54 protein-coding genes and 1 tRNA gene (2 of these 55 only partly in view) are annotated in these 56,155 nt (G+C 62.3%); 28 read left to right on the top strand and 27 right to left on the bottom strand.

All coding sequences use genetic code 11. The features are described 5' to 3' along the window. The 3 genes from thiP to GVK95_RS17960 all read left to right on the top strand — a co-directional run. A protein-coding gene (thiP, locus tag GVK95_RS17970) for a thiamine/thiamine pyrophosphate ABC transporter permease (protein ID WP_159952076.1) crosses the window boundary here: on the top strand, window positions 1–1,479 show its 3' portion. 156 nt of this gene lie to the left of the window's left edge; 1,479 of the gene's 1,635 nt are visible here — the last part of the coding sequence; its start codon lies off the left edge, out of view; its stop codon occupies window positions 1,477–1,479. Further along, complete coding sequence (locus GVK95_RS17965; RefSeq protein ID WP_159952119.1) at window positions 1,479–2,279, top strand: ATP-binding cassette domain-containing protein; 801 nt, start codon at window positions 1,479–1,481, stop codon at window positions 2,277–2,279. Before thiP ends, GVK95_RS17965 begins: the two co-directional genes overlap by 1 nt. Window positions 2,280–2,597: 318 nt before the next feature. Beyond that, on the top strand, window positions 2,598–4,046 hold the full coding sequence (locus tag GVK95_RS17960; protein ID WP_244618805.1) for a M48 family metalloprotease: 1,449 nt from the start codon (window positions 2,598–2,600) through the stop codon (window positions 4,044–4,046). An 88-nt stretch (window positions 4,047–4,134) separates the two neighbouring features. Here the strand turns inward: GVK95_RS17960 and GVK95_RS17955 are convergent, their stop codons facing one another. Further along, window positions 4,135–5,136: an NADP-dependent oxidoreductase gene (locus tag GVK95_RS17955; RefSeq protein ID WP_159952074.1), complete on the bottom strand. Its 1,002-nt coding sequence runs from the start codon at window positions 5,134–5,136 to the stop codon at window positions 4,135–4,137. Window positions 5,137–5,178: 42 nt separating this feature from the next. After that, entirely contained in the window at window positions 5,179–5,994 is an 816-nt protein-coding gene (locus tag GVK95_RS17950; RefSeq protein ID WP_159952073.1) for an oxidoreductase, read from the bottom strand. A gap of 89 nt (window positions 5,995–6,083) precedes the next feature. Between GVK95_RS17950 and GVK95_RS17945 the strand changes: the two genes are divergently transcribed. Beyond that, on the top strand, window positions 6,084–6,515 hold the full coding sequence (locus tag GVK95_RS17945; protein WP_159952072.1) for a helix-turn-helix domain-containing protein: 432 nt from the start codon (window positions 6,084–6,086) through the stop codon (window positions 6,513–6,515). A 181-nt stretch (window positions 6,516–6,696) separates the two neighbouring features. Here GVK95_RS17945 and GVK95_RS17940 read toward each other — a convergent pair whose 3' ends face one another. Both GVK95_RS17940 and leuB read right to left on the bottom strand, forming a co-directional pair. Continuing rightward, window positions 6,697–7,569 (bottom strand): RNA polymerase factor sigma-32, encoded by an 873-nt coding sequence (locus tag GVK95_RS17940; protein WP_159952071.1) that lies wholly within the window; start codon window positions 7,567–7,569, stop codon window positions 6,697–6,699. Between the two features lie 402 nt (window positions 7,570–7,971). Next, window positions 7,972–9,084: a 3-isopropylmalate dehydrogenase gene (gene leuB, locus GVK95_RS17935; protein WP_159952070.1), complete on the bottom strand. Its 1,113-nt coding sequence runs from the start codon at window positions 9,082–9,084 to the stop codon at window positions 7,972–7,974. 184 nt (window positions 9,085–9,268) lie between these two features. On the opposite strand from leuB, the gene GVK95_RS17930 reads away from it, so the two are divergent. Both GVK95_RS17930 and GVK95_RS17925 read left to right on the top strand, forming a co-directional pair. Continuing rightward, window positions 9,269–10,201: a pyridoxal-phosphate dependent enzyme gene (locus tag GVK95_RS17930; RefSeq protein WP_159952118.1), complete on the top strand. Its 933-nt coding sequence runs from the start codon at window positions 9,269–9,271 to the stop codon at window positions 10,199–10,201. A 313-nt stretch (window positions 10,202–10,514) separates the two neighbouring features. Further along, window positions 10,515–12,218: a diguanylate cyclase gene (locus GVK95_RS17925; RefSeq protein WP_244618810.1), complete on the top strand. Its 1,704-nt coding sequence runs from the start codon at window positions 10,515–10,517 to the stop codon at window positions 12,216–12,218. Between the two features lie 204 nt (window positions 12,219–12,422). Here GVK95_RS17925 and GVK95_RS17920 read toward each other — a convergent pair whose 3' ends face one another. The 3 genes from GVK95_RS17920 to GVK95_RS17910 all read right to left on the bottom strand — a co-directional run bounded on the left by GVK95_RS17920 (window position 12,423) and on the right by GVK95_RS17910 (window position 14,090). Beyond that, entirely contained in the window at window positions 12,423–12,761 is a 339-nt protein-coding gene (locus tag GVK95_RS17920; RefSeq protein WP_159952068.1) for an HNH endonuclease signature motif containing protein, read from the bottom strand. 232 nt (window positions 12,762–12,993) lie between these two features. Continuing rightward, window positions 12,994–13,599 (bottom strand): 3-isopropylmalate dehydratase small subunit, encoded by a 606-nt coding sequence (gene leuD, locus GVK95_RS17915; RefSeq protein WP_159952067.1) that lies wholly within the window; start codon window positions 13,597–13,599, stop codon window positions 12,994–12,996. Between the two features lie 260 nt (window positions 13,600–13,859). After that, the gene (locus GVK95_RS17910; RefSeq protein ID WP_159952066.1) at window positions 13,860–14,090 is read right to left on the bottom strand and encodes a hypothetical protein; all 231 of its coding nucleotides are present in this window, start codon (window positions 14,088–14,090) and stop codon (window positions 13,860–13,862) included. 111 nt (window positions 14,091–14,201) lie between these two features. Here GVK95_RS17910 and GVK95_RS17905 point away from each other — a divergent pair, with 111 nt between their 5' ends. Together GVK95_RS17905 and GVK95_RS17900 are read left to right on the top strand one after the other, a co-directional pair. Further along, window positions 14,202–15,125, top strand: coding sequence for a CoA ester lyase (locus GVK95_RS17905; protein ID WP_159952065.1), 924 nt, complete (start codon window positions 14,202–14,204; stop codon window positions 15,123–15,125). Further along, on the top strand, window positions 15,122–15,328 hold the full coding sequence (locus GVK95_RS17900) for a DUF1737 domain-containing protein (RefSeq protein ID WP_159952064.1): 207 nt from the start codon (window positions 15,122–15,124) through the stop codon (window positions 15,326–15,328). The genes GVK95_RS17905 and GVK95_RS17900 overlap by 4 nt, the downstream gene beginning before the upstream one ends. 44 nt (window positions 15,329–15,372) lie before the next feature. On the opposite strand, the gene GVK95_RS17895 is transcribed toward GVK95_RS17900, so the two are convergent. Further along, the gene (locus GVK95_RS17895; RefSeq protein WP_159952063.1) at window positions 15,373–16,122 is read right to left on the bottom strand and encodes an SDR family oxidoreductase; all 750 of its coding nucleotides are present in this window, start codon (window positions 16,120–16,122) and stop codon (window positions 15,373–15,375) included. A 117-nt stretch (window positions 16,123–16,239) separates the two neighbouring features. Beyond that, the gene (locus tag GVK95_RS17890) at window positions 16,240–16,680 is read right to left on the bottom strand and encodes a metallopeptidase family protein (RefSeq protein ID WP_007596900.1); all 441 of its coding nucleotides are present in this window, start codon (window positions 16,678–16,680) and stop codon (window positions 16,240–16,242) included. 159 nt (window positions 16,681–16,839) lie between these two features. Here GVK95_RS17890 and GVK95_RS17885 point away from each other — a divergent pair, with 159 nt between their 5' ends. The 5 genes from GVK95_RS17885 to bfr all read left to right on the top strand — a co-directional run bounded on the left by GVK95_RS17885 (window position 16,840) and on the right by bfr (window position 24,302). Beyond that, window positions 16,840–17,865, top strand: a complete 1,026-nt coding sequence (locus tag GVK95_RS17885; RefSeq protein ID WP_159952062.1) for a hypothetical protein — start codon at window positions 16,840–16,842, stop codon at window positions 17,863–17,865. A 40-nt stretch (window positions 17,866–17,905) separates the two neighbouring features. Next, entirely contained in the window at window positions 17,906–19,315 is a 1,410-nt protein-coding gene (locus tag GVK95_RS17880) for a DNA polymerase Y family protein (protein WP_244618804.1), read from the top strand. Further along, window positions 19,315–22,821, top strand: coding sequence for an error-prone DNA polymerase (locus tag GVK95_RS17875; RefSeq protein WP_159952116.1), 3,507 nt, complete (start codon window positions 19,315–19,317; stop codon window positions 22,819–22,821). The genes GVK95_RS17880 and GVK95_RS17875 overlap by 1 nt, the downstream gene beginning before the upstream one ends. Before the next feature lie 99 nt (window positions 22,822–22,920). Then, entirely contained in the window at window positions 22,921–23,241 is a 321-nt protein-coding gene (locus GVK95_RS17870; protein WP_159952115.1) for a (2Fe-2S)-binding protein, read from the top strand. 575 nt (window positions 23,242–23,816) lie between these two features. Next, window positions 23,817–24,302, top strand: a complete 486-nt coding sequence (gene bfr, locus GVK95_RS17865) for a bacterioferritin (protein ID WP_159952061.1) — start codon at window positions 23,817–23,819, stop codon at window positions 24,300–24,302. Between the two features lie 840 nt (window positions 24,303–25,142). On the opposite strand, the gene ftrA is transcribed toward bfr, so the two are convergent. Continuing rightward, a complete protein-coding gene (gene ftrA / locus GVK95_RS17860; protein WP_159952114.1) occupies window positions 25,143–26,162 on the bottom strand; it encodes a transcriptional regulator FtrA in 1,020 nt (339 codons plus the stop codon). A gap of 14 nt (window positions 26,163–26,176) precedes the next feature. On the opposite strand from ftrA, the gene GVK95_RS17855 reads away from it, so the two are divergent. Together GVK95_RS17855 and GVK95_RS17850 are read left to right on the top strand one after the other, a co-directional pair. Further along, a complete protein-coding gene (locus tag GVK95_RS17855; RefSeq protein WP_159952060.1) occupies window positions 26,177–26,416 on the top strand; it encodes a hypothetical protein in 240 nt (79 codons plus the stop codon). Window positions 26,417–26,661: 245 nt separating this feature from the next. Continuing rightward, window positions 26,662–27,060, top strand: coding sequence for a rhodanese-like domain-containing protein (locus tag GVK95_RS17850; protein ID WP_159952059.1), 399 nt, complete (start codon window positions 26,662–26,664; stop codon window positions 27,058–27,060). Between the two features lie 138 nt (window positions 27,061–27,198). Here the strand turns inward: GVK95_RS17850 and GVK95_RS17845 are convergent, their stop codons facing one another. Then, the gene (locus GVK95_RS17845; RefSeq protein ID WP_159952058.1) at window positions 27,199–27,411 is read right to left on the bottom strand and encodes a hypothetical protein; all 213 of its coding nucleotides are present in this window, start codon (window positions 27,409–27,411) and stop codon (window positions 27,199–27,201) included. Between the two features lie 244 nt (window positions 27,412–27,655). Here GVK95_RS17845 and GVK95_RS17840 point away from each other — a divergent pair, with 244 nt between their 5' ends. After that, a complete protein-coding gene (locus tag GVK95_RS17840) occupies window positions 27,656–28,441 on the top strand; it encodes an adenylate/guanylate cyclase domain-containing protein (protein WP_159952057.1) in 786 nt (261 codons plus the stop codon). A gap of 83 nt (window positions 28,442–28,524) precedes the next feature. On the opposite strand, the gene GVK95_RS17835 is transcribed toward GVK95_RS17840, so the two are convergent. The 10 genes from GVK95_RS17835 to obgE form a co-directional block, all read right to left on the bottom strand. After that, the gene (locus tag GVK95_RS17835; protein ID WP_159952056.1) at window positions 28,525–29,052 is read right to left on the bottom strand and encodes an RNA pyrophosphohydrolase; all 528 of its coding nucleotides are present in this window, start codon (window positions 29,050–29,052) and stop codon (window positions 28,525–28,527) included. Between the two features lie 7 nt (window positions 29,053–29,059). Continuing rightward, on the bottom strand, window positions 29,060–30,241 hold the full coding sequence (locus tag GVK95_RS17830) for a divergent polysaccharide deacetylase family protein (RefSeq protein WP_159952055.1): 1,182 nt from the start codon (window positions 30,239–30,241) through the stop codon (window positions 29,060–29,062). Window positions 30,242–30,319: 78 nt separating this feature from the next. Further along, the gene (locus GVK95_RS17825) at window positions 30,320–31,639 is read right to left on the bottom strand and encodes a S41 family peptidase (RefSeq protein ID WP_159952054.1); all 1,320 of its coding nucleotides are present in this window, start codon (window positions 31,637–31,639) and stop codon (window positions 30,320–30,322) included. Continuing rightward, window positions 31,629–33,092 (bottom strand): murein hydrolase activator EnvC, encoded by a 1,464-nt coding sequence (locus GVK95_RS17820; protein WP_159952113.1) that lies wholly within the window; start codon window positions 33,090–33,092, stop codon window positions 31,629–31,631. The genes GVK95_RS17825 and GVK95_RS17820 overlap by 11 nt, the downstream gene beginning before the upstream one ends. 116 nt (window positions 33,093–33,208) lie before the next feature. Beyond that, entirely contained in the window at window positions 33,209–33,691 is a 483-nt protein-coding gene (gene rlmH, locus GVK95_RS17815; protein ID WP_007604242.1) for a 23S rRNA (pseudouridine(1915)-N(3))-methyltransferase RlmH, read from the bottom strand. Window positions 33,692–33,889: 198 nt separating this feature from the next. Next, window positions 33,890–34,294 (bottom strand): ribosome silencing factor, encoded by a 405-nt coding sequence (gene rsfS, locus GVK95_RS17810; protein WP_244618803.1) that lies wholly within the window; start codon window positions 34,292–34,294, stop codon window positions 33,890–33,892. A gap of 136 nt (window positions 34,295–34,430) precedes the next feature. Beyond that, window positions 34,431–35,018: a nicotinate-nucleotide adenylyltransferase gene (locus GVK95_RS17805; RefSeq protein WP_200844319.1), complete on the bottom strand. Its 588-nt coding sequence runs from the start codon at window positions 35,016–35,018 to the stop codon at window positions 34,431–34,433. Window positions 35,019–35,071: 53 nt separating this feature from the next. Further along, entirely contained in the window at window positions 35,072–36,355 is a 1,284-nt protein-coding gene (locus tag GVK95_RS17800; RefSeq protein ID WP_159952052.1) for a glutamate-5-semialdehyde dehydrogenase, read from the bottom strand. After that, window positions 36,348–37,556 (bottom strand): glutamate 5-kinase, encoded by a 1,209-nt coding sequence (gene proB / locus GVK95_RS17795; RefSeq protein WP_159952050.1) that lies wholly within the window; start codon window positions 37,554–37,556, stop codon window positions 36,348–36,350. The genes GVK95_RS17800 and proB overlap by 8 nt, the downstream gene beginning before the upstream one ends. Further along, window positions 37,556–38,650 (bottom strand): GTPase ObgE, encoded by a 1,095-nt coding sequence (obgE, locus tag GVK95_RS17790; RefSeq protein WP_159952111.1) that lies wholly within the window; start codon window positions 38,648–38,650, stop codon window positions 37,556–37,558. Before obgE ends, proB begins: the two co-directional genes overlap by 1 nt. 83 nt (window positions 38,651–38,733) lie before the next feature. On the opposite strand from obgE, the gene GVK95_RS17785 reads away from it, so the two are divergent. Beyond that, complete coding sequence (locus tag GVK95_RS17785) at window positions 38,734–39,591, top strand: endonuclease/exonuclease/phosphatase family protein (protein ID WP_159952048.1); 858 nt, start codon at window positions 38,734–38,736, stop codon at window positions 39,589–39,591. Between the two features lie 43 nt (window positions 39,592–39,634). Here the strand turns inward: GVK95_RS17785 and GVK95_RS17780 are convergent, their stop codons facing one another. The 4 genes from GVK95_RS17780 to rplU form a co-directional block, all read right to left on the bottom strand. After that, a complete protein-coding gene (locus GVK95_RS17780; RefSeq protein ID WP_244618802.1) occupies window positions 39,635–40,246 on the bottom strand; it encodes a GNAT family N-acetyltransferase in 612 nt (203 codons plus the stop codon). Continuing rightward, on the bottom strand, window positions 40,243–40,878 hold the full coding sequence (locus GVK95_RS17775) for a GNAT family protein (protein WP_007604270.1): 636 nt from the start codon (window positions 40,876–40,878) through the stop codon (window positions 40,243–40,245). Before GVK95_RS17775 ends, GVK95_RS17780 begins: the two co-directional genes overlap by 4 nt. Before the next feature lie 136 nt (window positions 40,879–41,014). Then, window positions 41,015–41,287 (bottom strand): 50S ribosomal protein L27, encoded by a 273-nt coding sequence (gene rpmA, locus GVK95_RS17770; RefSeq protein WP_159952046.1) that lies wholly within the window; start codon window positions 41,285–41,287, stop codon window positions 41,015–41,017. 37 nt (window positions 41,288–41,324) lie between these two features. Continuing rightward, the gene (gene rplU, locus GVK95_RS17765) at window positions 41,325–41,639 is read right to left on the bottom strand and encodes a 50S ribosomal protein L21 (protein WP_007604273.1); all 315 of its coding nucleotides are present in this window, start codon (window positions 41,637–41,639) and stop codon (window positions 41,325–41,327) included. Between the two features lie 286 nt (window positions 41,640–41,925). Here rplU and GVK95_RS17760 point away from each other — a divergent pair. From GVK95_RS17760 to ugpC, 7 genes are all read left to right on the top strand, one after another. Beyond that, window positions 41,926–42,015, top strand: a tRNA-Ser gene (locus tag GVK95_RS17760). Window positions 42,016–42,623: 608 nt separating this feature from the next. Then, window positions 42,624–43,346, top strand: a complete 723-nt coding sequence (locus GVK95_RS17755; RefSeq protein WP_159952044.1) for a FadR/GntR family transcriptional regulator — start codon at window positions 42,624–42,626, stop codon at window positions 43,344–43,346. Continuing rightward, on the top strand, window positions 43,343–44,515 hold the full coding sequence (locus tag GVK95_RS17750; protein WP_159952042.1) for a PLP-dependent transferase: 1,173 nt from the start codon (window positions 43,343–43,345) through the stop codon (window positions 44,513–44,515). The genes GVK95_RS17755 and GVK95_RS17750 overlap by 4 nt, the downstream gene beginning before the upstream one ends. Before the next feature lie 39 nt (window positions 44,516–44,554). Next, a complete protein-coding gene (locus tag GVK95_RS17745) occupies window positions 44,555–45,814 on the top strand; it encodes a sugar ABC transporter substrate-binding protein (RefSeq protein WP_159952040.1) in 1,260 nt (419 codons plus the stop codon). Between the two features lie 112 nt (window positions 45,815–45,926). Continuing rightward, a complete protein-coding gene (locus GVK95_RS17740; RefSeq protein WP_159952038.1) occupies window positions 45,927–46,865 on the top strand; it encodes a sugar ABC transporter permease in 939 nt (312 codons plus the stop codon). Window positions 46,866–46,869: 4 nt separating this feature from the next. After that, window positions 46,870–47,703, top strand: coding sequence for a carbohydrate ABC transporter permease (locus GVK95_RS17735; RefSeq protein WP_159952036.1), 834 nt, complete (start codon window positions 46,870–46,872; stop codon window positions 47,701–47,703). Window positions 47,704–47,707: 4 nt separating this feature from the next. Continuing rightward, window positions 47,708–48,778, top strand: a complete 1,071-nt coding sequence (gene ugpC, locus GVK95_RS17730) for a sn-glycerol-3-phosphate ABC transporter ATP-binding protein UgpC (protein ID WP_159952034.1) — start codon at window positions 47,708–47,710, stop codon at window positions 48,776–48,778. A gap of 16 nt (window positions 48,779–48,794) precedes the next feature. On the opposite strand, the gene GVK95_RS17725 is transcribed toward ugpC, so the two are convergent. Both GVK95_RS17725 and GVK95_RS17720 read right to left on the bottom strand, forming a co-directional pair. After that, complete coding sequence (locus tag GVK95_RS17725; RefSeq protein ID WP_159952032.1) at window positions 48,795–49,829, bottom strand: NAD-dependent epimerase; 1,035 nt, start codon at window positions 49,827–49,829, stop codon at window positions 48,795–48,797. Then, complete coding sequence (locus GVK95_RS17720) at window positions 49,826–51,193, bottom strand: UDP-glucose/GDP-mannose dehydrogenase family protein (RefSeq protein ID WP_159952030.1); 1,368 nt, start codon at window positions 51,191–51,193, stop codon at window positions 49,826–49,828. Before GVK95_RS17720 ends, GVK95_RS17725 begins: the two co-directional genes overlap by 4 nt. A 482-nt stretch (window positions 51,194–51,675) precedes the next feature. On the opposite strand from GVK95_RS17720, the gene kdpA reads away from it, so the two are divergent. The 4 genes in view from kdpA to GVK95_RS17695 are tightly spaced (at most 14 nt apart) and all read left to right on the top strand, a layout consistent with a single transcriptional unit that may run on beyond the window. Further along, window positions 51,676–53,385, top strand: a complete 1,710-nt coding sequence (kdpA, locus tag GVK95_RS17710; RefSeq protein ID WP_159952019.1) for a potassium-transporting ATPase subunit KdpA — start codon at window positions 51,676–51,678, stop codon at window positions 53,383–53,385. A gap of 14 nt (window positions 53,386–53,399) precedes the next feature. Beyond that, window positions 53,400–55,454, top strand: coding sequence for a potassium-transporting ATPase subunit KdpB (kdpB, locus tag GVK95_RS17705; RefSeq protein WP_159952017.1), 2,055 nt, complete (start codon window positions 53,400–53,402; stop codon window positions 55,452–55,454). Between the two features lie 2 nt (window positions 55,455–55,456). After that, entirely contained in the window at window positions 55,457–56,032 is a 576-nt protein-coding gene (gene kdpC, locus GVK95_RS17700; RefSeq protein ID WP_159952015.1) for a potassium-transporting ATPase subunit KdpC, read from the top strand. Window positions 56,033–56,041: 9 nt separating this feature from the next. Further along, window positions 56,042–56,155 carry the start of a sensor histidine kinase KdpD gene (locus GVK95_RS17695; RefSeq protein ID WP_159952013.1) on the top strand. 2,595 nt of this gene lie beyond the right edge of the window, so 114 of the gene's 2,709 nt are visible here — the first part of the coding sequence; the start codon lies at window positions 56,042–56,044; its stop codon lies beyond the right edge, outside the window.

Raw genomic sequence — 56,155 nt, 5'->3', positions numbered from 1 at the left:
CCGGTGGTGCATTCGGTGCTGCGCTTCACGCTGTTTCAGGCGGCTCTTTCGACGGTGCTGTCGATTGTCCTCGCCCTGCCGGTTGCCAGTGCGCTGGCGCGCCAGCCGGGTTTTGCCGGTCGTCGCTGGCTGATCCGGTTGATGGCGGTACCGATGGGCCTGCCGGTGCTGATCGGGGCGCTCGGGCTGATCGGTATCTTCGGGCGGCAGGGCATCATCAACGATGGCCTGCTTCTGACCGGTCTTGCCGAGCCGGTGTCGATCTACGGGCTGACCGGCATCCTGATCGCACATGTGTTCTTCAACCTGCCGCTGGCGACCCGGCTGATGCTGTCGGCGCTGGAGCGGGTGCCGGCGGAATACTGGCGCTCGGCGGCAAGCCTCGGCCTGTCGCCGCTATCGACCTTCCGCTTCATCGAATGGCCGGTGCTGGCGCGGGTCATTCCAGGCGCTAGCGGCCTGATCTTCATGCTCTGCGCCACCAGCTTCACGCTGGTGCTGGTGTTTGGCGGGGGGCCGGCGGCAACGACGATCGAGGTGGCGATCTATCAGGCGCTGCGCTTCGATTTCGATCCGGAGCGGGCGGTTTCGCTGGCGCTGATGCAGATCGTCGTCACCGGCGCGATCCTTTCAGCCCTGAGCCTGCTGCCGGCAGCGGTCGATACCGGCCAGACCAGCGGTCGGCGGTTTGTCCGTTTCGACGGCATGGGGCTGCCGATCCGGCTTCTGGATGCTGTCGTGCTCTTGCTGGCGGCGCTGTTTCTCGTGCTGCCGCTGGCGCAGGTGGTCGTGTCGGGGGTGAATGCCGATCTGCTCAAGCTGGTCTGGGAGCCGGCATTCCGGCAGGCGGCGGGCACCAGCCTGATCATCGCATCGTCGGCCGGCCTGCTGTCGCTCGCCTGCGCTTACGGCGTGGTATCGGCCCGGGCCGCGCTTTCGTCGGCGCGCCCTTCCGCCATCGGAGCGCGGCTGTTTTCGGCAGTGCTCGGGGCAAGTTCGTCGCTGGTGCTGCTGGTGCCGACCAGTGTGCTGGCGACCGGCTGGTTTCTGGCGCTGCGCCAGACAGGCGACATCGCCAGCTTCGCACCAGTGATCGTCATCGGCATCAATGCGCTGATGGCGCTGCCGTTTACCATGCGGGTGCTGGAGCCGGCCTTTGTCGAGCACCGGGCACGGACAACCCGGCTTTCGGCCTCGCTCGGGCTAGGTGGATTTTCCCGGTTCCGGCTGGTTGACTGGCCTGTGCTGAAGCGGCCGCTGGCCATGGCGCTGGCCTTTGCCATGGCACTGTCGCTGGGCGATCTCGGGGCGGTGGCGCTGTTCGGATCGGAAAACATCTCGACGCTGCCGTCGCTGATCTATGCGCGCATGGGCAGCTATCGCAGCCATGACGCCGATGGCCTTGCGCTCATTCTCGGGGCCATCTGTCTGGCGCTGGCGCTGGTCGGCGCGCCGCAAGGAAAGGAAATACGCCGATGATGACGGAAGGATCGGCGGCGATCCGCCTCGACCAGGTGCGGTTGACGCTTGGAGCGGTATCCTTCGACTTCGACTGCCGCTTCGAGGCGGGGGCGATCACGGCGGTTGTCGGGGCTTCGGGCTCGGGCAAATCGACCTTGCTCAACCTGATTTCCGGCTTCGAGCGGCCAGACAGCGGGCGCGTCCTGATCGGCGACCAGGATGTTACCGAGCTTGCACCCGCCGCGCGGCCGGTGTCGCTGGTGTTCCAGGACAACAACCTGTTTGCCCATCTCGACCTCTACACCAATATCGGGCTCGGCATTCATCCGGCGCTGCGGTTGACGTCGGCGGACCGCAAAGTGGTGTCGCTTGCGCTGGAGCGGGTCGGACTTGGCGGGTTCGAGCGACGCCTGCCGGGTTCGCTGTCGGGTGGCGAACGGCAGCGGGCGGCCTTTGCCCGGGCACTGGTGCGGCAAAAACCGGTGCTGCTGCTCGACGAGCCGTTTGCGGCCCTCGATCCGGGGCTGCGGGCGGTGATGGTCGATCTGCTCGCCGATCTACACGGCGAGACCGGGGCGACGATCGTGCTCGTCACCCATGATCCGCGCGATGTCGAGCGGCTGGCCAGCGACGTGGTGTTTCTCGAGGCCGGTCGCGTGCTGGTTGCAGCGGCGACGGCTGACTTTTTTGCCCGGCAGGATCTCGACGCGGTTCGGCGTTTTGGCGGACACTTTGCCGAACCCGATGCCGAACCCGGTGCCTCGACCGGTGCCTTGCCGGGTGCCTTGCCGGGTGCTGGCGCTTGGCCTTCGCCTTAATTTCGTCGTTCGCCGGTGTCATGCGCCAAGGGAATGGGTGCTTGGCGTCAACAAGCCTTGGTCATATCGTGTGTCGCCACTATCTTAATCAGCATGCGGTTTTTTCGCATTGTGTGAAATGGCGGCAGATGCTTGATGGGATGGACCGATTCTCGGTTTGGTTGGCTGCGTGATTGCGTGGCTATCGGCCGGGATCTCGGGCTCGACGGGCACTGACGAAGGTGTAGGCAAAGGGGCAGGATGCAGTTTTTGACCGGGAACAGCGCGTTGGCCGCCGAAAACGTTCGGCGGCGCGGGTCCGCGAGGTTTGTCTCGTCGATGGCTGGCCTTGTCAGCCTCAGCCTCCTGCTGTCTTCCTGCCAGTCGCTGTTCGAGCAGGCCTATGTGCCGAGCGTCGCACCGTCGACCAATCCGCAGATCGTCGACGAGGTGCAGAAGGACGATCCGCGGGCGCAGATGGGCGCACGCGAACATCCGCGCATCGTCGCCTCCTATGGTGGCGAATATTCCGACGCGAAGACCGAACGGCTTGTGGCGCGCATTGCCGGGGCGCTGACGGCGGTATCGGAAAACCCGAACCAGTCCTACCGGATCACCATCCTCAATTCGCCGGCGATCAACGCGTTTGCGCTGCCGGGCGGTTATCTCTATGTGACGCGCGGGTTGCTGGCGCTGGCCAATGACGCGTCGGAAGTCGCGGCCGTGCTCAGCCACGAAATGGCGCACGTGACCGCCAACCACGGCATCGAGCGGCAGCGCCGCGAAGAGGCGGAAGTGATCGCCAGCCGGGTGGTCGCCGAGGTTCTGTCGAGCGATCTGGCCGGCAAGCAGGCGCTGGCGCGTGGCAAACTGCGCCTTGCCGCCTTCTCGCGCCAGCAGGAGTTGCAGGCCGACGTGATCGGCGTGCGCACGCTGGGCGAGGCCGGATACGATCCTTATGCGGCGGCGCGCTTCCTCGATTCGATGGCGCGCTACAGCCAGTTCACCTCGGTCGATCCCGATGCCGACCAGAGCCTCGACTTCCTGTCGAGCCATCCGAACGCGCCGCAGCGCGTCGAGCTGGCCAAGCGCCATGCAAGGGCGTTCGGTCCGGAAGGTACGCATGGCGAGACCGGGCGCGACTATTATCTGAACGGCATCAACGGCCTGCTCTATGGCGACAGCCCGCAGGAAGGCTATGTGCGCGGCCAGACCTTCCTGCATGGCACGCTCGGCATCCGCTTCGACGTGCCGGCCGGCTTCCAGATCGACAACAAGGTCGAGGCAGTGCTGGCGACCGGGCCGGGCGATGTGGCGATCCGTTTCGACGGTGTTGCCGACAGCCAGAAGATGACGCTGTCGAACTATATTTCCAGCGGCTGGGTCACCGGGCTCCTGCCGGAAACGATCCAGATGACCATGGTCAACGGGCTGGAGGCGGCGACGGCGCGGGCCTCGGCCGATCGCTGGGATTTCGATATTACCGTGATCCGCATCGGCACGCAGATCTTCCGCTTCCTCACCGCCGTGCCGAAGGGCAGTGCGGCCCTGGAGCCGACGGCGCAGCAGCTGCGCACGAGTTTCCGGCGGATCTCGCCGGAGGAAGCCGCCACGCTGAAGCCGCTGCGGGTTCGCGTCGTCACCGTCGGGGCAAAGGACGATATCGGCACGCTGTCGGCCCGGATGATGGGCACCGACCGCAAGCTCGAACTGTTCCGGCTGATCAACGCGCTCGGACCGACATCGACGGTGGCACCGGGCATGCGGGTGAAGATCATCTCCGAGTGAGGGGTGGAGGGGCCGAGAGGCCCGGCTCCTGCGCTGGATTCGTGCTGTTGCCATGGCGTGCCGAGAGTTTGCAAACTTCGGGCGATTGTCATTTCACGGCGATGACGACCTTTCCCTTCGCCCGACCCGTTTCGACATGCGCCAGTGCTTCGTTGGTCTTGTCGAACGGGAAGATGCGGTCCATCACGGGGCGCAAGCGACCTGTTTCGATAAGCCGGGTGATTTTTTCGAGTTGTTCGCCGTTCGCCCTCATGAAGAGGAATGAATATCGAATTCCGCGGTGTTTCGACTTGTTCCGGATGCCGAAGCTTAGCAGGCGCATGACCTGTTGAAGCAGCCAGCCGGAGCCAGCCTGCCTGGCAAAGTCCAGATCGGGCGGACCGGAAATCGAGATCAGCTTCCCGCCCCGCTTCAGCACGCCGAGGGATTTTTCCAGTGTCTCCTTGCCGAGGCCGTTCAGTACGACATCGTAATCGTGAAGCACCGTCTCGAAGTCTTCAGTCTTATAGTCGATCACGACATCGGCGCCGAGATTTCTGACAAGATCGACATTCGCCGTGCTTGTGGTTGTGGCGACATGGGCGCCGAGATGCTTGGCCAACTGGATAGCTATGGTGCCCACGCCGCCCGATCCAGCATGGATCAGGACTTTCTGCCCCTTCTGCACATTGGCGCGCTCGACAAGGGCTTGCCAGGCCGTCAGGGCGACAAGTGGAATGGAGGCAGCCTGTTCCATGGTCAGATTCATCGGCTTCAGGGCAACATCCGCCTCGTCCATGGCGATGTACTCTGCAAATGTACCGATGCGATCCTGGGCGGGACGTGCGTAGACCTCATCGCCCGTCTTGAACTGCCGGACTTTGGCGCCGACCCGGACGACGACACCGGCGACATCGTTGCCCAGCACCAGGGGAAGGCGATAGGGCAGGATGAGCTTGAACTCTCCGTCCCTGATCTTGCTGTCCAGGACATTGACGCCTGCTGCATGGATCTCGACCAGCACGTCATTGTCGCGCAATTCCGGTTGAGCGATCTCCCCAAGCTTGAGGGTGCCACCCTTGGCGTAGCGGTCGATGAGGTATGCTTTCATGAGACTAACTCCCGTTTGATCGGTGCGAGGCAAGGCGACTTTTCAGCCGGGGAGCCTATTGAATTTCCGCAGGTTCCTGTCGACGAAGGCTTCGGGCAGGAAGCGGCGTAGAAAGCGGACCTGCGCTGCAGCTTTTCCGGCTGTGTAGCGCCTTTTGGGTGACGCGGCATTGGCGGCCCTGACGACTGCCTGGGCGACCACGTCGGGTGCATCACCCTTCGCGACGATCTCGCGCATCAGTCTCTCCGCATCGGCACGAACCGTCTCGTAGAGAGCCAATGGCCGATCCGGGCGCGTGATGTTCTCTTCGAACGAGGTGCGGGTCACACCGGGCTCGACAAGCACGATACGGATGCCCTGGGTTCGTACTTCGTGATCGAGCGATTCCGAGTAACCTTCGATGGCATGCTTGGTCGATGCATAGAGCGCATTGTAGGGCGCCGGGATCAGTCCGAGGATGGAACTCAGATTGATGATGCGCCCCCGACCCTGCCGCCTCATCGCCGGCAGGACGGCATTGGTCATGCGAATGGTGCCGAACACGTTCACATCGAATATGGCCTTGGCCTGCTCCGTCGTGGATTCTTCGGCGCCGCCCAGCAGACCGATCCCCGCATTGTTGACGAGAAGGTCAATTCTTCCCGCACGGCTGAGAACCTCGTCGATGGTGTTCTGTACGGATATATCGTCGATGACATCGCAGACAAGCATGGTGATGCCATCGCTCGTATCAGCCGTCGGCTTGCGACTGGTGCCGAAGACCCGGTAGCCGTCGCGCCGCAGTGCCTTTGCCGTTACCAGCCCGATGCCGGAGGATGCTCCGGTGACCAGGGCTATGCCGCGTTCTGTCTTGCTCATCGGTTGGTGCTTTCATTTTGTCGTGGAATATCGATGAACGATCAGTTACTATCAAATTCATATCAAGTCACTATTAAAAAGATACTAACATGAAAAAACTTTCTGACCAGCCGTGCCTGATTGCCCGAAGCCTGGCGCTTGTCGGGGATGCCTGGAGCATGCTGATCATGCGTGATGCCCATGCGGGGCTGACCCGTTTCGATGAATTCCGCAAGAGTCTCGGGATTGCGCCGACGATGCTGACTTCCCGGCTTGCAGCGCTGACGGAAGACGGGCTCTTGGAGAAGCGGCGCTATTCGGAGCGTCCGCCACGGGATGAATATGTCCTGACAGAAGCCGGTCGCGACTTTCTGCCGGTTCTGTTTGCGATTGGCGCCTGGGGACGCAAGCATCGCGGCGGAGGCAAGGTAACGCGCTTCTTCGACGCCGAAACAGGGACCGAGATCGATCCCGTTACGATAGATCGGGAAACCGGCGCTCCAGTCGGAACGCGCGCCATCCGAATTGCCATGCCCGAGTGAGCGGGATGAAGCCATTGCCAGACGTCGAGGCCAGATACGTCGAGCGGAGCCGGGAGCAGCGCGTGGATCGTTTTTAACATGCAACCAGCCCCGGCATTGCTGCCGAGGCTGGCTGTTGTGAAAGCTGGTTGCCGATACTGTCTGGATGAAGACAGCACTTTCCGATCGGTAATCGCCTGCCTTAGTACGCCATCTCGTAGCGGCTGGCTGCCGGCACACGCGTGGTCAGCGCGGATTTCAGCTTTTCCAGCGCGCGGGTTTCGATCTGGCGGACGCGTTCCTTGGAAATGCCGAGTTCGACGCCGAGTTCTTCCAGCGTTGCGCCATCTTCGGTCAGGCGGCGGGCCTTGATGATGCGGCTTTCGCGTTCGTTGAGCTGGGTGAGCGCGCTTCTCAGCCAGCCGGTCCAGCGTTCGCCGTCGATAATGCTGGTGACCTGTTCGTCCGGCAGTCTCTCATTGCTTTTCAGCATTTCGAGCTGTTCTGTGCCTTCGCCATGACGGCCGGCGACGGGGGTCTGCAGGGAGGCGTCATTGCCGGTCAGGCGGGCATCCATCGACTGGACGTCGGCGAGGCTGACGCCGAGTGCCGTGGCGATTTCCTCGTGGATGGCCTGGTCGCTTAACCGGTTGTCGCCCTGGGCGAGCTTGGCGCGCAGGCGGCGCAGGTTGAAGAACAGCGCCTTTTGCGACGAGCTCGTGCCGCCACGCACGATCGACCAGTTGCGCAGGATATAATCCTGCATCGAGGCGCGGATCCACCAGCCGGCATAGGTCGAGAAGCGTACCTCGCGACCGGGATCGAAGCGGGCGGCGGCCTCGAGAAGGCCGATATAGCCTTCCTGTATCATGTCGTTGAGCGGCAGGCCGAAGCCACGGAATTTCGAGGCCATGGCGATGACCAGGCGCATATGGGCCTGGGCGATGCGGTTGCGCGCATCCTGATCGTTGTTGTCCTTCCAGCGGATCGCCAGATCCAGCTCTTCCTGCCGTTCGAGATAGGGCTGCGACATCGCATATTTGATGATGTGTCTGTCAGCGGACATGGCTTTCATCGAAATCTCTCCATGGTCGGTGCGGACCGTTTGCTGGCAAGAGCCTTATTTGCGCATTTCAGCATCAACGGACAAAGGGCGCTAATGTTCCATGGCGTGTGGCGGCGTCTTGTCGAGGCGATTTGTTCGGCCGGCTTGGTTCAGGCTGGCCTGGTTCAGGCGGCTTCCGTCTGAATAGATCTACGCTGGAGAGCGGTGTCCGGATTTGTGGCGATGCGCGGCAGGCAGGCTTTTCACGCAGTTGTGACAATTATCGGCGGGGCAATTGGCTGCGTGACGATTGCCGGAGTTGCAATTACCGGCGGGCGCAGTGGCAAAGGGAAATGCCGGATGCGACGAACGCAAAACGGCGCGGATTGCTCCGCGCCGCTTTATGTTTTCGCCAAGGCGAAAAAGGATAGATCAGGCCGACAGGGCCTTGAATTCGGCGAGGATCGCATCGCCCATTTCGACGGTGCCGACTTCCGTTGCGCCTTCGGCCATGATGTCGCCGGTGCGGATGCCCTTGTCGAGCACGTTGGCGATCGCCTTTTCCAGCCGGTCGGCTTCCTCGACCATGTTGAACGAGTAGCGCAGGCACATGGCGAACGAGGCGATCATGGCGATCGGGTTGGCAGTGCCGCGGCCGGCGATGTCCGGGGCCGAGCCATGCACCGGCTCATAGAGCGCCTTGCGCTTGCCGGTCTTGGCATCGGGTGCGCCGAGCGAGGCGGAGGGCAGCATGCCGAGCGAACCGGTCAGCATGGCGGCAACATCCGACAGCATGTCGCCGAACAGGTTGTCGGTGACGATGACGTCGAACTGCTTTGGCGCCCGCACCAGCTGCATGCCGCCGGCGTCTGCCAGCATGTGCTCGAGCTTGACGTCGGAGAACTTCTCCTTGTGGGTCGCGGTGACCACCTGGTTCCACAACACGCCCGACTTCATCACGTTGCGCTTTTCCATCGAGCAGACGCGGTTGCCGCGGGTGCGGGCCATTTCGAAGGCGACGGCAGAGATGCGCTCGATCTCGTAGGTGTCGTAGACCTGGGTATCGATGGCGCGCTTCTGGCCATTGCCGAGATCGGTGATGGTCTTCGGCTCGCCGAAATAGACGCCGCCGGTCAGTTCGCGGATGATCAGGATGTCGAGGCCTTCGACCAGTTCGGGCTTAAGCGACGAGGCGTTGGCCAGCGCCGGATAGCAGATCGCCGGACGCAGGTTGGCGAACAGTTCGAGATCCTTGCGCAGGCGCAGCAGGCCGGCTTCCGGGCGCACCTCGTAAGGCACGTCATCCCATTTCGGGCCGCCGACAGCGCCGAACAGCACGGCATCGGCGGCAAGCGCCTTGGCCATGTCGTCTTCCGAGATCGCGGCACCATGGGCGTCATAGGCGGATCCGCCGACCAGGCCTTCCTCGATGACGAAGCCGGCAGCCTTCTCGGCATTCATATAGGCGATGATCTTGCGGACTTCGGCCATGGCCTCCGGGCCGATGCCGTCGCCGGGCAGAAGAAGAAGATTGCGCTCAGTCATGATAGCCTCCGCTGAAAAACAAGTTGCGGTTTCTTAGACCCCGACCCTTGGCATTTCAAGCGAGCAAGGGGCGGAAACGGTACGGTTTGCCGGGTGCTCTCGCGCATCCCGCTCGGTTGACGGGCACGTGTTTGCCGGTCACAAGAGCGCATCTCTCTCCAATTCCGGTGATCCTATGCCGCCCATCTCTGCGCTTCCCCTGCATCTCGACACGCCGCTGTTTCGCACCAGCGAAGCCTATAGCAAAAGCGGCCGGCCGCTGTGGCTGAAGCTCGATGCGCTGCAGCCGTCTGGCAGTTTCAAGCTGCGCGGCGTCGGCAGGCTTTGCCAGCATGAGGTGGAGAACGGCGCTGGGGAAATCTTCTGCGCCTCGGGCGGCAATGCCGGCATTGCGGCCGCCTATGCGGGCCGCGCGCTCGGCGTGCCGGTGACGATCGTGGTGCCGGAAACGACTTCGGTCGAGGTGCGGCTGCTGATCGAGGCGACGGGAGCATCGGTGCTGGTGCATGGCGCGGTGTTCGACGAGGCCAATGCGCATGCGATCGCGCTCGCCGAGGCGCGCAAGGCGGCCTATGTGCATCCCTTCGACCATCCGCTGCTCTGGGACGGTCATGGCACGCTGATCGACGAAGTGGTAGCGAAGGGGGCGGAATTCGACTGCGTCATCGCCAGCGTCGGCGGTGGTGGGTTGATGGCGGGGATCGTGGCAGGACTGCAGCGCAACGGGCTGTCCGATGTCCCGGTGATTGCCGTCGAAACCGAGGGGGCTGCCTCGCTCAATGCCAGCGTCATGGCCGGCGAGCGGCTGACGCTGCCGGCGATCACCTCGATTGCCAATTCGCTCGGCGCGCGTCAGGTGGCGCAACATGTCTTCGATCTGCCGAAACGCCATCCGATCGAGAGCGTGACGGTCAGCGATGCGGACGCCGTTGCCGCCTGCCTGAAGTTTGCCGACGCCTATCGCATCCTGGTCGAGCCGGCCTGCGGCGCAGCGCTCGCCGTGGCCGATGTGCATGCCGGGCTTTTGTCACGGTTCGAAAACCCGCTGATCGAGGTCTGCGGCGGGATCGGCGTGTCGCTTGCCAAGCTGAAGGCCTGGCAGGAGACGCTGCTTTAGGGGCGGTCGTGGGAAAGACGGGCGGGCCGATGCGGGTGGGGGAGACGTGCTGGGGGTGAGTTTTGGGAATGCCGTGGCTGGTTTGCGGCAGAAGCGGACAATTTGCTTCAGGCGACACACTGTCCGAATAGGGACCGGCAGGAGAACGTCCGCTTTAAATTCAGCGTCGACCTGCAGCTTGTCCGCGTCGTCCGCCAAGTCGTAAACGATCACTTTGCTGCTCTTAACGGCATTAAAAGCATTTTGCGCTATCCCAAGGTCTATGACATCGGGCGGTTTTTTTAGAGATCTAACAGTATATCTGTTGCTGGTGATGCTCGCACAATTGGGTGCCAACGTCGCCAGTGCAAGCGATTCCACCAGCATTCGAACGTCATGCTGGGCCGTCGGCACGCTTTCGGAAGACATCGTCGCAGTGGCTCGCGATGAACCCAGATGGACCTGCTCTGGCCCAGACCACCAATTCTCCATCGATGCCGAACGAGTGCTCCTGCGCTTCGACATCACACCCAGTCAAGAACCTCCTCGATATCTGCTTTCAAGGCGGAGCGCGCTTGAAGCGGTGCATCTGCTGGCCATCGACCAGGACGGCGCGGTTCGGCAGACGTCGTTTCCTTCCGCCGCCTTGCGCAGTTCCATGGCCGGAGGATACTTCAAGGCAGACCTACCAGACGTAACTCGAATGACTCGGCAGATCGTCGCTGTCGTTGACCTGCCGAGCCACCGGATGACGTTGGAGAAAGCATATCTTTCACCGCTTGACGCAGGCGCTAGCGTTGACGATCTGCGGCTCCTGCTGATCATAGGCGGGCTTGCCGGCATGCTCGTTATGCCGCTCATCTTCAATGCGGCATTCTACCGAGCCCTGCGTGAGCCGTTCGTGCTCTGGCACTCGGTCCTTACCTTTTCGCTGCTGATGACGATCTTCGTTACATCTGGTTTGTCGGTGGTGTTTTTCGATCCTCCGGCTATGGCGCTGAGTTGGATGACGACACTGATCTTCGGGATTACGATCGGCTCAGGCGCGATGTTCACCTACAGCTTCATCGAGCCGGGTAAGATGCATCCCCTCCTGCGGCGCATCCTGCCCTATTGTGCTGCGTGGGCGCTCTTTCTGAGCGTCTTTCATGCGAGCTTTCCCTTCGTTGCACGCCCGATCCAATCGCCAGCTTATACGGCGGCGTTTGCACCGGTTCTTGTTGTCTTTGTTTTCTCGGTGATCGATTCATTGTGTCGGGGAAGCCGCGCCGCGAGGTTCCAGGCCATCGGATACACGCCATTGGCCTTGGTCGGATTGATACGACTGGTGACCGGCGTGGCTCCCTGGCTGAACAGCGCAGACGCCATGCTCCTGTTCTATTTTGGCTGTATGTTTGAGGTGCTCTTCACCACGCTTGGGGTGGTGGAGCGCTTCATGTCCATCAAGCGAGAGCGAGATGGCGCTCGCAACGAGGCCGATCTGCTTGAACGCCTGTCTGAAACCGATCCACTGACCGGGTTGCTCAACAGGCGGGCGATAGAGCGGCAGTTCGAGCGGCTTCTTGAGGAGAGTTTTACCGCACTCGCAGTCATCGACCTCGATCATTTCAAGGCGATCAATGATGGATACGGGCATAGCATCGGCGATGAAGTGCTCAAGGCTGTCGCCGTCGCACTGAAGGCAGGCCCGAACGTGCGCGCCTACCGCCTTGGTGGGGAGGAGTTCCTGCTTCTCCTGCGGGGTCACGACGTGGGTGCACAGGCCGAGTTTCGCCGCCAAGCGATCCCCGCGATCGTCGCCAACGCGGTTCCGGGTCTCGCAGGGCTCGTGACTGCGAGCATGGGCATCACACCGATCTCTGGCGATGAAGGCTTTACGACGTTGTATGAACGAGCCGACAAGCTTCTTTACGACGCTAAGAATGGGGGACGAAACAAAACCCACAGCACAATCCCAGCGACGCAGTCATCAAACTCCATCCCGATAGATCAGGCGATCGTCGCCAGCCCCGCAGCAGCGCTGGCGGGCGCCGGCTGATAGCCGCAAGAAGGTCTCCATGCAGCGGGAGGCCGCAGTCTGGTGCTGGCGACCAGGAATCCGCCCCAAATCCGAAATCTTGTCTGACCAGGTGAACGGCAGCTTCTAGCAAATTCAACAGAAGGCTGAACGACCGACTGCGGCGCAAAGGTGACTTGAGGGCTTCGGCGCAATCCAGCCAAAAGCCGCCGTCTTCCTCAGGGCCTATTTGCGCCCGCGACCGGAACGGGTTTCCTTGGCCGAGTCGGAAAAGCCCGGAGGCTTGCTTTTGATCCAGGCGACGAATTTCTGCACCGTGGGGTCTTCGAGGAGGGCCTCGATCGTGGAAAAGTTCTTTGCGAGCTGGGAATCCGTGAAGATCGCATGGATCTGATCATGGCAGACGCGGTGCAGGCCAACGGTTTTCTTGCCACCCTTGCTCTTCGGAATCAGATGGTGGGCGTCGATCTCGTCGTCCGGAATGACGCGCTCGCACAGCGGGCAAAACACCGGCTCCGAAGCCGCGTCAGCTTCATTGAATTCATCTCTGTTCTTGCGGGCCATTGGTCAATCTTTCCAAGTGCTGGCCAGGTGACGGCCAAATGTCGATATCTGCGTTGATGATCAGAGCCACCAACGCCGGAAGAAGACTTAATTGTTTTCCGCTCCCTTTCCTGCACTTGAGGTGCAGCCCTGGTAACAAATAAAAACCGCCCGCAGCGTGTGCTGCCGGCGGTTTGATATTCCAGGGCAAGGCCAGAGACGATCCGCCGAGCTTTGCAAGCATGACGCCTGATCAGGCCCAGGGGCGCGAGCTGGCCAGCGACTGTTCGAAGACATTGATGCTCGACGCCTTTTCCAGTGTCAGGCCGATGTCGTCGAGGCCGTTCAGCATGCAGTGGCGCTTGAAGGCATCGAGTTCGAAGGTGATCTTGCCGCCATCGGGGCCTGTGATTTCCTGGCTTTCGAGGTCGACGGTCAAAACGGCATTCGAGCCGCGGCTGGCGTCGTCGAGCAGCTTTTCCAGGTTTTCCGGGCTGACGACGATCGGCAGGATGCCGTTCTTGAAACAGTTGTTGTAGAAGATGTCGGCGAACGAGGTCGAGATGACGCAGCGGATGCCGAAATCGAGCAGCGCCCAGGGCGCATGTTCACGCGACGAGCCGCAGCCGAAGTTGTCGCCGGCGACCAGGATCTGGGCGTTGCGATAGGCCGGCTTGTTGAGGATGAAATCCGGGTTTTCCGAACCGTCTTCCTTGAAGCGCGCCTCGGCGAACAGGCCCGAGCCGAGACCGGTGCGCTTGATGGTCTTCAGATAATCCTTCGGGATGATCATGTCCGTGTCGATGTTGACGACCGGAAGCGGCGCGGCAACGCCGGTGAGCTTTACGAACTTTTCCATCAATCCTGCCTTCGATCTCTGCGTGTGATCCAACGCTCCTGCGCGCTTTTCGCCCGTCTTATCCGGCGGGCGGCGCTGTGGAGCGGCGATAATGCCTCGGCAATAAAACAAAACAGCGCAAATTTGAAGGGGAATCTTGCTTTCGATCCTGAGCCCGGGCCAGAGTTCAGGCTGGCGTTCGAGATCGCGGCTTTTGACACACACGATCGTAACGTCGCCGTCTGCGCGCGCGATCGCCGCCGGAGAGCTTCACCCGACCTTCAGAGGTCGATGATCGTGCCTTTGCCATCGTTCCAGATGCGCATGTCTTCCTGACGCCGCGCCTTGGCATAGACCGGTGCCTGCTTTGTGCGCAGCATCAGCATGCGCACAGCGAGGGTCACGGTCAGGAAAGCGCCGATGACGAGCGTGAGCGAGACAGCGAACGCTGCGGCGAGCCCGATGAGAGCGAGACCTGCGACGGCGAGAACGGCGGAACGGATATTGTGCATGTTAAGTTCCTTTCACACGTTGAAGGTGGTCCTTCTTCGCCATGAATGCAAGGGGTTTTCACCGAATTGTCATCTTGCGCAAGGCGGCAAAGCTTGCCAGAAGTCAGCCCCATGACATCCTATCGCGATCATCATTCTTCAAGGCACCCTTCCGGGCTTCGTCGCTCGGTGCTGACCGTGCCGGCGATCAACCGGCGTGCGCTCGACAAGGTGGCGGGGCTGGACTGCGATGCGGTGATCTTCGATCTGGAGGATTCCGTCGCTCCGGAAAAGAAGGATGAGGCCCGCGCCAATCTCCTGGCTTTCCTTGAAAAAACCGATCTCGGCCATCGCGAGCGGATCATCCGCGTCAACGGGTCCGACAGCGCATTTTTCCGCGATGACATGGACGCCGTGCTTGCCTGCATGCCCGATGCCGTGCTGCTGCCCAAGGTCGAGGATCCGGATGCGGTGCAGAGTGTGGCCGACCTGATCGGCGAGAGCGGTGCGGCGGAAGGTCTCAGGGTCTGGGCGATGATCGAGACGCCGCGCGGGATCCTGAATGCCGCAGCGATTGCCTCGGCAGGCCGGACGGCGGATTCCAGGCTCGATGCCTTCGTCGTCGGGCTGAACGATCTGCGCAAGGCAACCGGGGTGCCGGCCGCAGCGGGCCGCAGCTATCTGGTGCCATGGCTGATGCAGGTGGTGCTGGCGGCGCGCGCCTACGGGCTGGACGTAATCGACAGCGTCTCGAACGATTTCAACGATCTGGCGGCTTTCGCGGCGGAATGCAGCCAGGGCCGGGCGATGGGTTTCGACGGCAAGATGCTGATCCATCCGGCGCAGATCGCGGCGGCCAATACGGCATTCGGCCCGAGCGCCGAGGATCTCGCCGAGGCGCGGCTGGTGGTCGCGGCCTTTGCCCGGCCCGACAATGCCGGGCTCAACGTGATCAATGCGGATGGCCGCATGATCGAACGGCTGCATCTCGACGAGGCGGAGCGTCTGCTCGCCAGGTTTCAAAGCATTCAAGACAGAAAGGTCCATGCAACGTGAAAGTCTATCGTTTCCTCACCGGTCCCGACGACGCAAACTTCTGTCATCGGGTGACCGATGCGCTGAACAAGGGTTGGGAGCTGCATGGCGCGCCGAGCCTGTCGTTCAATACGGCGACCAACCAGATGCATTGCGGCCAGGCGGTGGTGAAGACCGTGCATGGCAAGGACTATGATCCGACGATGAAGCTCGGCGAACAATAGGCACCTGTTCACCCGGGAGCCTGGCCTCTCCCGGGTGAATTGCTTCATTTGACCGCCGAATTGCCGCCATCTGCATAGAGGGCCGAACCAGCGACGAAGCTTGCCATCGGACCGGCGAGGAAGAGGGCTGCCTGGGCGATTTCCTCCGGACGGGCGATGCGCTTCAAGGCATGCAGGCCGGCGGCCCATTGCTTCTGGGCTTCGTCGCCGGCCATGGCCGTATCGGTTCCGCCCGGCAGAAGCGCGTTGGCCCTGATGCCTTTGTTTGCATAATCGGCAGTAATCCCCTTCACCAGACCCATGATGCCGGCCTTGGATGCGGCATAGGCGCCCATGCCGGGGATGCCGACGCTGGTTCCGACAAAGCTCGAGACAAAGACCAGCGCGCCTGCGCCGCGTTCCAGCATGGCGGGGATCTGGTGGCGGGCAGCGAGGAAGTTGGAGGTCAGGTTTGCCGTCAGCGTGTCCTGCCATTCCAGCAGGGTGACATCTGCGAGCGGCTTGATCGGGCCGACGGTTCCGGCGTTGTTGATGCCGATGTCCAGGCCGCCGAACCGACCGACCGCCGCATCGACAAGCGCTTCATGGGTTTGCGCTACAGTGACGTCTCCGGCGACGGCAAAAGCTCTTCCGCCCTGATCTCGAATGGCGGCGGCCACTTCTTCCAGGGGGGCAAGGCTCCTGGCATTGAGAATGAGAGAAGCGCCCTCCCGGGCAAAGAGCAGGGCGGTCGCGCGGCCAATGCCGGACGATGCGCCTGTGATGATGGCAACCTTGTTGGTGAGACTTGTCATGGAACCTCCGTTTGTTGGAGGCTCCCGGATAGGATGGGCGCCATTCGACAGCCACCCGATTCCTGCAGCGAGCTTATGCCGTGCGCTCAGGCCGGCGGGAGGACGACAGGGCCGGTCTCAGTGTTCGGCAGCCGCTTCCTCGGCGCTTTCCTCGATGCGCTCCATGTCGTCGTCGGACAGGCCGAAATGGTGGCCGATCTCGTGGATCAGGACATGGGTGATGATATCGCCCAGCGTTTCGTCGTTTTCGGCCCAGTAATCGAGGATCGGCCGGCGATAGAGCGTGATCCGGTTGGGCATCTCGCCGGTTTCCATGGTGAAACGCTCGGAAATGCCGCGGCCCTCGAACAGACCCAGCAGATCGAACGGCGTTTCCAGCGCCATGTCCTCAAAGATCTCATCCGTCGGGAAGTCGCTGATCTCGATGATCAGTTCGCCGGTCAGCGCGCGAAACTCCTGCGGCAGGTGGCCATAGGCTTCGATCGCCAGCGACTCGAAGGTGCTGATCGTCGGGGCATGGCGTTCGCGCCAATCTTCGGTCTGGTCAATGCGGGCCATTGGAACTCCTAACTACAGCCGACATATAGGCATTTCGCCCGCGCATTTCGAGAGCAAATCCGGTCAAGGAATAAATTCACAATGAATCCGGTTGACTCTTGGGCGGAGCTCTGGAATCCATAGGAACATAAAGAGAACATTTCGACAGGAGAGATCGTCATGGGCGCAGGCCCTCAGGCGCAGGAGCAGCTTTTTGCCCTCAGACAGGCAGTCGCCCTGATCGAGGGAAAGGCCAGCCATGCCGCCCGCATGGCGGCTGATCCGGGACATGCCGACGCCGCCCTTCGCAGCCGGATCGCCGCCAATCCGGTTGCTGCGGGCTCGGTTTCTGCGGGGCCGGATGCTGCCGGGTCTCATGCTGTCGGCTCCGGCAATCGTGATTTCGACCAGCTGATGGCCGAGATTGCGGTTGCCGGCACCATGGTGGAAATCCGCAGCGCGCGCATGCAGGACGCAGGCGCGGCGAGCGGCTTTGCCTTTGCGCTTTCGCGTCTGCTGGACGGCCGGAACGGCACGCCGCGCCGCACCCTGCTGATTGCCGATCCGTTTGTCAGCCGTGAAGCCGGCATTCTCTACGCGCCGGGGCTTGCCGATTTCGGGCTCGAGGCCGGTGAAGTGATCCATGCCCTGCCGCGGCGCATCGAGGATGCGCTCTGGCTGGCGGATGCTGCGCTTTCGTCGCGCGCCTTTTCTGCCGTGCTCTTCGAAGTGCATGGCAATCCTCAGAAATTCGGGCTGACCGAAAGCCGCCGCCTTTCCCTGAAGGCGCGCGCTACCGGCGGGACGCTCTTTCTCCTTCGCCAGTCGGGAGAGGAGGAGGCATCAAGCGCTTCTCTTCGTCTGCTGGTCGAACCTGCACCCGCCATGGCGCGGGTCTTGTCGGATGGCAGTCTGCTTGGCGGCAGCATCGGCCATCCCGTTTTTCGTATCCTTGCCGAAAAGTCCCGATCATCGGGGTTTTCCGCACTTTTTCTGGAGTGGATCATCCATGACCGCCGCCTCAAGCCCGTCTCTCCTGCCCGCTTCGTCGCCCCTTCCGTCGTCTCTGGCGCCGCTCCTTCCGGGGCCCCTTCCAGCCCCCCTGGCGGATCGGCGTATCCTGGCGATCTTCTTTCCCCGGCTGGCCACGGACAGGCTGGCGCGCCGCCGCTGGGGGCTCTCGTGGCGTTCGAACGGGCGTCCTGACCATCCACCGGTCGTCTGTGCCGGGCGGATTGCCGCCAGCATGCGGCTGACAGCGCTGGACGAGGCAGCCGAAGCGATCGGTCTCAGGATTGGCCAGGGGCTGGCCGAGGCAAGGGCGATCTGCCCGAACCTCGACGTGATCGAAGCGGATGCGGATGCCGACCGCGCCTTCCTCGATGCGCTGGCCGACTGGTGCGATCGTTACACGCCACTGGTCGCCGTCGATGACGAGAATGGTTTGATGCTCGACATCAGCGGCTGTGCCCATCTGTTCGGCGGCGAGGAAAAGCTGGTTGACGATCTCGTCCGCCGCTTGACCTGCTTCGGTCTCGATGTGTGCGGATCGGTTGCCCCGACGCCGGGGCTGGCCTGGGCCGCGGCGCGCTTTTGCGGCCCGGCGATCATCCCGCCTGCGGATGTGCCGGCTGTGCTGGCAAGCCTGCCGGTCAAGGCGCTCCGGCTGGCAAGCGAGACCTGCCTGAAGCTCGCCAAGGTCGGCCTGAAGCAGATCGGCGACTTGATGACGGCGCCGCGGGGGCCGATCATGCGGCGCTTCGGGCCGGAGCCGCTGCTGCGTCTTGACCGGGCGATGGGCCGCGAAGGGGAACCGATTTCGCCGCGGCGACCGCTCGCCATGCTTTCGGTCGAGCGACGCCTGGCAGAGCCGATCAGCATGGAGACGCAGATCCTCGATCTTGCCGGCCGGCTTGCCTGCGGCTTGAAGGCGGGTCTGCAGGCCCGGGGAGAAGGCGGGCGGCTGTTCGAGCTTTTGCTGTTTCGCGTCGATGGCCGGGTTTTTCGCATCGAAGTCGGAACGTCAGCCCCGCTGAATGATGCGGCGCGCATCCGTTCGCTGTTTTCGGAGCGCCTGTCTGTGTTGCGCGATGATCTCGATGCCGGCTTTGGTTTCGAGCTGATCAGGCTCAATGTGCTGCGCAGCGAGAGCCTGTCGCCCAGCCAGCCGCATTTCGACCAGGAGGCCGAAGCGGAGGGCCGCTTCGGTCGATTTCTCGACCAGGTTTCTGCCCGGCTCGGGCCGCGCTGCCTGACGGTGCCGACGGCACTTGCCAGTCATTGGCCGGATCGCGCCGCGCTGCTGCAGCCCCTGGGTGACGGCCTGCCATCACACGCGGCACCGCTTCCGGCACCGCAACGGGGCGTGCGGCCGCTCCGGCTGTTTGCCCGGCCGGAACCGGTCGAGGTGACCGCCGAACTGCCGGATGGTCCGCCGGCCCTGTTTCGCTGGCGCCGCAGCCGGCATCGGGTGGCGCGCGCCGAGGGGCCGGAGCGTGTCGCACCCGAATGGTGGGTCGACGGCGAGACAAGGCCGCCGCGTGACTATTTCCGCATCGAAGACAGCGCCGGCCACCGTTTCTGGCTTTTTCGCGAGGGACTTTACGAGCGCGGCCCTGACCATCCCGAATGGTATATGCAAGGGGTGTTTTCCTGATGGAGCCCGTCTATTTCGAAATCGGTGCACGCAGCAATTTTTCCTTTCTTGAAGGGGCTGCCCATCCGGAAGATCTCGTCCGGGTCGCACGGGACTTGAAGCTTGCCGGCCTCGGGCTTGCCGATCGCAACACCGTGGCTGGCGTGGTGCGCCTGCATGCGGTGGCCAAGGCCAACAATTATGCTTTTCGGCCGGGTGCGCGGCTGGTCTTTGCCGACGGAACGCCGGAGCTTCTCGCCTATCCGATGAACCGGCGGGGCTGGGGACATCTCTGCCGGCTGCTGAGCGCGGGCAATCTGCGCTCGCAGAAGGGAAGCTGCACGCTTTACGAGGCGGATCTGTTCGAATGGTCGCAGGATCTGCTTTTTGCCGTGATGCCACCACCGCTTGCCGACAAGGAGCAGGCCCTGGAGTTTCGCCACCGGCTCGAGCGGCTTTTGCCGGTTCTCGACGGTAAGCTCTATCTCACCCTGGTTCCCCGCCATGACGGGCAGGATCGTTTCAGTTTTGCCGAAATCTCACGCCTGGGCAAAGCCTTGAACCTGCCGCTGGTCGCCAGCAACGACCCGTTTTATGCCATTCCCGAACATCGACCGCTCGCCGATGTCGTCACCGCCATTCGCGCGCATGTGACAGTCGTGCAGGCCGGCTTTCGACTTGCCGCCAATGCCGAGCGACATTTGAAGGCGCCGCGAGAAATGGCGCGTTTGCTCCGGCTTCATCCCGAGGCGATCGCGGCCACCAGCGATTTCTTTAGTCGGCTTCATTTCTCGCTTGACGAGCTCAGTCATCAATATCCGGACGAAAGCATCGACGGCGAACTGCCTGCGCAGGCCTTGCGCCGACTGACCTATGAGGGAGCTGCCCGGCGCTTTCCGAATAGAGACATTCCCGAAAAGGTGGCGGCGCTGCTGGAATACGAGCTGAACCTGATCGGCGAGAAGAAGTACGAGCCCTATTTTTTCACAGTGCAACGGATCATCAACCATGCCCGCAGCAAGGACATCCTGTGTCAGGGGCGTGGATCGGCGGCCAATTCCGCCGTCTGCTACTGCCTCGGGATCACAGAGGTCAATCCGGAAAAGACGACCTTGCTCTTCGACCGCTTCATCTCGACCGAACGTGACGAGCCGCCGGATATCGATGTCGATTTCGAGCATAGCCGGCGCGAGGCGGTGATCCAGTTCATCTACGAGGCCTATGGGCGCGAACATGCGGCGCTGACGGCTGCGGTGATCAGCTACCGTGCCCGTTCGGCGGGCCGCGACGTCGCCAAGGTCTTCGGCCTGTCGGATGACGTGCAGTCGGCGCTGGCCGGTTCGATCTGGGGATGGTGGACGAAGAATTTCACCGAGGACCAGGCCAAGGCGGCCGGGCTCGATCTGGGCGATCCGACGACCCGACAGGTGATGCACTATGCCGACCAGTTGCAGCGTTTTCCGCGGCATCTCTCCCAGCATGTCGGTGGCTTCGTCATTACCCGCGACCGGCTCGACGAGGTCGTGCCGATCATGAACACGGCCGATGGCCGCTATATGATCGAATGGGACAAGGACGATCTCGATGTGCTGAAGATCCTGAAGATCGACGTTCTGGCGCTTGGCATGCTGACCTGTCTGGCCAAGGCAATGAAGCTGCTGGAGCGCCATTATCGACGCAGGGAAACGTTTGCCTCGATCTTCAACGATGACCAGCCGGCGGTCTATGAGATGATCTGCCGGGCCGATACGCTGGGCGTCTTCCAGATCGAGAGCCGGGCGCAGATGAGCATGCTGCCGAGACTGCAGCCGCGGGTGTTCTACGATCTGGTGATCGAGGTGGCGATCGTCCGACCCGGGCCGATCCAGGGCAATATGGTGCATCCCTATCTGAAAAACCGGCAGGAGTATCGCAAACATGGCCGGCAGCCGAGCTATCCGAATGCGGAACTCGGGCCGGTGCTGGAGCGGACACTCGGTGTCCCGCTTTTCCAGGAACAGGCGATGCAGATCGCGATCACGGCGGCGGGTTTCACGCCAGCGGAGGCCGACCAACTTCGCCGCGCGATGGCAACATTTCGACGCACGGGACAGGTCAGTGATTTCAAGACGCGTTTCGTCGACGGTATGCTCGGGCGCGGCTACGAGCGGACGTTTGCCGAGCGTTGCTTCAGCCAGATCGAGGGGTTTGGCGAATACGGCTTTCCCGAAAGCCATGCCGCGTCCTTTGCCCTGCTCGTCTATATTTCATGCTGGTTCAAGACCTTCTATCCGGATGTGTTCTGCGCGGCTCTGCTCAATTCGCAGCCGATGGGTTTTTATGCACCGGCGCAGCTGATCCGTGACGCGCGCGAGCATGGCGTCGAGATACGGCCTGTCGATATCAATCATTCCGATTGGGACAACGGGCTGGAAGCGGGGGAATTCGAACCTGCGCGGATCTCGCCGCGCCATGGCTCGATGGCCGGCGTCATCCTGACGGAAAAGGCGGTGCGGCTGGGATTGCGGCAGGTCAAGGGGGTTTCAAGCGCGGATATGGACCTGCTCGTGGCGCAGCGCGGATCGGGTTATGATTCGGTGCGCGATCTCTGGCTGCGCACGCGCCTGTCGCGCTCGGCGATCGAGCGGCTGGCGGATGCAGACTGCTTTTCGTCGCTCGGCCTTAGCCGGCGCGATGCGCTCTGGGCGGCGCAGGCCCTGGACGGCGGCCAGGCGGTGGAAATGCTGCCGCTGTTTGCGACGGTTCCGCGCGAGGATATCCACGTCGAGGCCGAGATGGCCTTGCCGCGCATGTTGCCGGGCGAAGAGGTGCTGAGCGACTACCGCGCGCTGACCTTTTCGCTCAAGGCCCATCCTGTGTCCTTTCTGAGGGCGGACATGACACGGGCGGGCCTCAGCCGTGCGGTCGATCTTGAGACCCTGCGCAATGGTGACACGGTCCAGATTGCCGGACTTGTGCTGGTGCGCCAGAGGCCGGGTTCGGCCAAGGGCGTCATCTTCATGACCATCGAGGACGAGACGGGCGTTGCCAATATCATTGTCTGGCCGAAGGTCTTCGAACGGTACCGGACGATCGTCATGGGTGCACGTTTCGTCTGTCTGCGCGGCAAGCTGCAAAAGGCGGATGGTGTCATTCATGTGGTTGCCGATCACCTGGTCGATGCAACGGTCCGGCTCGGCATCCTGCACCGCGACCTGAAGAATTTCACCACGCTTGCCCATGCCGACGAAGTGCGGCGGCCGGGCGTTGATCATCGTCAGGGTCAGGGTCAGGGCCAGGGCCAGGGCCAAGACAGGGGCAGGGGTTGGGGGCAAGGTGAGGGCCAGGGTGAGGGCCAAGGCGGGGGAAGGGGTGAGGCGGTGACGGATGCAAGCCTTACCTCGCTCGCGGTGACAAGGCAGGCACCAAGTGGAGAGGAGGCGCACAGAGGAGGGGAGCTGCCCGGACGAGGGGAGGCTAGCGGAAGAAGGGCAGCCTCCGGCGGTGCGATTGCCAGCGTCATGCCGAAAGGTCGCAATTTTCACTGAGCGGTGTGGCGTCGCGGTTCATCGGAATGTTCTTGACAAAGCGCATCCAGTTCAGCAGAAAGGCGAGAGTAAGAGTCATGTTTGACGGTGCGCGCTTTCATGCTGGTCTGCAGCTGCAACTACATTACCGACAAGGACATCAAGTCAGTCATCACTGAGCTGCTTGATGAAGACTGTTGGCAGTTGATCGTTCCGGCCAAGGTCTATCATGCCATGGGCAAGCGCGGCCGTTGCTGCGGCTGCTTCCCCAATGTCGTCGAGTTGATCATCCGCACGACAGAGGACTATCACGCCGCCCGCGAGACGGAGACGGCCGAAGTCGTCGATTTCATGGAGCGGCTGAAGCGTTTTCATGAAGAGCAGAGAGCTGCCATTCTGGAACGCCGGATGGCCGCCGTTACAGCGCGCCGCGCTGTCTGATCGCGTCTCTTCCTTTTCTTCTTCGTCATCTCGTTCTTGATCGCCTTCATCATGTGATTTTCTCGTCGACTGCGACGGGCCGTTGTGTTTGGTCGGCGGTCGTTGTCTGTCAGCGATGCGGTTATGCGCGCTGCGTGTGCGGTGGTGATGGGGCCGGCGGTGGGCAATCTGGCGATGAGGGTTGGCCGGCGACGGGGCGGCCGTTTTCGATCGGATTTGGCACTGTATTGCGGCTCTCCGCATCATGACCGGTCACCAGCCTGAATGACATCGAGCTTTAGATATGGTCGTCCGTATCGTCATGACCCCGCTTCGCCGTGTATCCGGATGGCAAAAGGTCTTGTCGCCTGATGGCGTGTCGGTCCTGGGTGTGAACAGAGTACCGGCGGGACCACGCAGGCGGTCGAGTGTCTCCTTGGTCAGCACAGAGCGCGCTTGCTCGTGAGCGGCGAGCCGCGTTCCTGCTTCGGGCCGTTCAAACTCGACTATCTTAGAATACTTCTAAAAAAGCGCTCGACAGGATTTGCGGCAGGGCGTAAAGTTTGGTCATTCCATTCACGTAAAGGACGAATTTGATGAAGGGTGATCCGAAGGTCATTGAACGGCTCAACGAGGCGCTTTTCCTCGAGCTTGGCGCGGTCAATCAATACTGGCTGCATTACCGCCTGCTCGAAGACTGGGGTTATACCAAGCTCGCCAAGAAGGAGCGCGCCGAGTCGATCGAAGAAATGCAGCATGCGGACAAGCTGGTTGCCCGCATCATCTTCCTTGAAGGTCATCCAAACTTGCAGCAGGTCGGCGCATTGCGCATCGGCCAGAATGTCAAGGAAGTTCTGGAGGCCGATCTGGCCGGCGAATACGACGCCCGCACCGCCTACAAGGCGTCGCGCGACGTCTGTTATCAGGCCGGCGACTATGTCACGATGAAGCTGTTCGAAGAGCTTCTGATCGATGAAGAAGGCCATATCGACTTCCTCGAGACGCAGATCGAACTGCTCTCGAAGCTTGGCGAAGAAAAATACGGCCTGCTCAACGCCGACTCCGCCGACAACGCCGAATAGGCAGCCTTTTGTCTGCCTGAAGCGGTTCCAGTTCCGGACGCGCCGGTCGACTTCCGGCACGGCCATATACACCGTACGATACAAGACGAGGCCGGGACACTGACAGGTGTTCCGGTCTCGTTTGTTATGGCGATGCCGCAGGACGCTGCACGATGCGGGCGATGTGCAGAAAAGAGGATTGCTGCGCCGGTTTTCTCGCGGGTGAAAACTGGCACCTCTCATGCCGAACTTCGCGGCGCCATCGGTTTCACGGATGCTTGTACCCGCCCGCTCAGAAGGAACCCTTGTCCGTTTCGAGGCGAAAGCGCGCGCGATGGTCGAGCGGACTTCCGGCGCGGCCAGGCAAACCTTATGATGCGAGAGAGGCGGGACCCTGAATGGTGTTTCGCCCGTTTGCGATGGCGATGCCGCAAGATGCCGCACTATGCGGGCGATGCGCAGGAACGCGGCTTGCTGCACCGGTTCTCTCGGGATGAAAACGGTACGCTCTCGCGGGGAAGTTGGCTGCACTCGCGTTCTCATCAATGCTTGAGCCCGCCGATAAGAATGCCTTCTTGTCCGGTTCCGAGGTGCATGTGCGGGCGATGGTCGACCGGCCTTCCGGCGCGGCCGGATATACCGCATGATGCAAGGCGCGGCCGGGACGTTGATGGGGGGCGGCTTCGTTTGCTATGCCGATGCCGCACCATGCAGCCGGTGCCGCACGATGCCGAGGACGCGCAGAAAGGCGGCTTGCTGCGCCGGTCCTGCCGGAGCGGAAACTGGCTCCGCGCGCGGGGAACTTAGCGACACTTGCGGATCTCTGGTTACCTGCACCCGCCCGCTCCGGGCGCACACTCGTCAGCCTTCGAGGCGAAAGCGTGCGCGATAGGCGGCCGGGCTTGTGGCCAGGCGTGTGCGGAAATGATGACGCATCGTGGCCAGGGTACCGAAGCCGGCGGTACTGGCAATATCGTCGAGCGGGACCTGACCATGCTGCTGCAGCAATTCGCAGGCGTGGCGCAGTCGCTCAAGCAGGAGCCAGTCGCCCGGCGCCTTTCCCGTCAGTTCCTTGAAGCGGCGCTGGAAGGTGCGCTCGCTCATGCCGGCGCGTTCGGCCATCTGCTTCAGGCCGATATCCTCGTCGAGCCGGCTGCGCAACCAGTCGATCAGGGGCGCGAGCCTGGCGCCTTCGCGATCCTGGAGAACGGGCCGTTCGATGAACTGCGCCTGGCCGCCTTCGCGGTGGGGCGGGACGACGAGGCGGCGGGCAACGCTGTTGGCGGCCTGTGCGCCAAAATGCTTGCGCACGACATGCAGGCACAGATCCATGCCCGCCGCGCTGCCGGCGGCGGTCAGGACATTGCCCTCGTCGATATAGAGCACGTCGGGATCCAGCTCTATCTGCGGATAGCGGGCGGCGACCGCATCCACATAGCGCCAATGGGTCGTCGCACGACGGCCATCGAGCAAACCGGCTGCCGCCAGAACGGCAATGCCGGAACACAGGGACATGATGGGCGCGCCCCTTGCCTGGGCTGCCTGCAAGGCAAGGATCAAAGCGGGCGGCACCGGGGCATCGATACCGCGCCAGCCGGGCACGACAATCAGATCGGCCTCCTCCAGCAATTCCAGCCCGTTGTCGGCCGTGACCGTCAAGCCGCCCGCGGCCCGCAAAGGCCCGGGCTCGACCGCTGTGGTGGCGTGGCGATACCAGCTTTTCCCCATTTCCGGACGGGCAAGGCCGAAAACCTCGGTCGCCACCCCGAATTCGAAGGTGCAGAGACCGTCATAGGCAAGCGTCGCGACACGCGGACCGGTGAGCGGGGAGGACTGGAAGGGGGACTGTGATGCCTGCGAGGATCCGAGGGGCGAGGGTATGGCTGAGAGTACCGGTGAAGATGCTGGCAAAGATACCGGCGAAGATGTTGGCGCGGACATTTGTGACGGCATTGGCAAGGGCACTCGTGAAGGCACTGGCGATGAAGGCCGTGACAATGAAGGAATTGGCACTGATGGCACAAGAGATGATGGTGCACGTGCTGAAGGTACGCGCGATGAAGGCAGCGGCGGCGAAGATGCCGGCGGCGCAAGCAGGGGAGCTGCACCTACCGGTTCCACCGCTTCGGGCGTGACTGCGACGACCCCTGCCGTCAGAGGTGCAGCCAGCGACGCCATCGGCGCCGACACTGGTGCCGTCAGTGACGTCTCGTTTTGCAGACGGCGCGGTCCTGTGAGTCTTTTCACGGTAGACTGGCTGTCCGGCGGGGCATGCGTCATTGGCGGGATCTTTACGGAGAATGGCATTGACGCCAGTTTCGCCGAATATCTGAAAAAGGCAAGGTCGCTCCATTATCAACCATCCCGTCGAGAGCGCACCATGCCGAGCACCGTCACCGAAATTCCCGCTGCCGATCCTGCCGTCGTTGCCGCCCATTGTGCGGCGCGGCTTTCCTTCGAGACCGATTGCTGGGATGTGCATCATGCGCTGACCACCGGGGTGGCGGATTTCGTGCTTGTCGATGTTCGTGGGCCGCAGCTTTACGAGACGGCGCATGTGCCGGGTGCGATCAACCTGCCGCATGGCAAGATGACCGAGCGCAAGATGGGCGAGTGGCCGGAGGATACGCTGTTTGTCGTCTATTGCGCCGGGCCGCATTGCAACGGCACCGACCGGGCGGCCCTGCGGCTTGGCCGGCTGGGACGGCGGGTCAAGGTGATGATCGGCGGCATGACCGGCTGGGCCGACGAGGGGTTTTCGGTGGCGACCGGACGATAGGGCCGGTCCGGTCCGTTTTCCGGCCGCCGCGAGCGTGACATCGTCTGTGGCAGATCGCGGCCAGACGGTTGATCTGCGATTGTCGTCTTGTCTTGCGAACCCCCACGCGAACGTGAGGGTTCTGTTCAAGGCCTGAAATCAGGCCGCGCGATACTGTTTCACGAACTGGGTACCATCCATCTCCAGCTTGCGGCCGGTGATCTGGCGGTCTTCGCCCAGATACTGAACGTGAAGATATTCGCGATCATCGAAGTCCGCGTGCTTGATCTTGAGGTTGCGGATGGAATGACCACCCGCCTCGACGATCTTGCGCGCCTCCGGCGTCAACCGGGAGAGAACGTCGTTGATCACGACCGCTTCCGTGCCACCCAGGAGTTTCCCGGTGGTGTCGTCCCAGATCAGCTCGTATGGTCAATACTAGGCTTGGCAAATACTTGGAATTGTTGGAATTGCCACCCGAGCGTGACACAGATCTGCAAGCGGGCTTTATCAGATGTGTACGTCAGCCGCCTCCAGCGGGGGGCGGAGAGTTGCCAAAGGCAAACGAATGGCAGAAGCTTCCGGTCTGGGATCAACCATGGGGCGAAGATTGCGCATGACGACGATAGCCTCGCGTGACAGGGAACCCGCCCAACAGGGCCACGGCACGATCTGCCGGGGATGCTGGGACCAGATGCATGTGCCCATTCCGATCCGCGGGGCATTGGCTTTGCCGTTTCGCGCCTTCGGCATCACGCGCAGCAAGATGAACCCGAATATCTGCACGATCTGCGAGCGGGCGTTTCAATATGTGAAGAAGCAGCGGCATGTGACGGCCGGCGCGACGATCCTGTTTGCCGATATCAGGGGGTTCACAACCCTGTCGGAGCGTATCGACGTGGTGATGCTGAGCGAGATCGTCAGCCAGTTCCAGGGACGCTGTGCCCAGGCGATCTGGGCGCATGACGGCATCGTCAACAAGCAGATGGGCGATGGGCTGATGGCGATCTTCAACTTCCCGATCATGCGCAAGGATCACGCCAGCGCGGCAATCATGGCCGCGCGGGATATCCAGCAAAACTGCCGTTCCGCACTCAGCAGCCTGACTGCGGATCTCGGCGGATCGTTCGATGGCAGTGGCGCCGTCGGCGTGGGTGTCGGCATCCATTCCGGGGATGTCGAAATCGGCGAATTCTCCAGCTTTCGCAGCGATTTCACCGCGATCGGCGGCGTCGTCAACCAGGCGGCGCGGCTGGAATCGCAGGCTGCAGCGGGCGAGATCCTGGTGTCTACGGAGACTGCTGCGCGAGCCCCGGAACTGATGGCCGGAACGGAAACGCGCTCGCTTGTGCTGAAGGGTATTGCGCAGCCGGTGCAGGCAAGGGTGCTGACGCTGCATTGACATGGTGTGCCGGCGTTTTTTCGCCGCCGCGTGTCATCCGCGTTTGAACGTCTCCGGCACGCAATCTGCAGCCGACAGGATTCTCAGCCGGCCAGATGGGCGAATTCCGCCACGACCTGGTCATAGACCGCGCGCTTGAACGGCACGATCAGGCCGGGCAGATCCTGCATCGGTTTCCATTCCCAGGCGTCGAATTCAGCCTGGTGGCCGCCGGGCGGCGGGTTGATGGCGATCTCGCGTTCATCGCCTTCGAAGCGGAAGGCGAACCAGCGTTGCGTCTGGCCACGATATTTGCCGCGCAAGCCGATGCCGATCAGTTCGGCGGGCAGGTCGTAATTGATCCAGCGACCGGCTTCGGCGAGCAGGGAGACCGTCTTCATGCCGGTTTCCTCGTAAAGCTCGCGGATGGCGGCGGGAAGCGCATCCTCGCCGGCGTCGATGCCGCCCTGCGGCATCTGCCAGAGCTGCGGCGAGCCGTCATATTCCGAATTGCCCTCGACCATGCGGCGTCCGGCCCAGACCAGGCCCTTGCTGTTCAGCACCATGATGCCGACGCAGGGGCGATAGGGCAGGTCCTCGGCCTTGACCGGTTGGGCGGGGGCGTTGTTCATAGTGTCCTCAAGGCTTGTTGTCGGTGGTCAGGGCGGAGACGCCGACGATCTCGATGCCGCGGGCGACCGCCTCCTCGCGCCATTCGGCGACGGCGGAAATCGTCTCGTCGAAGGCGGAACCGATGCCGATCGCCTGGCCGTTGCGCTGGGCGATGCGTTCCAGCTCGTCGAGCTTGGCGAGGATCGCCTTGCGATCCAGCTGGGCGTCGATCATCACGTCGCCGAAGGCATGGGGAATGCCGATCGCCTTGGCAAAGTCGCCCGAGAGCGAGCGGGCGGTGGAGCCGTCATCGAGGAAAAGCAGGCCGCGATTGCCGATGTCGCGCATGATCGGGTCCATGGCCTTCTCGTCGGAGAGAAAGCGGGCGCCCATGTAGTTCATGATGCCGGTGTAATTGGTGATCTCGGCCATCGCCTGATGCAGGTTGGCGAGATTGGTGGCCTTGCTCTTTTCGGCGACGAGCGTGCCGCGGCCGGGATCGTTGTTGGGATAGTCGAAAGGCTCCATCGGCACCTGGAGTACAACTTCATGACCCTTGTGGCGGGCTTCCTGCATCCAGCGGGTGAGGCTGTTGCCGGTGGCTGCAAAGGCCAGTGTCACATCGTCGGGCAGGTCGCGGATGGCTTTCTGGCTACCGGTCTGGCTGAGCCCGATGCCGCCGATGACGATGGCAATGCGGTTGCCGCGGGCACCGGACCAGGGGCGGGCGTAAAATTCGACGGGTTTCAGGCCATCGGCACTGACGATCGGCAGACGGCCTTCCGGGCTATCCTCGAGAAGGTCGTCATTCGGTTGGCCAGCCAGACGCGGGTCCTGGATGGTCGAGCCGATGATCACCGGGCCTTCGCCATCGCGCGGCTTGGGCGTGTATTTGGTTACGACGGAGCCATCATCGGTCACGGTACGCTGGACGTTGGCGCCGTCCTGCGGCCGGCTGCGGCTGAGGCCGGAGCCGGCTTCGTCGAGGGCGGTCTTTTCTTCGGCGACGACAATCGGGGTCGCTTCGTCCGCGCCGGCGAGCACGATCGGCGGGGTGCCGTGGAGGGAAAGCGGGGAGAGGGCGGTCCAAGCGGAAAAGCCGACAAGCGCCAACACGGCTGCCGTGGAGCCCAATGCCGAAAGGCGGAACCGTCGCTTGATGCGACTTCCGCCTTTTCGCTCCTGGCCGAGCGGTGCATGCAGATCCATGCGGGAATTCCAACGGCTACCGACGGGTCGAGACCCAGGCGCCCGCGCCCGGTGGGGCGCAGGCGATGGCTTGTTCGATTACTGCAGCGAGGCTTTCTGCGGATCGGCCGGGAAGGCCGGGTCCGTCTTGACTCCGCGCAGCAGGTCGAGGGCATAGTTCAGCTGGACGTCGTCCTTGGCTTCCGGCGGAACATAGGCGACAGAGCCGGAGCCCTCGTCACTTTCGTCCTGACCCTTGATGTGACCCGGCAGAGCCGATTCACCCTCGGAGCGCACCTTGCCCTGCAGTTCTTCCGGCAGCGGCTGTTCGACCTTGATGTCCGGCTCGATGCCGGTACCCTGGATCGACTTGCCCGACGGCGTGTAATAGAGCGCCGTGGTCAGGCGCAGCGCACCCTTTTCGCCCATCGGAATGATGGTCTGGACGGAGCCCTTGCCGAAGGAGCGCGTGCCGAGAACGGTGGCGCGCTTCAGGTCCTGCAGAGCGCCGGCGACGATTTCCGATGCCGATGCCGAGCCGCCGTTGACGAGCACGACGAGCGGCTTGCCATCGGTCAGGTCGCCTGCGCTGGCGTTGAAGCGACGGGTGTCTTCCGGATCGCGCGAACGGGTGGAAACCACTTCGCCACGCTCGAGGAAGGCGTCAGAGACATAGATCGCCTGATCGAGCAGACCGCCCGGATTGAGACGCAGGTCGAGAACGAAGCCCTTCAGCTTGTCGGCCGGAACGTCCTTCTTGATCTTCTCGATCGCGGCTTCCAGATCGTCATAGGTCTTCTCGGTGAACGAGATGACGCGCAGATAACCGACATCGCCTTCGACGCGCGACTTGACGGCGCGGATCGGGATGATTTCGCGGGTAACGCTGAGCTCGATCGGCTTGTCTGCACCCTTGCGCAGGATGGTCAGCTTGATCGCGGTGTTGACCGCGCCACGCATCTTCTCGACGGCTTCCTCAAGCTTGAGGCCGCGCACCGATTCGCCGTTGATCTCGGAGATGAAGTCGCCAGCGAGGATGCCGGCCTTGGAACCTGGTGTGTCATCGATCGGGGTGATGACCTTGACCAGTTCCTCTTCCATCGTCACCTCGATGCCGATGCCGCCGAATTCGCCGCGGGTCTGGGTCTGCATGTCGGCCGCGTCCTTGGCGTTCATGTAGACGGAATGCGGGTCCAGCGAGGTGAGCATGCCGTTGATGGCGCTCTCAACCAGCTTTTCCTCATCGGGCGGCGTGACATACTGGGCGCGGATGCGCTCGAACACGTCGCCGAAAATCGACAGTTCCTTGTAGGTGGAAGGGCCAGCCGCCTGCGCGGGGACACCAGCCGAGTAAATGACGCTCATCGCGGTTGCGCCCATCAGCGCGCCGACGAGTAGAAGAGAAGCTCTACGAATCATTCTGTGCCTTTCCAGAATCGCCTCCGACCCACCAGGGGCGGGAATCAACCGGTTTTCCGTCTTTCCGAAGTTCTATGTAAAGTGTCGGGCGATCGGTTTCCAGCGCCAAAGCAGTGGCGCTTGCCACTCTTTTTTCCCCCATGCTCGCGAGGGGTTCACCGGAAAGCACGAACTTGCCCTGACTGGTGTTGATCCGGTCCATTCCGGACAGCACCATATGATAGCCGTCGCCCGTGTTCAGAATGATCATCTGACCGTAGCTGCGGAAATTTCCTGCAAATACCACCCATGCGTCTGCCGGTGCAGTTACCAGCGCTCCCGGCGACGAGGCAATGACCATGCCCTGCGCCTGGTGGCCGGTTCCGTCCGGGTCACCGAACTGCCGCAGGGTCTCGCCGGCGGCCGGCAATTCCAGTTTCTGCTGCAGTTCCGAGAAGGGATATGCTGGCGCAATACGGTTTTTATCAGGCAATCCGGACTGGGCGAGTTCGCGGGCGCGGGTCCTCTGTTCCTCGGTCATCTGGTCGCGCCGCGCCTCTTCGGCGCGGGCCATTTCGGCCGCCTGGCGCGATGAAAGGATCTCGTTTTCAAGCGACTGAATCAGTGCTTCCATGGTCGATGCGCGTTCGGCAAGTGCTTCCGATTGCTTGCGTTCTGCCTGCAGCTGCAGGGTGTTGGTGCGCGCCAGCCGATCATTTTCGACAAGCAGCAGATCCATGCGCCGTTCTTCCTCCTGGCGGCTGGATATGGCTGCGACGAGCTGGTCCATTTCCGTCTTGCCGGCCTGGCGCAGGTCGATCAACTCTTTGAGATCGGCGGCGAGCTTGTCGGTCTGCTGGCGCATGCCCGGTACTACGGAGCCGAGCAGGATCGCGGTGCGCACCGATGCCAGCGCATCCTCGGGGCTGACCAGCAGAGCGGGTGGCGGATTGCGACCCATGCGCTGCAGGGCGGCGAGTACTTCGGCCAGGATCGCACGACGCTCGCGGAACGAGGCACGGATGCCATCCTCCCTGATGCCGATGCCGGCCAGGCGCTTTTCGCCGCTGGTGATCTGTTTCTCGATGTCCTTGCGACGCGTGGCGGACTCGATCAGCGCCGTCTTGAGGCTCTCGGTGGTCTTGGCCAGCGCGTCGATGCTTTTCTGCAGCTCGGCGGACTTGTCGTTCGACAGGCGCATGCTCTGCGAGATGTCCTGCAGTTCGCGGCCGATCTGGTCACGCTTGGTCCGCAGTTCGACTTCGGCATTGGCCGAGGCCGCTTCGGACGCTGTGGCAAAGGGGTTGCGGGCGCCGGTCTCGGCTGCCGGCGGAGTGGATCCGGTGGTTACCGCGGGTTCCTGTGCGCTTGCCACGGACAGCGCCGTGGCGGAGGAGAGTGCAATGGTCAAAATGGTGATGGTCAAAACGGCCGGGGACGACACACGCGGCTTGCGCCGGCGCGGTTCGCTCATGCCAGTCTGGGCAGGCAGGGCAGTCTGGATGGTTCTCGCTGGCAAAGGATGATCCCGGTTCGGCGGGAAAATACGCTGATTTGCCGCGCAGGCAAAGCGGCATTGCGTCGGCGCCGTCAAACGCGGTGATACGGGTGTCCGGTGAGGATGGTGACGGCGCGATAGAGCTGTTCGGCCAATAGAATACGGACCAGCTGATGTGGCCAGGTCAGGCGTCCGAGATTGAGCACAAGTCTGGCCCGGTCACGCAATTCGGGATCGACGCCATCGGCGCCGCCGATGATGAAGGCCATATCGCGCTGGCCATTGTCGGCTGCATCGCCGATGAACTTGGCGAATTCCGGGCTGTCAAAGGCCTTGCCGCGCTCGTCGAGGACGACGATCAGGGCGCCGTCGGGCACGTTGCGGGAAAGCTCGGCACCTTCCTCGCGCTTGCGGGTGTCGGCATTTCCGGCGCGGCTTTCGTTGAGCTCGACGGAGCGGGTGAATTCCAGCCCGCAGGCGGGACCAGCCTTGGCGAAGCGGTCCAGATAACGGGATGCAAGTTCCTTCTCCGGTCCAGCCTTCAGCCGGCCCACGGCGTAAATGCCAATTTTCATCACGGCGATCCTCGTCTTCGGGTCACAAAACCATCTGCTCGGCACAGCGGGTGCTTGCCGCGTCAATCCGGCTTCGGGACCGCCTGAACGACGGCCGGCCGTTTCTAGTGCATTTCTGCGAACCGCGGAAATGCTCTATCTCGTTGTCCTTGCGCAATTGCGAACGCAAAACCGCTGTGCAGTTTCGCCGGACTTGCGCTAGTGCAAGCGACCTTCCTCGATGTCCGGAGCGGCCCACATTCTTTCGATATTGTAGAACTCGCGGATTTCGGGACGGAATACATGCACAATGATGTCTCCGATGTCGATCAGGACCCAATCGCCCACTTCCAGGCCTTCGACGCGGGCATAACCCAGGCCGTCATCCTTCATGTCGGAGATAAGGTGTTCGCTGATCGCCGTCACATGCCGGTTCGACCGTCCGGACACGACTACCATGTAGTCGCCCAGCGCGGACTTGCCTGCGATGTTGATCGAGACGATGTCTTCTGCCTTTGAGTCCTCGAGACTAGAGAGGACCAGCTCAAGCGCGCGGGCTGCGGCATCGACGCCACGTTCCGGGCTTTTGGGGATCGCGGCATGCGCTCTTCCCTTGGTGTGCACTGTTGTCAGAGGTCTTCCTTTCCTTGGTATAACAGAACAGCACGTCTGTGATTCCCTGATGAGGAAATCACGGTAAAAGGTGGCATCGATCCGTTAATCTTTCAAGATAGCCAAATGAATTGGCACATCGGTCCGCTTACGCTTCGGCTGCGGCGCGAAGGGCCGACGAGCTGAGTGTAGAGCGCGGGCCATGGATGAAGGTCCAGGCCGGAGCGGGTTTGCGCCAGAGCACACCGGCATCATCCTCGTCGATGCGGGCATAATCGAAGGTGCGGGCCATTTTTGACGAGAGATAGGACAGCGTCGAACCCGGTCTGTCGATCACGGCGATCGGGAATGTGGTGGCGATTTTGCGCCAGCGTTGCCAGTGGTGGAAACCGGCGAGATTGTCGGCGCCCATGATCCAGACGAAATGCGCATGCGGATTGCGGCTGCGGATGAAATCCAGCGTGCGGGCGGTGTAGCTGGTGCCCAACGCCTGCTCGAATGCGGTGACCTTGATGCGCGGATCGGCGGCCATGTTTTCGCAGAGCGCCAGGCGTTCGGTGAGGGGCGCCAGTTCGCGACGGCTCTTCAGCGGATTGCCGGGCGTGACCATCCACCACAGCTGGTCGAGGCCGAGGCGGCGAAGCGCGATCTCGGCAACCAGCACATGGCCCTGATGCGGCGGGTTGAACGAGCCGCCGAACAGGCCGACGACCATGCCCCGCTCGACATGGGGCATGACGCGGTAGCGATGGGCGACCTGTTCCGGTTCCACGATGGTCGGGGCCGGGTTCAGGGCCGGACCTGGCCGGTGCCGCGCACACGGTACTTGAACGATGTGAGCTGTTCGACACCGACGGGGCCGCGGGCATGCATCTTGCCGGTGGCAATGCCGATCTCGCCGCCCATGCCGAATTCGCCGCCATCGGCAAACTGGGTCGAGGCATTATGGAGGAGAATGGCGGAATCGATCTCGTTGAAGAAACGCTCGACCACTTGCGGATCCTCGGCGATGACAGCTTCGGTGTGGTTGGACGAATAGCGTGCTATATGATCGATGGCGCCGGAAATGCCATCGACGATCGCCACCGCGATAATTGCATCGAGATATTCGGTGCGCCAGTCTTCCTCCACCGCAGGCTTGAGGCCGGGAGCGATGCGCAGGACCGTGGCCGAGGCCCGGATCTCGCAGCCGGCTTCGGTCAAAACGTCGAGCAGCGGCATCAGATGGGTGGCGATCGCGCCGCTGTCGACGAGAAGCGTTTCGGCCGAGCCGCAGATTCCGGTGCGGCGCATCTTGGAATTGAGGACGATCTTCGTCGCCATGTCGACATCCGCCGAGGCGTCGACATAGACGTGGCAGAGGCCTTCGAGATGGGCAAAGACCGGAACCCGGGCTTCCGACTGGACGCGGGCGACGAGGTTTTTGCCGCCGCGCGGCACGATGACATCGATTGCATTGTCGAGGCCGGACAGCATGGCGCCGACGGCGGCGCGGTCGGTGGTCGGCACGAGCTGGATGGCATCGGCGGGCAGGCCGGCTGCAACCAGACCCTTGACCAGGCAGGCATGAATGGCGCGCGAGGAATTGACCGAGTCCGAGCCGCCGCGCAGGATCACGGCATTGCCGGCCTTGAGGCACAGGGCACCGGCATCGGCGGTGACATTCGGCCGGCTTTCATAGATGACGCCGATGACGCCGAGCGGCGTGCGCACGCGTTCGATATGCAGGCCATTGGGGCGATCCCATTCGGCAATGATCGAGCCGACCGGATCCGGCAGCTCGGCAATTTCGCGCAGAGACTGTGCGATGCCGGCAATGCGGGTGGCATCGAGCGTCAGGCGGTCGATGAAGGAAGCGGCGACGCCGGTGTCAGCCGCGTTCTTCAGGTCGATGGTATTGGCGGCGAGAATGTCTGCTTCGGCCGCGACAAGCGCATCGGCCATGGCGCGCAGCGCAGCATTCTTGGCTTCGGTCGATGTGTTGGCCAATGGTCGGGCGGCGGACCGGGCGCGCCGGCCAATGTCCAGCATCAGGGCTTCGACGGAATTGCCATTGGCTGCGGTCTCAAGCATGGGCTGCACCCTTCCTGTCATTCTCTGCCAGCTCCCTGCTTGTCGGTTCCCCGCCCACTGTGTCCTGGCGGTTGCCGAGCTCGGTCATGACGAGGTCGTCCCGGTGGATCATGGCGGCACGACCGGCATAGCCGAGAATTGCCTCGATTTCATGGGACTTTCGGCCACAGATACGGCGCGCTTCCTCGGCATCATAGCCTGCGAGCCCACGGGCAATTTCGCGGCCTTCGACGCCGATGACGGAGACGGTGTCTCCCCGATGGAATTGTCCGGCCACGGAGCGCATGCCGGCGGGAAGCAGGCTCTTGCCAGCCTTCAGGGCGCCTTGCGCACCCGCATCGACATGCAGTTCACCAGCCGGCTGAAGCTGGCCGGCGATCCAGGTCTTGCGGGCGGTGACCGGTGACCTGGAGGCGGAGAACCAGGAATGCCGGGCGCCGCTTTCGATCGCGGCTAGCGGGTTCATTGTCTTGCCCGAAGCGATGATCATGGCGCAACCGGCGCTTGTTGCGATCTTGCCGGCATCGATCTTGGTGCGCATGCCGCCGCGCGACAGTTCGGACGCTGCACCACCGGCCATGGCCTCGATCTCCGGCGTGATATCGTCGATGGTCTCGAGGAAACGCGCATTCGGGTCGAGATGCGGTGGCGCGGTATAGAGGCCGTCAATATCGGACAGAAGTATGAGCAGGTCGGCGCCGGCCATGGTGGCGACACGGGCGGCCAGCCGGTCATTGTCGCCGTAGCGGATCTCGGTGGTGGCGACCGTGTCGTTCTCGTTGATGATCGGAATGGCGCCGATCTTCAAGAGTTGCTGCAGGGTGGCGCGGGCATTGAGATAACGCCGCCGCTCCTCCGTGTCGCCCAGGGTCAACAGGATCTGACCGGCAACGATCGAGGAGCGCGATAGGCTTTCCGACCAGTGGCGGGCGAGCGCAATCTGGCCAACGGCCGCTGCCGCCTGGCTTTCCTCGAGCTTCAGGGCGCCTTTCGGCAGATCGAGCACGGTGCGGCCAAGGGCGATGGCGCCCGAGGACACGACCAGAACATCGGTGCCGCGCGCCTTCAGGGCGGCGATATCGTCGCAGATGGCATCAAGCCAGGTCTTTTTCAGGCCGGACGCTCGATCGACCAGCAGCGCCGAGCCGATCTTGATCACGGTCCGCTTGCAGCGAGAGAGCGAGCGAAGCTTGCTGGCCATTACGCGTCGCCTTCTCCGTCGAGGTCGTCCTCTGCCGCGGCGTTATTGTCGGGACGGCTGTGCTTGCGGTTTTTCTCGCGGCGCTCGGGCATTTGCCGGTTGCCGCCCGCCGAGACGATGACGTCGCGCAGCGCACGCAGCGCATCGGTCATGCCCTTGCCGGTGATCGCCGACAGCAGCAGCGGGGTCTGGCCGCTGGCCTTCTTCAGCTCGGCCATCTTCTTCTTCAGTTCTGCTTCGTCAAGCACGTCGATCTGCGACAGCGCGACGATCTCGGCCTTGTCTTCGAGGCCGCCACCATAGGCTTCGAGTTCGTGCTTGACCGTCTTGTAGGCCTTGCCGACCTCTTCTTCCTGGGCGGAGACGAGATGCAGAAGCACGCGGGTGCGCTCGACATGGCCGAGGAAGCGGTCGCCGATGCCGATGCCCTCATGGGCGCCTTCGATCAGGCCGGGAATGTCGGCGAGAATGAATTCGCGCTCGTCGATGGTCGCGACGCCGAGGTTCGGATGCAGCGTGGTGAAGGGATAATTGGCAATCTTCGGCCGGGCGCGGGTGACGGCGGCAAGGAAGGTCGACTTGCCGGCATTGGGCAGGCCGACGAGACCGGCATCGGCGATCAGCTTCAGCCGCAGCCAGACATTCTTTTCTTCGCCTTCGAGGCCCGGATTGGCCCAGGTCGGTGCCTGATTGGTGGCGGACTTGAAATGGGCGTTGCCGAAGCCGCCATTGCCGCCGGCGGCGAGCCGGAAGCGCTGGCCTTCCTCGGTCAGGTCGATGATCTGGGTCTCGAAGTCTTCCTCGAAGATCTGCGTGCCGACCGGCACGCGCAGTGTGACATCGCCGCCATTGGCACCGGTGCGGTTGCGACCCATGCCATGGGTACCGGTCTGCGCCTTGAAATGCTGCTGGAAGCGGAAATCGATCAGGGTGTTCAGACCATTGACGGCCTCGACCCAGACATCGCCACCGCGGCCGCCGTCACCGCCGTCCGGACCGCCGAATTCGATGAACTTTTCGCGCCGAAACGACACAGCGCCGGCGCCGCCGTCGCCTGAGCGAATGTAAACTTTTGCTTCGTCGAGAAATTTCATCTTGGTGCCGTTGATCTTCTGTCTGGTTTTGCGGATGGATGGGGCATCGATATAGCCGGTTGAGGCGGAGGTCAAAGAGTATCGTGAAGTTCGTCAGCTACAACATCCAGTATGGCATCGGTCAGGATGGTCGTTTTGACCCCGAACGCATCGCGCGCGCCGTCGAAGGTGCCGACGTGATCGCGCTGCAGGAAGTGACGCGCGGATTTGTCCGCAATGACTATATCGATCTTGTCGAAACCTTCTCGTCGCTGTTTCCGGCGTATTTCTCGTCCTTCGGCGCGGCCAGCGACGTGCTGGTCGATCATGCGACGGTCGAGGGCCGGCTGCGCGAGCGGCGTTTCCAGTTCGGCAACATGGTGCTGTCGCGTTTTCCGCTGCTGGCTGCGCGCAACCTGCTGCTGCCCAGAGCCCGCACCTTCGACAAGCTCAACCTGCAGCGCGGCGCGCTGGAGGCGGTGATCGATGCGCCGGGCGGGGCCGTGCGCGTCTATTCGGTTCATCTCGACCATGTCTCTCCCGACGAGCGCATCGCCCAGATCGCCTATCTGAAGGCGCGGGCCAACGGCTTTGTCGCCGAAGGCGGCGCACTGACCGGAGCGATCGAATTTGCCGTACCGGATCCGGCACTGCCGGCCGACTACCTGCTGATGGGCGATTTCAACATGGAGCCGGAGGGGCCGGAATATATCGCGATGGTCGGCCAGGACGATGCGTTTTATGGCCGTGTGGCGCGCGCCGACCGGCCGATCGACGCGGCCGCGCATCTGAAGACGCTGACGGCGGACGGCTATAGCTGGATCAGTCCCGACGGTGCGGTGCGCAAACATCTCGACTACTGTTTCGTCAGCGGCGGCCTGGTTTCGCGCCTGAAAACCGCCTTTGTGGACAATGAGACGACCGCCTCCGACCATTATCCGGTCTGGGTGGAGCTCGCCTGAGGCTTGTCCGGGCGGTGAACCGCCCGGATACTGGTGGGTTGGGTTAGCGGTCCCGGTTGCGGCTTTGAAAGCCGGACTGGATTATCCGCATGTCGATCATCGGTGCCATGGCGCTGCGCGACAGCGAATAGACGTCGCTGACCCCGACAATCGTGCAGCCGAGCTTTTCCAGCACCTTGAACGAGGCCGGATTGTCGGCAAAGGCGCCGGCGGCGATCTCGGCCTGCGGCATGCGGCGGAAGGCATGATCGAGCACGGCCTCCGTCGCCTCGCTCATCAGCCCCTTGCCCCAATAGAAGCGGTTCAGCCAATAGCCGAGATGCCAGAGGCCATGGCGCAACTCGATCGACACCGTGCCGATATGCACGTCATCGGCCATGGTGATGGCAAAGAACCAGTCCGGCTTCAGGCCGGATGTCACCGTGTTCAGCCAGTCGAGCGCATCCTGCCGGTCATAGGGGACCGGCACGCGCGTCAGCATGCGGGCGACGGCAAAATCGCCCAGCGAGGCTGCGATCGGATCGGCATCGCCGATCTTGTGCGGGCGCAGGACGAGACGATCGGTCTCGATGACCGGGCAGGGGCCGGGCATCGACATGGCGGTCCGACCTTTCCCGTCCGTCGGGCTGCGGGGCTTGCTCAATAGCGCGCTCATCGCATTTCCCCCCAGCTCTTCAGCGATAGCCAGGTCTTGCGGTCGAGCCTGTACCATTCGACCGGTACCATGCCGCCCATGGCCAGGTTGCCGACCATGCCGGAGCCCTGGAACTGGAAGCCGCATTTCTGGATGACCCGGCGCGAGGCGATGTTGGTCACCCGGCATCGCGCATCGATGCGGGCGATGTCACGGGTGCGGAAGGCCATGTCGATCAGGGCATGGGCCGCTTCCGTGGCATAACCCCGGTTCCAATAGGGTTCGCCCAGCCAATAGCCCATTTCCAGCGTGTCTTCATCGGCGGCGTGGGGCTCGAGCGCGCAGCAACCGAGGAATTCGCCGTTTTCGGCTTTGGTGATGGCGTAGACGCACTTGCCAATCTCGCCAATATTCGTGCGTCGCACAAAATCGGCTGCGTCTTTTGCCGTGTAGGGATGCGGCATGCGCGAGACCATGGTGGCGATCGCGGCATTGTTGGCGAGATGGGCAAGGGCGTCGATGTCTTCTACGTGCGGGCTGCGCAAAACGAGCCGTTGCGATAACAAGACGGGGCAATCGGTTCTCGACCGATCGGGCCTTGGCCGATCTTCGGGCGACCGCGATTGGTCGTCCCTTAACAGTAAGCTGTCCATGGTTCAGTCTCCTTCTGGTTGAAAAAAGGCATAAAAAAGAGGGGAGATGGCGCCCCATCTCCCCTTTTTCTAGACTGAACCTGGTACGGCCAGCCGGGTCGATGAGACGCCGGCTGGTTTAAAACGCTACCGGCTTTTATTCTGCTGCTTCGGCCGTTTTCGGCATCACAGACACGTATACGCGGCCATTGGCCTTCGTACGGTAGGCGACATTGCCGGCGGTCAGCGCAAAAATCGTGTGGTCCTTGCCGAGGCCGACATTGGCGCCCGGATGCCACTGCGTGCCACGCTGGCGCAGGATGATGTTGCCTGGAATGACGACTTCGCCGCCGAACTTCTTCACGCCAAGGCGCTTGGAGTTGGAATCGCGACCGTTGCGCGATGAACCGCCAGCTTTTTTATGTGCCATGGGATTTCTCCTTTAAACCGTGTTTTCTCGTTGACCGTTAGGCTGCCACGATGTCCGTGATACGGACGACCGTGTGATGCTGGCGATGACCGCGCGTGCGCTTGGAATTCTGGCGACGGCGCTTTTTGAACGCGATCACCTTCTTGCCACGGTTGTGTTCGACAACTTCTGCCTTGACGGACGCGCCAGCAACGAAGGGTGCGCCAAACGTGGCATCAGCACCTTCGCCGACAACGAGAACTTCGGTGAATTCGATGGTTGCACCAGCTTCGGCTTCCAGCTTTTCGATGGTCAGCACGTCGTTGGCGTTCACGCGGTACTGCTTACCGCCGGTCTTGATGACTGCGAACATTTTTTATCCTTTCATGTTCGTTCCGGCTCTTGTCCTTGTCGGACGGCCGTCTTTTTGTCAGTCGGATGGCAGAACGGCGCATGCGCCTTTGTCCTGCCGGTGGGGCTCCGCCTGTGGCGAAGAACGAAAGGCGCAGGTATCCCACGCTTCAAGTCACCGGTCGCATACGTGAGGCCCCCAACACTGTCAAGATAAAAGCTTCTGAAACCTTCACATTCGCTCTTGCATGGGGGGTGAACTCTCGCTAAGAGACAGCCCGCGCACAACTTGCGCCGACCAGCAAAGCGGAGAGGTGGCTGAGTGGTCGAAAGCACCGCACTCGAAATGCGGCATACGGGCAACCGTATCGTGGGTTCGAATCCCACCCTCTCCGCCATAACTTCATTTGTCTATACCGAGGCATAGGTACCACGTTGTACCTAAGGCATGGGTGACAACCTCGTGCCGAACGGGTTGTCGATGGTTCGCAAGGGTTTCCAGTCAAGGTCGATCTATCCGGGATCAACGGCTGTGACGCGTAAAAGCTGAATGCCGTCGTCGACCGCCTTTCGCGCGTTTCTGCCTGGTCAGAACGGTCGAGATACTGATTGGCTTTCGTTAGGTGCAAGCCCGTCCGCGGTTGGCGACGAGGACGTCTGGGTCACGGAAAGCATCGTTGATTAGGGCTCGCGCTCGGGCCGCGCAGCCTCCGTGGGTATTTCACTTGACTGTTGTCTGCAGGATCGAGAGCCGGCCGAATTTTTGCGGCGATGGCGGGGCTTCGGCACGTCGACATGATCCATGTCTTACATCTTCTGGCAGAGGTCGAGGAGGGCTCCCTGGTCCGAGGGGCCTGAAGGGTCAGGCGTGCCGGTTTCTGCGCCGTTGTCTTTTGGAAAGGGTCTTTTTGGCGTCGCGCAGGCCGCATCGGGGGCTTGACGGGTTTCGTGCAATTTGCACTATTGATCAGATGTCAGACCAATTAAACCGGAAGACACGGCGCTGATGAGCAGGCAAAGGGACGATAGGGCGGTATTGTCGCCACTGCCTCCGGTCGATCGGGTGCAGCAGGTCACGGCGGCTCTTGCCGACTACATCAAGGGTTCCAATCTTGTGCCCGGCGACCGGTTGCCGGCGGAGCGTGAACTGATGATGGCGCTGGCGGTCGGGCGCTCGACCATCCGCGAGGTGATCCGTCATTTCCAGGCGCTCGGCGTGGTCGAGGCGCGCAAGGGCAGCGGTACCTATCTGCTCAAGCCGATTTCCGGCACCACGATCCATATGCCGCTGTCGCTGGACACGACGCATCTGCGCGATGTGCTGCTGAAGACGCTCGAGGTTCGTCGCGGCATCGAGGCCGAGGCCGGCATGGTTGCCGCGCGCATGCGCAGTGCCGAAGACCTCAAGGACATCGAGACGAAGCTCAACGAGATGGAACGGGTGCATCTGTCCAAGGGCACATCCGGGCCCGAGGATCTGCAATTCCACCTCGCCATCTATGACGCGACCCACAATCCGCTGTTTCGCCAGCTGCTGGAACAGATGCGCGACGCCTTCGAGCGCTTCTGGGACAAGCCATTCGACCGGCCGGATTTCGCCCGCCGGTCCTTCCCGTTTCACCGTACCCTGTTCAACGCGATCGCAGACCAGGATCCCGAGGCTGCCCGCGCCGAGACACTGAAGATCCTCGACATCGTCGAGCAAGACATCAAGGAAATGTCCCAATGAGCAACGGCTTTGATCCGTTCGAGAATGCCTCCCTCATCGTCGCCCATGACGAGGGCAATGCCTATGATGCGGTCGTCCCGCCGATCGTGCAGACCTCGCTTTTCACCTTCACTGACTATGACGACATGGTTTCGTCCTATCGCGGCGAGAAGGTCCGGCCGATCTACACGCGCGGTCTCAATCCGACCGTGCGCATGTTCGAGGAGATGCTGGCGAAACTTGAGGGTGCGGAAGACGCGATCGGCTTTGCCAGCGGCATGTCGGCGATCTCCTCCACTGTTCTGTCCTTGGTTGAGCCCGGTGACAGGATCGTCGCGGTCAAGCATCTCTATCCCGATGCCTTCCGGCTGTTCGGCACGCTGTTGAAGCGGATGAAGGTCGAAGTCACCTATGTCGACGGGCGCGACGAGGAAGAGGTGGCCAAGGCGCTGCCGGGCGCCAAGCTGTTCTACATGGAAAGCCCGACCAGCTGGGTCATGCAGACCCATGATGTCAGGGCGCTGGCGAAGCTTGCCAGAAGCCATGGCGTCATCACCACGATCGATAACAGCTGGGCGAGCCCGATCTTCCAGCAGCCGATCGCGCTGGGTGTCGATCTGGTCATTCATTCCGCGTCGAAATATCTTGGCGGCCATAGCGACGTGGTCGCGGGTGTCGTTGCCGGCTCGAAGGACCTGATCGGCCGGATCCGGGCGGAGGCCTATCCCTATCTCGGCGGCAAGCTCTCGCCGTTCGATGCATGGCTTTTGATCCGCGGAATGCGCACCCTGCCGATCCGCATGCGGGCGCATGAGACCTCGACGATGGCGATTGCCCAGCGGTTGCAGGGGCATGATGCGGTGGAAACCGTCTGCTATCCGGGGCTCGCCAACCAGCTGCCGCCCGGTCTGTCGGGCACGTCGGGCCTGTTTTCCTTCATCTTCAAGGACGGCGTCAATGTCCGCACCTTCGCCGACCATCTGAAGCTGTTCAAGCTGGGTGTGAGCTGGGGCGGCCATGAAAGCCTGATCGTGCCGGGCGAAGTCGTCCTGTCACAAAAGGCGCAACCCAATTCCGCGGAAGCCTTCGGCATCAGCCCGCGGTCGGTACGGCTCCATGTCGGCCTGGAGGGAACGGAGGCCCTCTGGAGCGATCTCGATGCGGCGATCACTGCCGCCTCGTCTGGCTGACTTTACGACAAGCAACATCAAAACAGAGGGGAATAAACAATGAAAAAACTGATTACCGCGACATTGTTCGCCACCATGATGGCGGGAACCGCCATGGCCGACACGACGCTGAAGCTGGTCGAAGTGATCACCAGCCCGGAGCGCACCGAAACGCTGAAGTCGATCGTCGGCAAGTTCGAAGCCGCCAATCCCGGCACCAAGGTCGAGATCATCTCGCTGCCCTGGGGCGAAGCCTTCCAGAAATTCGCCACCATGGTTTCGGCCGGCGAAATTCCCGATGTCATGGAAATGCCGGACACCTGGCTGTCGCTCTATGCCAACAATGGCATGCTGGAGAGCCTCGAGCCCTATCTGAAGGATTGGGAACACACGGCCGGCATGACGGACCGCGCGCTGGAACTTGGCCGCGACGTCAAGGACACCGCCTATATGCTGCCTTACGGCTTCTATCTGCGTGCCATGTTCTACAACAAGAAGATCTTCGCAGAAGCCGGCGTCGACGGTCCGCCGAAGACGATGGACGAATTCGTCGCAGCGTCGGAGAAGATCTCCAAGCTGCCCGGCAAATACGGCTACTGCCTGCGCGGCGGCCCGGGCGGCCTGAACGGCTGGATGATGTTTGCCGCCACGATGGCCGGCAACAACGAGTTCTTCAACGCCGATGGCACATCGAAGTTCAGCGAGCCGGACTGGGTCAAGGGCATCGAATGGGTGGTTGACCTCTACAAGAAGGGCTATGCGCCGAAGGACAGCGTCAACTGGGGCTTCAACGAGATCGTCGCCGGCTTCTATACCGGGACCTGCGCCATGCTCGACCAGGATCCGGATGCGCTGATCGCCATCAGCGAGCGCATGGATGCCGCCGACTACGCGGTCGTGCCGATGCCGAAGGGTCCGGCCGGCAAGTCCTTCCCGACCATCGGTTATGCCGGCTGGTCAATGATGTCGGCGAGCGCCAACAAGGATCTGTCCTGGAAGCTGATCGCGACGCTCGAAGGTCCGGAAGGCAATATCGAGTGGAACAAGCGGATCGGTGCACTTCCGGCGCTGAAGGCGGCCGAGAAGGATCCTTTCTATGCCGGCGAGCAGTTCAAGGGCTGGTTCGACGAACTGGCTGATAAGGATGCCGTTCCGACCGTCATGCCGACATACCTGGAAGAGTTTGCCTTCTTCAAGGATTCGCTGGCGATCAAGACCACGCAGGAAGCCCTGCTCGGCGATATCACGCCGGAAGAGCTGGCCAAGCAGTGGGCCGACTATCTGACGGCTGCCCAGCAGAAGTTCCTGGCGAGCAAATAAGTCTCGCCATTGACGACCGGCAGGCGGCGGCCTCGAACCCGCCGCCTGCCGGATCCATTCCGACTGAAAACACGGCCCGCCGATCGGCCTGCCGCGAAACGGATACTTGACGATGGCTTCACTTGCAGCCCGTGGCGGCGGCTCACCAAGAGACCAGCGGCCGCTGAAGAAGCGCCTGGCGGATGCATCCGCGCCCTATCTCTACAGTGCACCGGCGCTGATCCTGATCGTTACCGTGATGCTGGTGCCGCTGGTGCTGGGCATTTCCTATGCCTTCCGCGATATCCAGCTGCTCAAGCCGTTTTCCGGCGGTTTTATCGGGCTCGATCATTTTGCAGCGCTGGCCAAGGACCAGAATTTCTATCGGGCGCTGAGAAACACGCTGTGGTGGACGGGCTGGTCGGTGGTGCTGCAATTTGCCTTCGGCCTGACGCTGGCGCTTCTGCTCGACAAGCCGTTCTATGGCCGCGGTCTTGTCCAGGCCCTGGTCTTTCTTCCGTGGGCCGTGCCAAGCTTTCTCGCCGGCCTCAACTGGGCGTGGCTGTTCAATCCGCTGGTCGGTCCTCTGCCGCATTGGCTCTTTGCCCTCGGTCTGATGAGCGAACCGGCCAATATCCTCGCCGACCCGCAACTGTCGATGTGGGGGCCGATCATCGCCAATGTCTGGTGGGGCATTCCGTTCTTCGCCATCACGCTGCTGGCAGCGCTGCAGGCAATCCCGCGGGATCTCTACGAGGCAGCCAGCATCGATGGCGCCGGTCCGGTCCAGCGTTTCCTGTCGATCACCCTGCCGTTTCTCGCGCCGACCATTGCCATCACGGTTCTCCTGCGCACGGTGTGGGTTTCCAATTTCGCCGACCTGATCATCGTCATGACCAATGGCGGGCCGGCCGATCGCAGCCAGATCGTCGCCAGCTATATCTTCACCCAGGCGTTCAAGCGGCTGGACTTCGGTTATGCCTCGGCCATCGCACTGGTGCTGCTGGTTTTGCTGATCACCTATTCGATGCTGATCGTCGTGTTGCGGCAATGGCTGTTGAGCAAGGATTGAGACCATGACCGGCAAACGTGTAATCTCGATCCTCGCTCATCGGCTGGCTATCCTTGCCTATGTGGTCTTTGCGCTCTTCCCGCTCTACTGGCTGCTCAAGGTCTCGGTGACGCCCAACAAGCTGCTCTATTCCGAGGGTATTCGCATGTGGCCGTCGCGGACCACGTTCGAGCATTTCGAATTTGTCCTGCGCCACAGCGATTTTCCGATCTTTTTCAAGAACAGCCTGATCGTTTCCGGGTCGACGGCGATCATTGTCACGGTGCTGGCCTCGCTTGCCGGCTATGCGATGTCGCGGTTCACCTTTCGCGGCAAATACTGGATCGTGACGCTGATGCTGCTGACCCAGATGTTCCCGCTGGTGATGCTGGTCGCGCCGATCTTCAAGATGCTGTCGCCGCTCGGCCTGACCAACAGCCTGACCGGCCTCGTCATCGTCTATACGGCGTTCAACGTGCCTTTTGCCACGTTCCTGATGCAGTCGTTCTTCGACGGTATTCCGAAGGATCTCGAGGAGGCGGCGATGATCGACGGTGCGACGCAGTTCGTGGCGTTTCGCCAGATCATCCTGCCGCTGACGCTGCCCGGCATCGCGGCGACACTCGGCTTCGTGTTCACCGCCGCCTGGAGCGAGCTGCTGTTTTCGCTGATGCTGATTTCAGGCAACGCCGCCGCCACCTTCCCGGTCGGCCTGTTGTCCTTCGTGTCGAAATTCTCGGTCGACTTCGGACAGATGATGGCGGCGGGCGTCATGGCGCTCATTCCCGCCTGCCTGTTCTTCCTGTTGATCCAACGTTATCTCGTGCAGGGCCTGACGGCCGGCGCCGTGAAAGGCTGATCCCATGGCATCCATCGATATTGCCGACGTCCGCAAGTCCTATGGCATCCATCCGGTGCTGCATGGCATCGACCTGGAGATCAAGGATGGCGAATTCGTCGTGCTCGTTGGTCCTTCCGGCTGCGGCAAGTCCACGCTGCTGCGGATGATCGCCGGCCTCGAAGGTGTCACCGACGGCGAGATCCGCATCGACGGCAAGCGGGTCAACGATCTCGCCCCGAAGGATCGCGACATCGCCATGGTCTTCCAGTCCTATGCGCTCTACCCGCATATGAGCGTTGCCAGCAACATGAGCTACAGCCTGCGCCTGCGGAAGATCGCCAAGGAGAAGATCGCATCGGTGGTTGCCAATGCTGCCGGCAAGCTGGGGCTCGATCCGCTGATGGAGCGGCGGCCCAAGGCGCTGTCCGGCGGCCAGCGCCAGCGTGTCGCGATGGGCCGCGCCATCGTGCGCGAACCGAAGGCCTTCCTGTTCGACGAGCCGCTGTCCAATCTCGACGCCCGACTGCGCGAACAGATGCGCGCCGAGATCAAGAAGCTGCACAAGGATCTGGGTGCCACCTCGATCTACGTCACCCATGACCAGATCGAGGCGATGACGCTGGCCGACCGCATTGTCGCGATGCATGGCGGTGTGATCCAGCAGGTCGGCAGCCCGCTCGAGCTCTACGACCGTCCGGCCAATCTGTTCGTCGCCGGCTTCATCGGATCGCCGGGCATGAATTTCTTCGAGGGCCGCTACAAGACCAGTGGCGATGCCGCGGAATTCACTCTCGATGGCGGCGTTGTCCTGCCGCTCGGCACAAAGGCGAACCTGCCGGACGGTAGCGCTGCCACACTCGGGATCCGGCCGGAGCATGTGGTCCTTGGCGCAGAGGGTTCCGATGTGTTGAAGGCAACCGTCGATCTTGTCGAGCCGACCGGCTTTGGCATTATCGTGCATCTCAAGCTTGGCCCGGTTGCCTTCAAGGCATTTACGCTCGACCGGCGTTTCCTCGGCATGCAGGGCGAGGTCTCGGTCGGACTGCCGGTGGCCAACCTGCATTTCTTCAACGAGGCCGGCGACAAGGTATAGCCGCGCAAGGCCTGCTTCAGGCGGGTTTTTCCGTGCTGTAGAAGTCACGGTACCAGTCGACAAAGCGACGGACGCCTTCGTCGACGGAAACGGCGGGCTTGTATCCAAGCTCCCTTACCAGATCGCTGACATCTGCATAGGTGTCGAGCGCGTCGCCCGGTTGGCGCGGCAGCATTTCCCGGATCGCCGTTTGTCCCAAAGCCTGTTCAAGGGCCTCGATATAGGCCATCAGCTTCACCGGCTCGCTGTTGCCGATATTGTAGAGGCGGAAGGGTGCGAGGCTGGAGGCTGGATCCTGCCGGCTTCCGTCCCATTCCGGGTTCGGCTGTGCGATCGCATCGCTGGCGCGGATCACGCCTTCGACGATGTCGTCGATATAGGTGAAGTCGCGGGTGTGATTGCCGTTGTTAAAGACGGTGATCGGCCGGCCTTCGATGATATCCTTGGTGAACTTGAACAGCGCCATGTCCGGGCGGCCCCAGGGACCGTAGACGGTGAAGAAGCGCAGGCCGGTGGTCGGCATGGCGAAGAGATGCGAATAGCTGTGTGCCATCAGTTCGTTGGCACGTTTGGTGGCGGCGTAGAACTGCAGCGGATGGTCCGCCATGTCATGCTCGCTGAACGGCATCTTTGTGTTGGCGCCATAGACGCTCGATGTGGATGCATAGGTCAGGTGGGAGATCTGCGCATGCCGGCAAGCCTCGAGAATGTTGGTGAAGCCGATCAGGTTGCTTTCGACATAGGAATGCGGGTTTTCCAGGCTGTAGCGTATGCCCGCCTGGGCCGCCAGATGGATGACCCGGTCGAATGCGTGGTCGGCAAAGCAGGTTTCGACGGCCGTGCGATCAGCAAGATTGGCACGGATGAAGCTGTAGCGACCACCCTGCCTGCCTGCAGCATTCTCGAGCAGCGCCAACCGCGCTTCCTTCAAGGCAGGATCGTAATAGTCGTTGACGACATCGAAGCCGACGACCTCGTCGCCGCGTTCGATCAGTCGCTTGGCGACATGATAGCCGATGAAACCTGCATTGCCGGTGACGAGGACTTTCATCGCGCCTGCTCCACGGCTTGCGGTCGCGGCAATGCAGTGGCGCGGCCGATGCTCAGATAGGTCCAGCCGTCGTCCCGAAGCCTTTCGGGGGCAAAGAGATTGCGACCGTCAAAGATGGTCTTGTTCTGCATGCGCAAGGCCATTTCGCCAAAATCGGGCGCGCGGAACTGCTGCCATTCCGTGCAGACGGCCAGCGCGTCGGCGCCATCGAGCGCCGAATACTTGTCACCGACCAGAACCATGTCCGGACGTGAACCATAGAGGCGCGAGGCCTCTTCGCCGGCAACCGGATCGAAGGCCCTGACCCTGGCGCCGGCAGACCAGAGGGATTCCATCAACACGCGGCTGGAGGCTTCGCGCATATCGTCGGTATTGGGCTTGAACGACAGGCCCCAGATGGCAACCGTCTTGCCGGCCAGATTGCGCTCACCACCGAAATGGTTGGCGATCTTGTCGAAAAGCCGGTGCTTCTGGCGGTTGTTGACCGCCTCGACCGCCTCGATCAGATGGGCGTCATAGCCGACCTCGCGTGCCGTGCGGGCGAGCGCCTGCACGTCCTTGGGAAAGCAGCTGCCGCCGTAACCGATGCCGGGATAGATGAAATGGTAACCGATGCGCGGATCGGCGCCGATGCCGCGGCGGACGTGTTCGATGTCGGCACCCAGCTTCTCGGCCAGGTTGGCGATCTCGTTGATGAAGGAAATCTTCGTCGCCAGCATGGCATTGGCGGCATATTTGGTCAGTTCGGAGGAGCGCCGGTCCATATAGATCGTGCGTTCGTGATTGCGGTTGAACGGCTCGTAGAGCTCGGCCATCATGGCGCGCGCCTTCGCTGAATCCGTGCCGACGATGATGCGATCGGGTTTCAGGAAGTCCGAGACTGCGGCACCTTCCTTGAGAAACTCCGGATTGGATACCACTTCGAAAGCGGGAGCATTGCTGCGTGCCCCCAGCACGGACTTCAAACGTTCCGCGACCTTGTCGCAGGTGCCGACGGGCACCGTCGACTTGACCACGACGAGCTTGAAGCCAGCCATGGTTTTGCCGATGGTCTCGGCGACAGCCAGGACATATTGCAGATCGGCGGCCCCGGTTTCGTCCGGAGGCGTGCCGACCGCCACGAACTGCATATCGGCATGCGACACGGCCTTGGCCGCATCGGTGGTGAAGACAAGCGTGCCGTCCTTGATGTTGCGTTCGACGATCGCCTGCAGGCCCGGCTCATAGATCGGAATCTCGCCCTTGTTCAGCCGGTCGATCTTGCCCTGGTCGATGTCCATGCACATGACATTGTGGCCGACATCGGCGAGGCACGCGCCCGTGACCAAACCGACATAGCCTGTTCCAAAGATCGTAACGTTCACTGATGGGTTCCTTGCCTTGGCTCAAAGCGCTCAATCAAAGCGTGATGCGAATGCCTGCCGGTCGTAGGCCATGTGCCCCGGGATGGCAAGATTTCTGCTCCCGGCATGGCAGATATCGGAGCGCCCACGGATCCGTCGGCGCGCTGTTGTGGAAACGTGTCCTGATAGCGCGGCCAAACGACATCCTTATGAAATCCTTATATCCGGCAGCCGAATTCCCTATCGAGATTTAATGCGCATCGGCGCGATGGTGCAGCCTGAACTCAACAACAGGAGTCCATCGTGACCGATCTTTTGTTCATTGTGCTCGGCCTTGGCAGTTTCGCTGCTCTCGCCGTCTATGCGCGCCTTCTCGGCCGTCTGTGAGGTTTGCCATGTTCGAACCCCTCCTTGGCCTCGCCGCCGCGATCTTCATTTCCGTCTATCTCGTCGTGACGCTCATCCGTCCCGAGCGATTCTAGACCTCACATCCGGAGCACATCATGTCTTCCAACGGTTGGCTGCAAATCGGCCTGCTGCTCATCCTCGCGCTCGTCACCATCAAACCGCTCGGCCTCTATCTGGCGCGCGTGTTCGAGGGTGAGCGCACATTCCTGTCCCCCGTTCTGGGGCCTGCCGAACGCGGCATGCTCTGGGCCTCCGGCGTTGATCCGCGCCGGGAACAGGGTTGGCTTGCCTATACGCTCGCCATGCTCGCCTTCAACGCCATGGGCTTCCTGGCGCTTTATGCGATCCTGCGCCTGCAGGCATATCTGCCCTTTAACCAGCAGGGTTTTGCCGGCATGGCGCCGGATCTGGCCTTCAACACGGCGATCAGTTTCGTCACCAATACCAACTGGCAATCCTATGGTGGCGAGACGACCGTCAGCAATTTTTCGCAGATGGCCGGCCTTGCCGTGCAGAACTTTCTGTCGGCTGCCACCGGTATCGCCATTGCCCTGGCCGTCACCCGTGCATTCGCCCGCTCGGCCGGCAATACGCTCGGCAATTTCTGGGTCGATATGACCCGCGCCACGCTGTATGTCCTGCTGCCGCTGTCGATTATTCTCGCCCTCGTCTTCGTCTGGCTCGGCCTGCCGCAGACGATGGATGCATCGGTAACGGCGACCACGCTGGAAGGAGCACAGCAGGCACTCGGTCTCGGCCCTGTCGCCAGCCAGGAGGCAATCAAGCAGCTCGGCACCAATGGTGGCGGTTTCTTCAACGTCAACGCGGCCCATCCGTTCGAAAACCCGTCGGCTATCAGCAACTATTTCAATATCCTTGCCATGCTCTCGATCACCACTGCGCTGATCTATGCCTTCGGCAAGATGGTCGGCGATGTTCGCCAGGGCTGGGCGCTGATAGCCAGCGTCGCCATCCTGCTGGTTGCCGGTATCGCGGCGGTCTATGTTGCCGAAACCTACGGCAATCCGATCCATCTTGCGCTGGGCCTCGATCCTGCCTTCGGCAATATGGAAGGCAAGGAGATGCGTTTTGGCCAGGCGATGAGTGCCGCCTATGTGGCGATCACCACCGGCATTTCCAATGGTGGCGTCAATGCCATGCACGGCTCGCTGACAGCACTGGGTGGACTGGTGCCTATGTTCCTGATCCAGCTTGGCGAGATCCTGCCCGGTGGTGTCGGTTCCGGTCTCTACGGTCTGATCATCTTCTGCGTGCTGACCGTCTTCGTTGCCGGCCTGATGGTCGGCCGCACGCCGGAATTCCTCGGCAAGAAGATCGAGGGCCGCGAGATGAAGTATGCGATGCTGGCGGTGCTGGTCCTGCCGTTTGCCATTCTCGGCTTTTCGGCGATTGCAGCGGTGCTGCCGGTGGCGATCGCCTCGCTCGGCAATGCCGGCCCGCATGGCCTGTCCGAGATCCTCTATGCCTATACGTCGGCGGCCGGCAATAACGGGTCTGCTTTCGGCGGGCTCTCCGCCAACACGCCCTGGTACAATACGACGCTCGGCATCGCCATGGCGCTCGGCCGCTTCGCCTATGCCGTCCCGGTTCTCGCCATCGCCGGCTCGCTGGTCGGAAAGACCCGCGGCACGCCTTCGGCCGGTACCTTCCCGACCCACACCCCGCTCTTCGTCGGCCTGCTTGTTGCGATCATCCTGATCCTTGGCGGATTGCAGTATTTCCCGGCGCTGGCGCTTGGTCCCATTGCCGAGCATGTCAGCATGCTCGCCGGCAAAACCTTTTGAAAGAGGCTGTCATCATGACACCGTCCCATTCCACTTCCGACTCCAAACAGGGCCAAAGGCTGTTTGAGCCCAAGATCATCAAGGGTGCGCTCAAGGATGCCGTGCTCAAGCTCGATCCGCGCCAGATGATCCGCAATCCGGTGATGTTCGTCACCGAAATCGTCGCCGTTGTCGTGACGATCCTGTTCCTGCGGGATCTGACATCCGGCATGCCGGCCAGTTTCTCCGGTCAGATCGCCGCATGGCTGTGGTTCACCGTGCTGTTTGCCACATTCGCCGAAGCCGTCGCCGAGGGGCGCGGCAAGGCGCAGGCCGACAGCCTGCGCCGGACCAAGAGCGAACTTTCCGCCCGCAAGGTCACCGGCAATGGTCGCGACATCACCACCATCCCAGCCACGTCGCTGAAGATCGGCGACGTGGTTTTGGTTGCCGCCGGCGAACTCGTGCCCGGCGACGGCGAGGTGATCGAAGGTGTGGCCTCGGTCAATGAAAGTGCGATCACGGGCGAATCCGCTCCGGTCATCCGTGAGGCCGGAGGCGACCGCTCGGCGGTCACCGGCGGCACGCAGGTTCTGTCGGATGAAATCCGCATCCGGATCACCGTGGCACCAGGCTCTTCCTTCGTCGACCGGATGATTGCGCTGATCGAAGGTGCCGAACGGCAGAAGACGCCGAACGAGATCGCCCTGTCGATCCTGTTGTCGGGTCTGACGCTGATCTTCGTGATCGCCGTCGTGACGCTGTTCGGGCTCGCCAGCTATTCCGGTGTGCTGCTCTCGGTCACCGTGCTGGCCGCTCTTCTCGTGACGCTCATTCCGACGACGATCGGTGGCCTGCTGTCGGCCATCGGCATTGCCGGCATGGACCGCCTGGTGCGGTTCAACGTGATTGCGACCTCGGGTCGTGCGGTCGAGGCCGCAGGCGACGTTGATACGCTGCTGCTCGACAAGACCGGGACGATCACCTTCGGCAATCGCATGGCAAGCGACTTCCTGGCCGTTCCGGGCGTTTCGCCGGAGGAGTTGGCCAAGGCTGCCCTTCTCGCCAGCCAGTCGGATGAGACGCCGGAGGGGCGCTCGATCGTGGCGCTTGCCACCGGCGAGTATGGCCAGGTTCAGCCGAAAACTGCGCCGGATGCCGTTATTCCCTTTACTGCCGAAACGCGGCTCTCGGGCGTCGACATCGGCGGCCAGCGTCTGCGCAAGGGCGCTGTCGATTCGGTGCTGAAATTTGCCGGTCTCGATGAGGCATCCGCGCCGAGGGCCTTCAATGATGCCGTTGCCCGTATCGCGCAATCGGGTGGTACGCCGCTCGCCGTTGCCGACGGCAATCATCTGCTGGGCGTCATCCACCTGAAGGATGTGATCAAGCCGGGGATCAAGGAGCGCTTTGCGGCGCTGCGGGCCATGGGTATCCGTACAGTCATGGTGACGGGCGACAATCCGGTGACGGCTGCTGCCATCGCCTCGGAGGCCGGCGTCGACGATTTTCTCGCCCAGGCGACACCGGAAGACAAGCTTGCCTATATCCGCAAAGCGCAGGAAGGCGGCCGGCTGATCGCCATGTGCGGCGACGGCACCAATGATGCGCCGGCGCTGGCCCAGGCCGATGTCGGTGTCGCCATGCAGACCGGCACGCAGGCGGCTCGGGAGGCGGCGAACATGGTCGATCTCGACTCCAGCCCGACCAAGCTGATCGAAATCGTCGAGATCGGCAAACAGTTGCTGATGACGCGCGGATCGCTGACCACCTTCTCGATCGCCAATGACGTGGCCAAGTATTTCGCCATCATCCCGGCTCTGTTCATCTCGGCCTATCCGGGGCTGGCGTCGCTCAACGTCATGGGGCTGGCCTCGCCGCAATCGGCAATCCTGTCCGCGGTGATCTTCAACGCACTGATCATCGTCGCGCTGATCCCGCTGGCTTTGAAAGGCGTTGCCTATCGTCCGGTCGGCGCCGCCGCGCTGCTGCGGCGCAACCTGTTTGTCTACGGCCTTGGCGGCCTTGTCCTGCCGTTCATCGGCATCAAGGCCGTCGATGTCGCCATCACCACGCTTCAATGGGTGTAACCATGCTGTCTTATCTTCGTCCGGCCATTTCCATGGTGGTCATCTTCACCGGTCTCTGCGGTCTTGCCTATCCCCTGGCGATCACCGGTGCCGCTCAGGCATTGATGCCCGCACAGGCCAATGGCAGCCTCATTCGCCAGGGCGATACGGTCATCGGTTCGGCCCTGATCGGCCAGGCCTTCACCGCCGATCGCTATTTCTGGCCGCGTCCCTCGGCGACCGGCGGTTCCACTTACAATGGCCTTGCCTCAAGCGGCACCAATCTCGCGCCGACATCGCAGAAACTTCGTGAGCAGGTGTCTGCCGCGGTCGAGGCGTGGCGCGCGGTGGGTGGCGCGGGTGCGGTTCCGGCCGATGCGGTGACCTCGTCCGGCTCGGGTCTGGATCCCGACATTTCGCCGGACAATGCGATGAGCCAGATCGGGCGCGTCGCCCTGGCTCGCGGCATGCCGGTGGCGGATGTCACATCGATCGTCGAAACGCAGGTTCAGCAGCCTCTGTTCGGGCTGATCGGCGAGCCGAGGGTCAACGTCCTTCAACTGAACATGGCGCTCGATTCAGGCGGGGCGCCAAGATAAGGTTGTCGCATGCCCGACGATTCCCGAGATAACCTGAACCGGCCCGACCCCGATGCCCTTCTCGGGCTTGCCAATCGGGCCGGGCGCGGCAAGCTCACCATCTTTCTCGGCGCCGCCCCCGGC

The organism is Rhizobium sp. 18065 (assembly GCF_902706095.1).
Taxonomy (GTDB): domain Bacteria; phylum Pseudomonadota; class Alphaproteobacteria; order Rhizobiales; family Rhizobiaceae; genus Allorhizobium.
This window is presented reverse-complemented; position numbering and strand designations above follow the sequence as displayed.

Bases quoted from the DNA above. Each gene is read 5' to 3' on its own strand.
- GVK95_RS17965 (WP_159952119.1), top strand. From the start codon at position 1,479: ATGACGGAAGGATCGGCGGCGATCCGCCTCGACCAGGTGCGGTTGACG.
- GVK95_RS17960 (WP_244618805.1), top strand. From the start codon at position 2,598: ATGGCTGGCCTTGTCAGCCTCAGCCTCCTGCTGTCTTCCTGCCAGTCG.
- GVK95_RS17955 (WP_159952074.1), bottom strand. From the start codon at position 5,136: ATGAAAGCATACCTCATCGACCGCTACGCCAAGGGTGGCACCCTCAAG.
- GVK95_RS17950 (WP_159952073.1), bottom strand. From the start codon at position 5,994: ATGAGCAAGACAGAACGCGGCATAGCCCTGGTCACCGGAGCATCCTCC.
- GVK95_RS17945 (WP_159952072.1), top strand. From the start codon at position 6,084: ATGAAAAAACTTTCTGACCAGCCGTGCCTGATTGCCCGAAGCCTGGCG.
- GVK95_RS17940 (WP_159952071.1), bottom strand. From the start codon at position 7,569: ATGAAAGCCATGTCCGCTGACAGACACATCATCAAATATGCGATGTCG.
- leuB (WP_159952070.1), bottom strand. From the start codon at position 9,084: ATGACTGAGCGCAATCTTCTTCTTCTGCCCGGCGACGGCATCGGCCCG.
- GVK95_RS17925 (WP_244618810.1), top strand. From the start codon at position 10,515: ATGCTCGCACAATTGGGTGCCAACGTCGCCAGTGCAAGCGATTCCACC.
- GVK95_RS17920 (WP_159952068.1), bottom strand. From the start codon at position 12,761: ATGGCCCGCAAGAACAGAGATGAATTCAATGAAGCTGACGCGGCTTCG.
- leuD (WP_159952067.1), bottom strand. From the start codon at position 13,599: ATGGAAAAGTTCGTAAAGCTCACCGGCGTTGCCGCGCCGCTTCCGGTC.
- GVK95_RS17910 (WP_159952066.1), bottom strand. From the start codon at position 14,090: ATGCACAATATCCGTTCCGCCGTTCTCGCCGTCGCAGGTCTCGCTCTC.
- GVK95_RS17905 (WP_159952065.1), top strand. From the start codon at position 14,202: ATGACATCCTATCGCGATCATCATTCTTCAAGGCACCCTTCCGGGCTT.
- GVK95_RS17895 (WP_159952063.1), bottom strand. From the start codon at position 16,122: ATGACAAGTCTCACCAACAAGGTTGCCATCATCACAGGCGCATCGTCC.
- GVK95_RS17890 (WP_007596900.1), bottom strand. From the start codon at position 16,680: ATGGCCCGCATTGACCAGACCGAAGATTGGCGCGAACGCCATGCCCCG.
- GVK95_RS17885 (WP_159952062.1), top strand. From the start codon at position 16,840: ATGGGCGCAGGCCCTCAGGCGCAGGAGCAGCTTTTTGCCCTCAGACAG.
- GVK95_RS17880 (WP_244618804.1), top strand. From the start codon at position 17,906: ATGCGGCTGACAGCGCTGGACGAGGCAGCCGAAGCGATCGGTCTCAGG.
- GVK95_RS17875 (WP_159952116.1), top strand. From the start codon at position 19,315: ATGGAGCCCGTCTATTTCGAAATCGGTGCACGCAGCAATTTTTCCTTT.
- GVK95_RS17870 (WP_159952115.1), top strand. From the start codon at position 22,921: ATGCTGGTCTGCAGCTGCAACTACATTACCGACAAGGACATCAAGTCA.
- bfr (WP_159952061.1), top strand. From the start codon at position 23,817: ATGAAGGGTGATCCGAAGGTCATTGAACGGCTCAACGAGGCGCTTTTC.
- GVK95_RS17850 (WP_159952059.1), top strand. From the start codon at position 26,662: ATGCCGAGCACCGTCACCGAAATTCCCGCTGCCGATCCTGCCGTCGTT.
- GVK95_RS17840 (WP_159952057.1), top strand. From the start codon at position 27,656: ATGACGACGATAGCCTCGCGTGACAGGGAACCCGCCCAACAGGGCCAC.
- GVK95_RS17835 (WP_159952056.1), bottom strand. From the start codon at position 29,052: ATGAACAACGCCCCCGCCCAACCGGTCAAGGCCGAGGACCTGCCCTAT.
- GVK95_RS17830 (WP_159952055.1), bottom strand. From the start codon at position 30,241: ATGGATCTGCATGCACCGCTCGGCCAGGAGCGAAAAGGCGGAAGTCGC.
- GVK95_RS17825 (WP_159952054.1), bottom strand. From the start codon at position 31,639: ATGATTCGTAGAGCTTCTCTTCTACTCGTCGGCGCGCTGATGGGCGCA.
- GVK95_RS17820 (WP_159952113.1), bottom strand. From the start codon at position 33,092: ATGAGCGAACCGCGCCGGCGCAAGCCGCGTGTGTCGTCCCCGGCCGTT.
- rlmH (WP_007604242.1), bottom strand. From the start codon at position 33,691: ATGAAAATTGGCATTTACGCCGTGGGCCGGCTGAAGGCTGGACCGGAG.
- GVK95_RS17805 (WP_200844319.1), bottom strand. From the start codon at position 35,018: ATGCCCCATGTCGAGCGGGGCATGGTCGTCGGCCTGTTCGGCGGCTCG.
- GVK95_RS17800 (WP_159952052.1), bottom strand. From the start codon at position 36,355: ATGCTTGAGACCGCAGCCAATGGCAATTCCGTCGAAGCCCTGATGCTG.
- proB (WP_159952050.1), bottom strand. From the start codon at position 37,556: ATGGCCAGCAAGCTTCGCTCGCTCTCTCGCTGCAAGCGGACCGTGATC.
- obgE (WP_159952111.1), bottom strand. From the start codon at position 38,650: ATGAAATTTCTCGACGAAGCAAAAGTTTACATTCGCTCAGGCGACGGC.
- GVK95_RS17780 (WP_244618802.1), bottom strand. From the start codon at position 40,246: ATGAGCGCGCTATTGAGCAAGCCCCGCAGCCCGACGGACGGGAAAGGT.
- GVK95_RS17775 (WP_007604270.1), bottom strand. From the start codon at position 40,878: ATGGACAGCTTACTGTTAAGGGACGACCAATCGCGGTCGCCCGAAGAT.
- rpmA (WP_159952046.1), bottom strand. From the start codon at position 41,287: ATGGCACATAAAAAAGCTGGCGGTTCATCGCGCAACGGTCGCGATTCC.
- rplU (WP_007604273.1), bottom strand. From the start codon at position 41,639: ATGTTCGCAGTCATCAAGACCGGCGGTAAGCAGTACCGCGTGAACGCC.
- GVK95_RS17755 (WP_159952044.1), top strand. From the start codon at position 42,624: ATGAGCAGGCAAAGGGACGATAGGGCGGTATTGTCGCCACTGCCTCCG.
- GVK95_RS17750 (WP_159952042.1), top strand. From the start codon at position 43,343: ATGAGCAACGGCTTTGATCCGTTCGAGAATGCCTCCCTCATCGTCGCC.
- GVK95_RS17745 (WP_159952040.1), top strand. From the start codon at position 44,555: ATGAAAAAACTGATTACCGCGACATTGTTCGCCACCATGATGGCGGGA.
- GVK95_RS17740 (WP_159952038.1), top strand. From the start codon at position 45,927: ATGGCTTCACTTGCAGCCCGTGGCGGCGGCTCACCAAGAGACCAGCGG.
- GVK95_RS17735 (WP_159952036.1), top strand. From the start codon at position 46,870: ATGACCGGCAAACGTGTAATCTCGATCCTCGCTCATCGGCTGGCTATC.
- ugpC (WP_159952034.1), top strand. From the start codon at position 47,708: ATGGCATCCATCGATATTGCCGACGTCCGCAAGTCCTATGGCATCCAT.
- GVK95_RS17725 (WP_159952032.1), bottom strand. From the start codon at position 49,829: ATGAAAGTCCTCGTCACCGGCAATGCAGGTTTCATCGGCTATCATGTC.
- kdpA (WP_159952019.1), top strand. From the start codon at position 51,676: ATGTCTTCCAACGGTTGGCTGCAAATCGGCCTGCTGCTCATCCTCGCG.
- kdpB (WP_159952017.1), top strand. From the start codon at position 53,400: ATGACACCGTCCCATTCCACTTCCGACTCCAAACAGGGCCAAAGGCTG.
- kdpC (WP_159952015.1), top strand. From the start codon at position 55,457: ATGCTGTCTTATCTTCGTCCGGCCATTTCCATGGTGGTCATCTTCACC.